This is a genomic window from Xanthomonas fragariae, from assembly GCF_017603965.1.
Classification (GTDB): domain Bacteria; phylum Pseudomonadota; class Gammaproteobacteria; order Xanthomonadales; family Xanthomonadaceae; genus Xanthomonas; species Xanthomonas fragariae_A.
Genome location: NZ_CP071955.1, coordinates 402,468 through 460,138 on the forward strand (window position 1 = coordinate 402,468; position 57,671 = coordinate 460,138).

A 57,671-nucleotide genomic window follows, 5' to 3' on the forward strand; every position below is an offset into this window, starting at 1 on the left:
GGTTGCCGTCGCCGACGATGGCCTCGAAGGTGAACGCCTGCTCGGCCGGTAGCGGCAATGCGTCCACGCCGGCGGCCTGACCGGAGCCGCCGAACAGCCGCTGGCCTGCTGGAGCGCGCGGCACCAATGCCCCCAGGTTTTCGCGCTGTTGACCGAGTTCAGAGGTTGCAGCCGACGCCCTGGTGGCGGCACCGCCGCCTTGCGCATTCGGCAAGCTCACCCGGATCTCGCGCCGCTGCGGCGGGTAGCACACGCCGGCATCGGCGCAGCCTTGGTATTGCACCTGCAAAACAGCGGTCTGCAAGGAAGGCTCGGCCTTGCCCGCCAGCGTGGCCTGCAGCTGCTTGCGGTAGATCTGCACCTGACCGAAGAACTCGTCGTGCTTGCTCTCGCCTTCCGGCAGCGCCAGCTCACCGGCGGTAAAGCCTTGCCCGGATTTGACGCTGATGCGGTGGCGATACAGGTAATAGCCCGGCGCGATTTTCCAGCTCAGCGCGATGCTCTCGCGGCTGTTTGCCGTCGCGCTCGGCGTAAAAGCCTGGTCCACCGGCAGCAGGTCGGCCTCGGTCACCGCGGCCTGTGCTGGGGGTGGCGCCACGAACAACGGGGCGGTCAGTAGAGCGCAGCGAGCAATCCAGTGGGACAGAGACTTCATGTACGTCAGGATTCCTTGCGGGTTTCGGCCCGGACCCAATCGAGATACGCCGACAGCCCGGCGCTGGCTTGGACAGCGACCGCTTCCGGCAGTTCATACGGATGCAATGCCTGTAGCCGCGCAATGGCGTCGGGCAGGCGGTCTTCCCAGGTCTTGATCAGCAACTGCACTTCCTGGCTGCGCTCGATCGCCCCGTTCCAGCGATACAGCGACTGCGCGCCGGGGAGCTGGGTGACGCAAGCGGCCAGCCGCTCGTCCAGCAACGCATGCGCGATGTGATCGGCGCTGTCGGCATCCGGACAGGTGCTGAACAATAAATGGAGGGGGGAGGTGTTCATCGGGCCGAGCAGTGTAATCCCCTGCCTGCTGGGGATCGACCGCCGATTCCGGAACACGCCGTTACCTTATTGTATTGTTGCGCCTAATGTCTGGTAACCGGTGCCATTGGAATTGCCCGGGTACCGCCCGCTGCCGCCGCCACTGCCGTCGTTGACCTCGGTCACCCGCTCGCCGCAACTGCTGGTGCAGGTGGCGTACGGCTTAATGCGGTAGTCGCTCAGCGATTGGCCGGCGGCGGACACTACAGAACCTGTGCATGACAAGTGCTGGAGCCTGGTTCCATTTTTAGGGCGCCAGCAAAACGGCTGCGCTCACCGCCAAGCGGGCACGGCCGGTGCGGTATCCCGCACAAAAACCATTAGTGCCGAGCGCAAGGCGCGCATTCACCCGAGCACCAGGCGGCACGCTTTTGGCAGCCCCCCGGTCTCCGGATGGAACCGTCAAAGCGAAAAAATTTTGCCCTCAGCCCTTGAAAGCCGCCCACACAGCACAATCTTTGGCTCGCACCCGTTCTGTCGGGTTTTTCCGCGCGCTATGCTGGCAGTCGTCACATACGAGTGCTAACATCGCCGATAATTTCCAGACCAATCAATCATTTAAGAGGGTCTTTCTCTATGAGCATCAAGCCGCTTCACGACCGCGTTGTAGTCAAGCCGATCGAAGCCGACGAAGTTTCCGCCGGTGGCATCGTGATTCCGGATTCGGCCAAGGAAAAGTCCACCAAGGGCGAAGTCGTCGCTGTTGGCGCCGGCAAGCCGCTGGACAACGGCAGCCTGCGTGCGCCGGTGGTCAAGGTAGGTGACAAGGTCATCTACGGCCAGTACGCCGGCAGCAGTTACAAGGCCGAGGGCACCGAGTACAAAGTGCTGCGCGAAGACGACATTCTGGCGGTCATCGGCTAATCAGGCGCTACGCGCCGGAATCGGGAGTGGGAATCGGTAGAGCGGCTAACGGCCTCACCATCTGATCCCGTCCCGATATCCGCCCTTGATAGCTCTACCGATTTTCCTTATCCCCCTATCCCCTAATTTCCGGAGTAACAACTAATGGCTGCTAAAGACATTCGTTTCGGTGAAGACGCACGTACCCGTATGGTTCGTGGCGTCAACGTTCTTGCCAACGCCGTGAAGGCCACCCTGGGCCCGAAGGGCCGCAACGTCGTGCTCGAGAAGAGCTTCGGCGCGCCGACCATCACCAAGGACGGCGTCTCCGTCGCCAAGGAAATCGAACTGGCCGACAAGTTCGAGAACATGGGCGCGCAGATGGTCAAGGAAGTCGCTTCCAAGACCAACGACAACGCTGGCGACGGCACCACCACCGCGACCGTGCTGGCCCAGGCCCTGATCCGCGAAGGCGCCAAGGCTGTGGCCGCCGGCATGAACCCGATGGACCTCAAGCGCGGTATCGACCAAGCCGTCAAGGCCGCTGTCATCGAGTTGAAGAACATCTCCAAGCCTACTACCGACGACAAGGCGATCGCTCAGGTAGGCACCATCTCGGCCAACTCGGACGAATCGATCGGCAACATCATTGCCGAAGCGATGCAGAAGGTCGGCAAGGAAGGCGTGATCACCGTTGAAGAAGGTTCGGGCCTGGAAAACGAGCTGGACGTTGTCGAGGGCATGCAGTTCGATCGCGGCTACCTCTCCCCGTACTTCATCAACAACCAGCAGAGCCAGTCGGCCGATCTGGACGATCCGTTTATCCTGCTGCACGACAAGAAGATCTCCAACGTGCGTGACCTGCTGCCCGTGCTGGAGGGCGTCGCCAAGGCCGGCAAGCCGCTGCTGATCGTGGCTGAAGAAGTCGAAGGCGAAGCGCTGGCCACCCTAGTGGTCAACACCATCCGTGGCATCGTCAAGGTCGTGGCCGTCAAGGCGCCTGGCTTCGGCGATCGTCGCAAGGCGATGCTGGAAGACATGGCCGTGCTGACTGGCGGCACCGTGATCTCCGAAGAAGTGGGTCTGGCCCTGGAGAAGGCGACGATCAAGGATCTGGGCCGCGCGAAGAAGGTACAGGTCTCCAAGGAGAACACCACCATCATCGACGGCGCTGGCGATTCGGCCACGATCCAGGCCCGCGTTGGCCAGATCAAGACCCAGATCGAAGACACCTCGTCCGATTACGACCGCGAGAAGCTGCAGGAGCGCGTGGCCAAGCTGGCTGGTGGCGTTGCAGTGATCAAGGTCGGCGCCTCGACCGAAATCGAAATGAAGGAAAAGAAGGCACGCGTCGAAGACGCCCTGCACGCCACCCGCGCAGCCGTCGAAGAAGGCGTGGTCCCGGGCGGCGGTGTGGCCCTGGTGCGTGCGCTGGTGGCCGTCGGTAACCTGACCGGTGCCAACGAAGACCAGACCCACGGCATCCAGATCGCCTTGCGCGCCATGGAAGCCCCGCTGCGCGAAATCGTCGCCAATGCCGGCGAAGAGCCGTCCGTGATCCTGAACAAGGTCAAGGAAGGCACCGGCAACTACGGCTACAACGCGGCCAACGGCGAGTTCGGCGACATGGTCGAGTTCGGCATCCTGGATCCGACCAAGGTCACCCGTTCGGCGCTGCAGAACGCAGCCTCGATCGCCGGCCTGATGATCACCACCGAAGCCATGGTGGCCGATGCACCGAAGAAGGACGAGCCGGCTCTGCCGGGCGGCGGCGGCATGGGTGGCATGGGCGGCATGGATTTCTGATCCAGGCCACTCGGCTGTTGCATCACAAAGGACCCCGCCGAAAGGCGGGGTTTTTTGTCGCAACACGTTTGCGCAGATGTGCGCGCGTGTTGGCGAAGTTTTCTTTCACTCTGCATACTCTGGAGAGAGTTTCGACGTATTTCATAAAGGCATTCTCCATGTCCACCCTGCCAGCGCCATCGACCGGCAGTGTCTATCCCAGTGGTCAGCCGGGGTTGCATTGCTACTCACATCATCAGGGCAAGTTCTTTGCCCACTGGTTGACGTTGCGTAGTCGGGACGAATCGGCAGTTGCACGTGCCTTGTCTGCTGCGCGCGTCGATATGAACCCGCATCAGGTGGATGCCGCTTTATTCGCGCTCAAATCGCCTGTGGAGGCGGGCGTGTTGCTTGCCGATGAGGTTGGACTCGGCAAGACCATCGAGGCCGGCCTGGTGCTGGCCCAGCATTGGGCACAACGCCGCCGCCGTCTGCTGTTGATCGTCCCTGCAACGCTGCGCAAGCAGTGGACACAGGAGCTGGAAGAGAAGTTTCAGCTGCCCTCCCGCATTCTTGAGAGCAAGTCGTTCAATGCCTCTCGTCGACTTGATGTAAGCAATCCATTTCAGATCGATGATGCGATCATCGTGACGTCCTATGAGTTTGCCGCGAGCAAGCAAAAAGAGCTTGCTGGGGTCCGCTGGGATCTGGTCGTGCTGGATGAAGCGCACAAGCTGCGCAACTTGTACAAAGGCAAGAGCGCGTCAAAGCGTGCTGTCGCCTTGAACGAAGCGTTGCGTGGAAGGCGAAAGGTCCTGCTGACCGCCACGCCGTTCCAGAATTCGTTGATGGAGTTGTATGGGCTGGTGTCCTTCATCAGCGACGAGTTCTTTGGTAGTCAGAAGGCGTTTCAGATGCAGTACGCCTCAGGTCGGAGCTCAGAGGCGCGGCTTAATGACTTAAGGCATCGGCTTGAACGGATCTGTCACCGTACCTTGCGTCGTCATGTACAGGCCGAGGGTGGCATCAATTTTACCAAGCGCTTTTCCATCACCCAGGACTTCACGCCCTCCGACGAGGAGCTTGAGCTCTACGACAAGGTTTCGGCTTACCTGCAGGATCCTTCCATCCTTGCCATCAAGCCGACGGCCCGGCATCTGGTGACATTGGTGGTGCGCAAAATTCTGGCCTCCTCGACGTTCGCCATCGCCGATACGCTCGACACGATCATCGGTCGACTCGAGTCCAACCAGGCGCTCACTGCCAAGCAGATCGAAGATTTCGAGACCGTCGACGAACTCAGTGATGAGCTGGATTCCGATGGAATGGAAAGGCAGGGCGATGCGCCGGATAGCGATACCTTGCAGGCAGAGCTGTTTTGCCGCGCGCAGGAAATCGATCGTCTGCGCGGCTACCGTGACCTGGCCAAGCAGATTCAAAGCAATCGGAAGGGCGACGCGCTCTTGCTGGTCCTCGGGCGAGCGCTTGCGATGGCCGAAAAGCTTGGCGGGCAACGCAAGGCAGTGATCTTTACCGAGTCGCGGCGCACACAGGAGTACTTGCGCGTCCTGCTCGAAGAACATGGCTATGCCGGGCGAACCGTTCTGCTTAATGGAAGCAACGACGACGTCGATTCCAGGCAGCTGTATGCCGACTGGCTGGAGCGTCACGCCGGCTCTGCGCTTGTTTCAGGTTCCAGGACGGCAGACATGAAGGCCGCAGTGGTCGAAGCTTTTCGCGATCAACGGGATATTCTCATCACCACCGAAGCAGGCGGCGAGGGCATCAACCTGCAATTTTGCTCGTTGTTGGTGAACTACGATCTGCCCTGGAATCCGCAACGTGTCGAGCAGCGGATCGGGCGAATCCATCGCTATGGTCAGAAGAGCGATGTGGTTGTGGTGAATTTCGTCAACCGCAAGAATCGTGCGGATCAATTGGTGTTTGAGCTCCTGGAAAAGAAGTTCAAACTATTTGACGGGGTATTTGGTGCCAGCGACGAGATATTGGGAGCGATCGAATCCGGTGTGGACATCGAGCAGCGGATCCTGCGCATTTATCAAAACTGTCGCGACGCCGCACAAATCGAGTCTGAGTTCGCTGCCTTGCAGGCTGAACTGGACGAGAGCATCGGCCGGCGCGAGGAAAGTGCGCGGCGCATGCTGCTGGAGCATTTCGACGAGGATGTCGTGCGCAATTTGCGCTCGCGTCGCGCAGGCATGCTACACAAGATCAATCAGTATGAAAGTCAGTTTCTGCACCTGATCGCAGCCGAGCGGCCGAAGGCGCGCATCAGCGACAAACTGGTTCAACTGGAGGAAGGCGATTACGCGGTCAGCTGGCCGCCGGCCGAAGAAGCCAACGCCGGGCTGTTGAGGCCGGACAAGGGGTTGGGGGAAAGGCTCTGCCGCCAGGCCAAAGAACGTCCGACTCCACCTGGCACGCTTCATTTCGATTACGCCGCTGTGGATGCACAGCGTGTCGATGTGCGCCAGTGGTTGGGAAGCAGAGGGCAGCTGCGTGTAGCGTTGGTCACCATCCAGACCGCAGAGGAAGTGCTGGAAGAACTGGTGTGCAGTGCGCTGTGCAGTGATGGTCGCGTCGTGCCTGACCAAACCGCTGCGCGTCTGATGGAAGTTCCTGCCCGTTTTGTACCAAGGCACTGTGTCGCCGAAGATCGTGCGCTTCCTGCTTTCGAAGCGGCAGTGGAGCGCGTGCTGGCTGAGGCAAACAAGCGCAACGAGAATTGGTTCTTGCAGGAATCCGAGCGCCTTGATCGTTGGGGCGAGGATCAAAGGCTATTGCTGCAGCAGAGTATCGACGAATTCGACCTGCAGGTACGCGATGCCAAACGCACCTTGCGTCAACTCGAGACCTTGGAGCAAAAAGCCCAGCTCAAACGCGAGATCAAGCGGATCGAGCAGCAGCGTGACGATGCCATGCTGGATTTTTTTGAAGGTAGAAAGCGCATCGAGCGCAGCCAGGACGAGATGCTGGAGCGGGTCGAAAATGCGCTGCGCACGCAGCACACCGTGCAGGTGCTGTTCGATGTGGAGTGGACACTGGAGCATCCCGCTCAATGAGTAGCTCACGTGAATTGGGCGATCTGCTCGAGCAGATTCGGCTGGGCGAAGACTCGCAGCTGGAATTCAAGCGCATCGTGTTCGAGAACGACAAGATCAAAGGGCCGAACGGGGATAGCCTTTGCCAGGAGATCGCGGCATTCGCCAACGCCATCGGTGGGCGCCTGATCCTGGGAGTGGACGACAAGACCCGCGACGTGGTCGGGATTCCATTGGATCGATTGGATGCAGTCAGCATCTGGGTCGAGAACTGCGTGCGCGACCGCATCACGCCCGAGCCTACCTTTTATCTGCGGCGCAGGCTTGTTCCTGATCGCTCCGGCACCGAGCATGCTGTCTTGGTGATCGACATACCGCGTTCGCTTTATGTCCATCTCGCACCAGGCGGCTATTTCCGCCGTCAGGGCAGTTCCAAGCACGATCTGCCGCCGAACGAATTGTTGCGCCTCATGCAGTCGCGGCAGCGCGCCGGAACCCTGGGTTTCGACGAGATGCCCGTGCTGGGCTGTACGCAGGCGAACTTTGATGCTGCGCTGTACGGCCGCTTTCTCGGGACAACCGATGAACCTGAGGAACTGCGCCTGCGCAAGCTGAAGCTGCTGGTTCCGGGAGAGCCTGGCGAGGAATGGGCCAGCGTCGCTGGCGTCTTGATGGCGACGGCCACGCCAAGCGATTGGTTGCCGCAGGCCTATGTGCAATGCGTGCACTATGCCGGTACCGAGAAGACTGCCCAGGAGCAACTGGATGCGCAGGATATCCAGGGCCCGCTGGATCAGCAGATTCGCCAGGCTGCCGCCTTCGTGCTGCGCGGCATGCGCACCGCGGCACGCAAGCAGTTGGGCCGGATCGACGTGCCCCAGTTCGATCCAGAGGCTGTATTCGAGGCCATCGCCAACGCCGGTGCGCATCGCGACTACTCGATCAGCGGGGCGCCTGTGCAGGTGCATCTGTTCACCGACCGGCTGGAGATCACCTCGCCCGGCGCGTTACCCAACTCCCAATCGGTAGAGTCGATCGCCCTGCGCACCGCCACCCGCAATGAACTGCTGACCAACCTGCTGGCGCGCTGCCCGGTGGATATGGAAGGCGTTGGCCGGAGTCGCGTGATGGAGAAACGTGGCGAGGGCGTGCCGCAGATACTCAATCGCAGCGAGCGGCTGTCCGGGCGCAGGCCAAAGTTCGAGCTGCTGGGTGTAAATGCATTACGTGTGACGTTGTACGCGGCCGATCCTGAAACGAGCCCGCTATTGAACGAAACCGGTAGAGGCAGTGTCGGCCTCACCCATGCGGGCTTTGCCCGCGACGATGACTGAAGAATTGATCTGCCGCTGATAGAAGTAATTGGAGTCGCTAGCTCTCGTACCAAGAACTATACCTGCGGCCGCAGGCAGATATAAGTTGAAATACGAAACAACCGACACATAAGCCAAGGAGAGCCGCTATGACAGACTTCCCAGGAGCGCGCTGGTGGCGTTGCGATTTCCACAATCACATGCCGGCATCCAGCGACTACCGTGGCGACACCGCATACTCGGATCGTGATTGGCTTCTGGACTACATGCGTGCCGGGATCGACTGCGTTACGATAACCGATCACAACTGTGGCGACCGCATTGACGCATTGCGCGGCGCTTTGGCCGTTATTGCTGCCCAACAGCCGGCTGATCCAGCTTATCGCCCACTGGTACTTTTGCCCGGCGTAGAAATTACTACTTCTGAAGGTCTGCATCTGCTGGCGATCTTCGACGAGGCTGAACCCGCGAACACCATCAATCGGGTATTGATCCGCATCGATTGCCCGAAGCTGGGGAAGAATCACGAGAAGCAGTGCGGCAAGAATGCATTAGACGCGATCGAGGCAATTCGGAAGGAAGGGGGGCTTGTCGTTGCCGCCCATGTGGACAGCAACAACGGTCTGTACGAGACACAAGCCACCACGTCCGCCAGTGGTGTGACGAGCTATAAAACACGCTTGAAATCAAGAACACTCTTCCAAATCCTGCGCGGAATAGATGCGGCCCAGGTGGTGAACGAATGCAACCCCGCAATCGCCGGCTATCTGCCGGCGCTACGCGAGCGTGTCGCCATTGTCGCTGGTTCGGATGCGCACACGCCTGCAGAAGCTGGCTCGGCTAGCACCTGGGTCAAGATGACTCGTCCTGGCTTGCGGGCATTGCGTATGGCACTAGTTGACAATAAAGGTAGCGTCCAGCGTTTCGATTCAACACTGCCGAACCCTAACCGCACGCCTTCATTGTGGCTGAGCGGTCTTGGCACTGGCCCGCTGCAGCTGCGCCAGAATCCGCAGCAGGGTCAGCTAAACGTCGAGTTCAACCCATGGTTCAACACCGTCATCGGTGGACGTGGCACTGGTAAGTCGTCGTTGGTGGAGCTGCTAAGAATCGTGCTTCGTCGAGATGGGGATCTGGCAGGCGAGCGTAGTGGTCCATTAGCGCAGATCCATGATGTCTTCAAGAATTTTGCGCTTGCCAATGACAAGGAAGGCCATGGCGCCCTGCGTTCCGATACCAAAATTCGGGTCGAACTGAACAAGGATGGGCAAGCGATGGCTGTGGCATGGGACAAGCGTTCCGGCCTGACAGCGATCGAAGAACATACTGGCAGCGACTGGTCGCCGGTGCCGGAACAAATTGATGACGACTATGTGCGCAATCGCTTCCCGGTGACGGTACTGAGCCAGAAGCAGATCTATGCGCTTGCCGAACAGCGCGGCTACCTACTCGAGCTGCTTGACCGGCAGCCGCAGGTTGACAAAGCACAATGGCAGCGTCGATTCGACGCGATGCGCCAACGCTTCCTTGGCCTTCGTGCACAAGCGCGGCAATTGGCGCCCGATTTGAGCCAGCGGCCTGCGCTTGAAGCCGAACTGCGTGACACCGAGCGCAAGCTCACAGCGCTGGAACTGTCGCACCATGCAAGCAGCCTGCAGGCCTATCAGCGTGCGCGGCACCAACTGAGCGCGCAGCAGAACCTGCTCGCGCAGTGGCAGAGCGACCTCGAAAGCATGCGACCAGCGGTTGAGGATTCCGACCTGTTTCGGCGGATCGAGTTCGAAGGATTCGATCAGGGCGATGACGATGAAGCCGAGTTCATAGGATTGGTCGAGCAGGTTGAGTCGGAGCTACGCGGCCACTACGAGCAGGTTCGGACTGCCGTGTCGCAGATCGAGGCTACCCTGGCGACGACACCAGCCCGTTTCGGCGCCTTACGCTTGCAGGTTGCGATTACGCAGGCGCAGGCCGACTATCAAGCGCTGCTGGAGAGGCTGAAGTCTCAGGGAGTGGAGTCGCCCGATCAATACGCGTCACTGGTCGCCCGGAGGGACGAACTGCAGAAGGAGCTAAAGCGTCTGGATGCAGGTCTTCAGGAACAGGCTGGCTACAAACAGCAAGCAGAGCAGGTACTTGCGGAATTGATGCAGCTGCGCCATGAGATTAGCGAAAGCCGTAAAGATTTCATCACAGAGATCAACCAGCGGGCAGGGAATAGAATTCGTCTGAGTCTGTCGCGTTTCGGTACGCCGGAAATTGCCGAAACTCGCTTCCGTGAGTTGATCAAACAACCCACAGCGTTCGCCGAGGATATCTACGAAGTGCTGGAGGGCGGCGCCGAACGCGGTGTGCTGCACCGGTTGTTCAGCGCATCTGTCGCGGACTTCGAGAAGGAGCTCTCTTCCTTGAAGAAAGAGATCCTACGCATGCGGCAGGAACCTGCAAAGCATGAGGACCTACTGGGCGAGAAAGTTAACAAACGACTACGAACGCACATCGAAACCAGACTTGGTGAGCTGGAGATTGATGAATTGCTGACGTGGTTTCCAGATGATGGTCTCGATCTTATGTTCACGCAGAGCGGAAAATCGCGATCAGTGGACGGAGCTTCCGCAGGCCAGAAAAGCGCTGCTGTGTTGTCTCTACTGCTGGCGTTTGGCGGAGAGCCGTTGATCGTGGATCAGCCTGAAGACGATCTCGACAACGCAATGGTAATGGATCTGGTCGTCAGCCAGATACGTGCCAACAAGACGCATCGGCAGTTGATCGTTGTTACCCATAATCCAAATGTGGTGGTCAACGGGGACGCCGAATGGGTAATACCAATGCATTTCCATGAAGGTCAAATCGATGTGGATGCGACTGGCTTGGGTACAGTATCCGAACCTGGTACCCGCAAGGCGATCTGCACGATCATGGAAGGCGGTGAAAACGCGCTACGCATGCGTTACAAGAAGATCTTGGAAAATATCGCATAAAAATTTCAACCTGCACGTAATTCTAAAGAGAACGCCAATGCGCCATTTAACCGCCCAGGATTTCCACCCCGATCTGCTCGCGCTGTACGACGGCTACGTGCACGGCAAACTCAGCCGGCGCGATTTTCTCGACCGTGCCGCCGCGTTCGCGGTAGCCGGCTTGAGTGCGGCGGCGATTCTTGAATCGCTAAGCCCCAACTACGCGCTGGCCACGCAGGTGGAGTTCACCGACCCGGACATCGTGGCCGAGTACATCACCTATCCCTCGCCCAACGGCCATGGCCAGGTGCGCGGCTATCTGGTGCGTCCGGCCAAGGTCACCGCTGCGGTGCCGGGCGTGGTGGTGGCGCACGAAAACCGCGGCTTGAATCCATATATCGAAGATGTGGCGCGGCGCGTGGCCAAGGCCGGTTTCGTCGCGCTGGCGCCGGATGGCCTGAGTTCGGTCGGCGGTTATCCAGGTAACGACGAGAAGGGCCGCGCGCTGCAGGCGCAGGTCGACCCGACCAAGCTGATGAACGACTTCTTCGCCGCGGTGGAATTTCTGATGAGCCGCGAGCGCACCACCGGCAAGGTCGGCATCACCGGCTTCTGCTATGGCGGCGGTGTGGCCAATGCGGCGGCGGTGGCCTATCCCGAGTTGGCGGCGGCGGTGCCGTTCTATGGCCGTCAGCCCACCGACGCCGACGTCGCGCGCATCCGCGCGCCGCTGTTGCTGCATTACGCGGCGGAAGACGAGCGGGTCAACGCCGGCTGGCCGGCATACGAGGCCGCGCTCAAGGCGCAGCACAAGGTCTATCAGGCCTATTATGTATCCGGGTACCAATCACGGCTTCCATAACGATTCCACGCCGCGTTACGACAAGCCGGCCGCGACGTTGGCCTGGGATCGCACCATCGAGTGGTTCCGGCGGTACCTGGTGTGAGTGGGTCGGTGCGGTAGTTGCTAGTGTCGCCGACGTAAGGTCTGTTGGTAAGCGCAAACGCAAAGTCGCTGGGTCTGCTCGCACACGTAATGCGCCTATCGCGATCGGACGTGCGTTGGCCACGAACCGACAGCCGTTTAGGCAACATCGCTCAGGCATATGACATCAAGCTAAGAGCGGCTCACAAAACGTAGCGAGCAGTCGTAAGGTGGGTGCGGACTGCGCGCAGGAACCGCAGTGTACGCGTGGTACATGCCGATTCCGGGCACTGGCCGCGACCGCCTGACGGTGAGCGCAGTCGTTTTGTTAGCCGTTCTTAGCAGCTGCCTACTGGCAGCCCATTGCCGTTGGTCGCAACGTCAGGGCGCGCGCACTGTGCTGATTGCTGCGTCATCGCTGAATGAGTGCGCTTGCGCAATCGCTTCCGGTTCCGGGGAGGCGGTCTGTATCGCGACCTCGGCGGCATCGTTCATCCCGGCGATGTCGGTGATGTCGGTGATCTTGACACTGCTGCTGGGCTTGGGCTGTGCACCCGCACCCGCGTCCTCGATCACTTGCAGCGCGATATCTCCGACCATCTGCTCATACTGCTGCGCCTGTTCCGACGTCAGACTTTCCAGATATCTCGCCGTGCTTTGTAAGGTCTGGCTTAGATCTTCGGGCGAGGAAGGCATATGGGTTGCGAGCGGTGTGCCATCGGGTCCCTTGAATACCCGCATGACTTGACGCCCACCCCAGTTCATCGCCAGCTCCGCGCCGCGCGCCATCGGGCCAGGCATCGTCATCGACATCAGCGACATGATGACGCCAGCGTAATAAGGTGATGAAGACGATGCTTCGATCAGACTCTTGTCTGCGAACGTCTTGGACAGTTTCTCCGCGCCTAGCGCCAGCCCGACGACCAGGCTGCCGCCGCACATGGCCTTGAAGCGCTCCATCGTGTCCTGGCGGGTCGCGTGCTTGTTAAACGCCGACTGCATCATTACCGCTGTCACGATTGCTGTGTCCGCCACCGTATCCGCCGTGCCGATCTGGTCCGGCTGGACCAGATAGATACCCAGTGCGCTCAACCCTGCGCCCAGCAAGGCCAGCGACATTTTGGAGGAAAAGTCTTGGTTGGGCACTTGCCGTGGAATTGCAGCGGGCCGGTCCTTATCATTATGCAGGGCATCGCTCAAGCGTTTGCTGCATTGATCGAGCGTTTCCAGCAAGTGGGTGCATTGGGCATTGAGCGTGCGGGTGAGTTCGCGCCCTTGGCTCGGGTCGGTGAAGTCGCGGCGTGCCTGTTGAAATGCGTCTCGGCCGGTCAGTAGCGCGGAAACGACCTCGTCGAGTTGATCGCGCAGTGAACTGCTGATCTGGCCGGGCGTCAGGTCAGCGCGCATCTGCTGCGCATGCGCACCGAACCCCACGCGCTGCGCCATGTCTGCCCCCAGATGCGATGCCCAGTGGTGCAGCCGATTGCCGGCTGCGCTGACGCTGTTCCAAACAAAGGGCGTGATTACCAGCGCTGCGCATGCCGTTGAGGCGGCTACAGAAAATCCCAGGTTGTTTTCCACTGCGTCGGCCTGATGCCGTGTGGACGGGCTGCCCAACTTCTTGGCAATCTGAGGGCCCAGATACATTCCATTCAGCACGCTGGCGTACAGATGCAGCTCGTTGGCGTCGCGCCCCAACTGTCCGCCAAACAGCGGTAAAGGAAAGCCGTCGGCGGTTGGACGCAGTGCCGAGGCCGCGAGCACTGCCGCGCCCCTGGATGCAACGCCAAAGGTGTAGGCAAAGGTTTTTGCCTGTTTGGCCAAGAGCGGGCTTGGTACGGCCACTCGCCACAAATTTGCCAGGCTGGCCAGCGCCTTCAACGCGCGCCCGATGGCGGGCGTCCCATGCTCCAGCGGCTGCAGGGCGTCTTCCACCGCTTTGATGTCGCCAAGTATTTGCTGACGGAAGCGTGCTTCCAGACCGCTGTTTAGAGGCTCGATAGCGCGGCGCAGCTCAGTGATCTGTTGGCGGCACGCGGCCAGGCTGTGGGGCGCAACCTGTTCCGGGTCGGTATGGCGCATCATCTGCAGAAATGCGGGGTCGTCTGCATGCATCTGCAGCATGGTGCGCAGGTCCGTCAGCGACCAGAGATTGGACGCGGCCTTGGACACCGCAGCGGATGCGTGCCGGACGCCGGTTGCCAGCGCGGAGTTCGCGCGCGCGGCGAGCGTCGCCGCAGTGGACGGGGCAGTTGTCGGTGCAGAAGGTGGCGCCTGCGGTGTGGGCGATGCTGGTTCGACGGGCGACGCCGACGCGGAGCCTGCAGGCGAGGTGCCTGACCGACTGCGCGCGGCAAGCGGCGCTAGCGCTGGGTTGACCGGGGTTTGCGTCGTTGGCGAAGGCGATTGCACTGCCACAGTCCTTTCATCGTGCTCGCGCGCTTCCTGCAGCGCGCTTGACGAAGATGGACTTTCATTAATCTTCATCGGATGTCTCCGTTCGGTAGGGGGCACCAAATCGCAATGCTTGGTGCTCTTCCATGATCTGCACAAAGGCCCCGGGCCCAAACCGGAGACACGAACTGGTGCGCTGCCATCGGAAGTGGCAATGAGAACGGCGGTTGAGGTCCAGCGAATTGATTCTGGGACGAGAGCTGTGCATGCATAGGCGCGCTGTGACGCGATTAGACGCATGAAATACGGATCTGAATGGATGCATTTGCGGCTGCTATCACTTGCTGCTGGTTGCAACATCAGGACGAATGTGACGTGCGCGTTGCGGCGTCATCGCTGGATGGATGCGATTGCGCAGGCGCTGCCGGTTCGGGGGATGCGGTCTGCATCGCCACCTCGGCGGCGTCGTCCATCTCGGTAATTTCGCTGATCGTGACGCTGCTAGGCCGCGTCTGCGTACCCGCGCCCGCATCATGGATCGCTTGCAGAGTACTTTCTGCAACGATCGTCCTGTAATCATCCAACTGCGCGTCTGTCAGGCTTTGCATATATGTCAATGTGTTTTGCATGGTCTCGCCCAGCTCATCGGGCGAGGAAGGCATGCGGGTTGCGAGCGGTGTGCCATCGGGCCCCTTGAATACCCGCATGACCTGATGCCCGCCCCAGTTCATCGCCAGTTCCGCGCCGCGCGCCATTGGGCCAGGCATCGTCATCGACATCAGCGACATGATGGCGCCAGCGTAGTAGGGCGATGAGGACGAGGATTCGATCAGGCTCTTGTCTGCGAACGTCTTGGACAGTTTCTCCACACCAAGCGCCACCGCCATGACCATGCTGCCGGAGCACATTGACTTGAAGCGTTCCATCGCGTCCTGACGGGTCGCTCGCTTGTTCAACGCCGACTGCATCATCACCGTCGTCAAGATGGCTGAGTCGGCCAGCAGCTCCACTGTTCCGATCCGATCCGGCTGGATCAGGTAGACGGTCAGCCCGGTCACGCCGGCGCCCAATAGCGTCAGTGCCAATTTGGAGGAGAAGTCGTGGTTGTTCACCTGGCGCGGGATGGCTTCGGGCTGGCTCTGATCAAGTTGCAGCGACGCGCTCAGTCGCTTGCTGCACTGATCGAGCGTCTCCAGCAGATGCGTGCATTGGGCATTCAGCGTCCGGGTGAGTTCGTGTCCTGCGCTGGGTCCGGTGAAGTTTCGGCGCGCTTGCTGAAAGGCGTCGTGGCCAGTCTCCAGAGCGGCGCAGATATCGTTGAGTTGCCTACGCAGTTGGTCGCTGATCTGGCCGGGTGTCAGTTGCTTGCGCAACTGCTCCGCCTGCGAGCCGTAGCCCAGCCTTTGCATGGCCTTGGCGCTCATTTTCGAGGCACCGCTATGTAGCCGATTCCCCATTGCATTGAGGCTGTTCCAGAAGAAGGGCGTCAGTATCAACGCCGCGCAGGCGGTCGATGCGGCTGCGGCAAATCCCACATTGCTTTCCGCTGCTTCGGCCTGACGTTGTATGGACGGGTTGCCGAATTTCTTGGGGAGTTCGGTTGCGAGAAACATTCCTTTGAGCATGATGGAGTAGAAGTGCATTTCGTTCGCTTCGCGTCCCAGCTGCCCACCCATCAGCGGGAACGGAAGCCCATCGGCGGTGGGACGTAAAGCCGATGCAGAAATGCTCAGGACGTTTTTGGTGGAAGCAGCGACGGTGTAGGCGAAGGTCTTGGCCTGTTTGCCTAGGAGCGGACTTGGCACGGCTATTGGCCAGAGATTGACCAGATTGACCAGCGACTTTAGCGCCCGCCCGGCCGCGGGTGTCCCGTGCTCCAGCGGCTGCAGCGCGTCTTCCACGGCCTTGATGTCGCCGAGCAATTGCCGACGGAAGCGTGGTTCCAGACCGTTGGCAGCTTCGATAGTGATGCGCAGCTGCGTGATCTGCTGGCGGCACGCGGCCAGGCTGTGGGGCGCGAGCTGTTCCGGGTCGGTGTGGCGCACCATCCGCAAAAACGCGGGATCGTCTGCATGCATCTGCAGCATGGTGCGCAGATCCGCCAACGACCAGAGATTGGACGCGGCCTTGGACACCGCAGCGGACGCGTGCTGGACGCCGGTTGCCAGCGCGGAGTTCGCGCGCGCGGCCAGCGTCGCCGCAATGGATGAGGCAGTTGTCGGAGCCGAGTGTCGCGCATGCGGTGCGGGCGATGCTGGTTCGGCGGGCGACGCCGACCTAGAGGACGCCGACGCTGAGCCGGCAGGCGAGGCGCCTGAGCGATTGAGCGCGGCAAGCGGCGCTAGCGCCGGGTTGAGCGGGGTTTGCGGCGGTGGTGAAGGTGGTTGCAGTGCCACCGTCCTTTCATCGTGCTCGTGCGCTTCTTGCAACGCGCTTGGCGAAGATGGACCGGCCACCTTGGTTTCATTAATATTCATCAGATGTCTCCGTTCGGTGGGGGATACCAAAAATCGCAGTATTTGATGATCTTGACATGATCCGCACAATGGCCCCCGGCCCAAACCGGAGACGACAAAACGAAATCGTGCTTTGCCACCGGAATTGGCGGTGAATCGGTGACTGAGGTCCGGCGAATTGATTCTGGGGCCACAGGCCGTACACGGATGGGGCCGCTGAGACGCATGCAATGCAGTTGAATAGGTTGATTTGCGGCAGATAGCATACATTTATGTTGGGACATTGATACCGATGTCATTGGATGCGTAGCCGGCATGATCAACGTGATCCTCAAGCGCGACTGCCAGAGCGATCGGCTGCGTCTGCGCGGCGGCACCGCGAGCGACAGTTTCGACGTGTCACGGGCGGGCGCACCGGCGAAAACTGGAGCCTGACTTACGTACTGCAGGCCAACCGGCGCGACCCGTTGAGCGGGCGCGATCGTCCGCCGGTGGACGACGCCGATGACATGTCTAAGAGCGGCTAACAAAACGACTGCGCTCACCGCCAGGCGGGCGCGGTCGATGCTCGGAATCGGCATGTACCACGCGTACACTCCGGTTCCTGCGCGCCGTCCGTACCCACCTGACGACTGCTCGCTACGGTTTGTTAGCCGCTCTTATTCCAACTTGACCGCCCAGGCCGGCGATCTATTGGAACTTCAGCATCGACTATAAGATCACCGACCGCGCCAAGGTTAACGTCAATAACGCGTTCAACGAAGTGGGTTACGAAAATAAAGAACGTTTCTACGGATACGGTTTCTACAACACCACATTGTTCAACCCGATCGGCCGCGAAGTGGCGGGGTAATACGTGTTTAAGTTCTGATCGAACGCTGTTGCCGCATCACGCATCACGCGTCATGGCGTCATGGCGTCATGGCGTTATGGCCGTGGCATGTGGTGCGCTCGATCAAGTTGCGCGGGAACGTTAGCGCGGGTTTAACGCAGGCTGGCAGGCATGATCCCCGATCACATGACTGCAACGTTCCGTTGCCGATGAAACAGTGGCAACGCACACATGCGCGTGTTATCAATGCAACCGATGAACGCACCCCGCAGCCAATTCTATTTTTGGTACTACAGTTTTCCGATGCCGCTGGCGGAGGAAGGATTGCGTTCACCCTGAAGGAAACTTCAGCAGCATTCCCGAAAAGCCGCCAGCGCATAACTGGCGGCTTTTTTGTTGCCGCCTCGCCTGGTTCCCCGATGTAACCGCTGACCCGAGACACTCGTTATGCCGCCTGTGACCGATGACCTGCGTATCCGCAAAATCGACGCCCTCGTACCACCTTCGCAGCTGCTCTCGCTGCTGCCCTGCGATGAAGGTGCCTCCGAGACTGTGACCAATTCGCGTGCCGCGCTGCACGCAATCCTGCACGGGCGCCAGGACCGCCTGGCGGTCGTGATCGGACCGTGCTCGATCCACGACCCGGTCGCTGCGATGGACTACGCGCACCGTCTGCGACCTCTGCGCGAGCAGCTCGGCGATGCGCTGGAGATCGTGATGCGGGTGTACTTCGAAAAGCCGCGCACCACCATGGGCTGGAAGGGCCTGATCAACGATCCGGATCTGGATGGCAGCTTCCAGATCAACAAGGGCCTGCGGCTTGCGCGCAGTCTGCTGCGCGACATCAACAACCTCGGCCTGCCGGCGGGCGTGGAATTTCTCGATATCATCTCGCCGCAGTACATCGCCGACCTGGTGGCCTGGGGCGCGATCGGCGCGCGTACTACTGAAAGCCAGGTGCATCGCGAAATGGCGTCAGGGTTGTCGTGCCCGGTGGGCTTCAAGAACGGCACCGACGGCGACGTCAAGATTGCGGTGGATGCGGTAGGCGCGGCCTCGCATCCGCACCATTTCCTGACGGTGACCAAGGACGGCCACACGGCGGTTGCCGCGACTGCGGGCAATCCGGATTGTCACGTGATTCTGCGCGGCGGCAAGCAGCCCAACTTCGATGCGGCCAATGTGGAAGCGGCCAGCCAGTTGCTCAAAAAATCTGGCTTGCCGGTACGCCTGATGATCGACGCCAGCCACGCCAACAGCGGCAAGAATCCCCAGAACCAGCCCAAGGTCATCGACGACATCGCCAGCCAATTGGAAGGCGGTGAAACGCGCATCGTCGGTGTCATGGTGGAGAGCCACCTGGTCGGTGGACGCCAGGAGCTGGTGCCAGGCTGCGAACTGACTTACGGCCAAAGCATCACCGACGGCTGCCTGGATTGGGACGCTTCGGTGCAAGTGCTGGAGCGCTTGGCGACGGCGGTGCGTGCACGCCGTGCAAGGCGGATTGCCGAGGCTGCGTGATTGCCGAGGCAGCCCGGACTTCAGGCCATAAAACCCTCTCCCCTCGGGATCTCGTTCCCCTTCACGGGGGGGAGGGGGGAGAGAGGGGGGGAGGGCGCGGCGGAAGTATAGTTATCCAAAACCGCAGGTTCGCAATGACGCGATGCACTCACAAGAACGTTATCCATCACACGCGTGCCATTGCGATGTCGCAGCATGACCCGATAGCAATGAAGTTCGAGAACCATTAAGAGCGGCTGACAAAACGACTGCGCTCACCGCCACGGTCCAGCCGGGCTGAATCAGCGCGGCAGCTGCCTCGGCAGAAACCAGGCGGTCGCGCAGCGGCGCGTGCAGGATGCGTTGGTTGGGCATGGGCGGCCTAGCGGCAACGGGGGCAACGCAATTATCGCCGCTGCACGCACCGGCCTGGGTGCGACCTTGATTGGCCCTGGCCATGGTGTCGTGCAATGGGCGCGCTGTATGCGGTGTACCCGCTCGCCGGCAACCTGTGAGACCGCTGCGCATCGCACTCACGGCCGGCTTGGCACACTGCGCGGGGCCGCGTACGCGGTCTTCAGGAGCCTGCCGTCATGACGATGCCTGTTCGCGCCCGCTGGGGCGGGTTGCCCCGCGCGGTGCGTTGGCCAGTGCTGGCGCTGATTGCGCTGTACGCGAGCTACTTGCTGCTGGGCAACCTGTTGCTTAACACGCCGCTCGGACCGGCAGCGCTCAATCGCAAGCCGGACACATTCGCAATGCATTGGGGTCCGGGACTGACCTGGTGGCCTGGGCGACTGGTGCTATGGGACGTCGATCTGCAGGGCCATTCGACGCGCAATAGCTGGAATGTCAGTGCGCAGCGCATGAGCGGGCAGATTCGGTTATTGCCATTGCTGCATCGGCAGTTGCTGGTGCCGCAGCTGCATGCGCGCGGTGTGCGTGGTGGCATGCAGGCGGCTGTCGCGATGCCGAATGCCCTCGCGCGACAAGCGCCCAGCACAGGGTCCAACGCGCAGGCATCCGCTGCTTCAGTGAATGGCGCACCTGGCACCACTGCGGGCGCGGTGGCGCAAGACAAAGCACCCACACCCACACCCACACCCACACCCACACCCACACCCAAGATTGGAGTGCCAGCCAGCACGCAGCAACCCACCCAGGCCGCCGACTCACCTGCCCGCCCTCCGTCGACCGCTCCCGCCTGGACCCTGCAATTGGACCGCATCATCGCCGAGCAAGTGCAGGCATTATCGCTAAGTCAGTTGCACATCGAAGGCGACGGCCAATTGCAGCTAGGCTTTTTCAAACAGCTGCGCGGCGGGCCGATGGAACTGTTCCCCTCGCGTGCGGTGTTCGAAAAAGCACGCGTGCGTTGGGGCAAGGACGAGGTGATGCGCAATGGTCATTTGCGCATCGAAGCCAGCATTGCGCGACATGCACCGGATCAGGCGCGCGGGCTTGCGTTGCTGCAGATCACCGACGCGTTGGTGGCCGTGCATGGCGATACGGCGGCGCTGGATGTCGCACGCAACGCGCAAGGCCGGCATACGGTGGCAACGCGCGCCGGCAAGGGCCGCGCCGATGGCGAGCTACGTTGGACACGCGGTACGTTGCAACCCGGCAGCCAACTGCAATGGCGTGCGCCGTTGCACGACAGCACACGAACGCCCGCTGCATTACTGGGCAAGCTTGCAGCGCAGCTGCAGGTCGATGAGAACCTGCGTTTGCAGGTGAGCATGCCGGAGCCGGCCGATGCCGGGTTGACGCTGGATGCCGACTTGCGTGTGCGAGGCCGGCAGCTGCCGCTGCAGTCCATGCGCAGCCTGTTGCCGCGCACCTCCGGGCATGCGCGGCTGCATTGGCAACTCTCCTCGCTCAGCTGGATTCCAGCGCTGTTTCCGGATGTGGACTGGCTGACGCTGGAAGGCGATGGCTTGGTCGATGCCGATCTGCGCATCGATCGCGGCCAGCTCGGTGCCGGCAGCCGTCTACAGGTGCCGCATGTGCGTGCGCAGGTCGGCGTGATGGGGCATACGATCGACGGGCAAGCCACTGCCGATCTGCGCGTGGATGCCGATGCAAACGGCCAGTTGCTGCCTGCACTCGCATTGCAGATGCAGCAGTTCTCGATTGCGCATCGGGATGCGCCGCAGCGCCCGTTCGTGCAAGGCCGCGATCTGCGCCTGGATTTGCAGACGCGCGCCGATACACACACTCTGACAACGTTGCGCGATGCCACGCGTGCGCATCTGGTATTCGACAACGCACGCGTGCCGGATCTTCGCGCATATAACCGTTATCTGCCGCAACAGCAGCTGCGTTTCGATGGCGGCAATGGTGTGCTTAGCGGTGATCTGCAGATCGAACCCGGCGGTCGCATCGGCAAGGGCGGTCTACGCATTGGTGCGCGTGCGGCGCGGCTGCAATTTGCCGGTCTTGCATTGCGTGGCGATGTGGATGCCGATCTGCGTCTGCAGCGCGGTGATCTGCGCGCAGAAACTTTCAGCCTCGATGCCAGCAGGATCCAGCTAAGCCATGTTGGATTCACCGGTCCGAATGGACAGCGGCGCGATGGCTGGTGGGCGCGTGTCGTGCTGGAGAACACACGTATGCAATGGCGTCAGCCGATGGCTGTGGATGGACGCGTGCGCATCCAGGTGCGCGACCTGGCATTTTTGATGTCGTTGTATGCGCGCGACCGTTGGATTCCGAATTGGATGCTGCAACCGATGGACGCAGGCCAGGCGCAACTGACCGCGCGCGTGCAGTGGCAGGGTGAAACGGTCATCGTCGACCGATTGCAGGCGCGCAATGAACGCTTCCAGGTCGATGCGCGCCTACGTTTGCAGGGCACTCAACGTAGCGGAAGCCTGCTTGCGCGCTGGGGGGTATTGAGTGCGGCGGTGGGCTTGCGTAACGACACTCCGCAATGGCATCTGCTGCGCGCGCCGGAGTGGTATCAGGCGCAGCCGGATCTGCTGCGGTGACGGCCGGATGCGGCGCCTTGGCGTGAAGGAAAAAGCTCCAGTTCTGTACTGCCTGGTGTTGTTTTGCAGTGCAGCGTGCAAGTCGTGTTGGGGGCGCGCACTATGATTGTGCATCCCGACGTGGGGGAGGGAGCAAAGCCCGCTGGCAGTTCGCTGCAAGCGGGCTTTTTATTGCCTGTGGTCTGGCAAGTCAAGCCCAGGAGCCGCTCTAAGACGCGGTTTTTAACTCAGTTCAAGCAGCCACAACCAATTGCCGCCGGTAATGAATAACCGCCGCTGCTGGGTATCGACCGCGTTGCCGTTGGTGAAGGCGGTGGCGTTCAGCAGCACGTCCACCGCGCCGTCCTGGCGCCAGCCAAGCACGCGGCGGCCGACCACATCGCTTCACACCATGGTGCGTTGGGCCTCCCACCAGGCCGGGCCTTCGCTCCAGGTGGCTTGATCGTAAAGCGTGTGCAGCCGCGCGTGGCCAAAGCGCGCGGCCAGCGCGGCGTGCTGCGTGCTCGGTGGCGCGCAGTCGGTTGGTTGCGCCGGGCCGGGCGGGCGCACGCGGCAGTGGCTGTCCATCATTGCGGCGCCGCACCGCCGCCTATGCTCTTGCTGCCCAAGCCTGGCAATTGCGAGGCATTGAGGCGACTCTTGCCATCCGGCCAGGTCCACAGATGCAGAAACGGCAGGCTGGGTGGCAACTCTGGATTTGTGCCGTCGTTGTCGAGCGGGATCTGGGACGGCAGCAACTGCGCGGGCAGGATGATGGGCGACATGGCCGAGCCTCGTGGGAAAGCCGCAGTGCAGCACGGCTATCGTCAGGGTTGCATAAGCGATGCGTTCAACGCATCGAAGCTCTCACAACGGCAGCGCGATGCGATGATCGGCCACGGCCACGGCCACGGCCACGGCCACGTGCTGCGTCCGCGCAGTGATGCAAGAATCCAGGCATGTCGCTGCCCAGCCCATCCGTGTCTCCTGCGTTGGCCGCTCTGATCGAGCGTGCCGTGGCGCGTGTCCGTCATGCCCTACCGGCCGAGCAGCGCTGGCCAGGCGGCGATTTTGATCGGCAGCTCGAACAGGTCGGGCTCGTCAGCGAATTCGCCCTCGATACCTTGGCGCGTCAGCCCGCATTGGTGCATCACTTGGCGCAGGCCGATCCGCCGCCGCTGCCATTGCCAGTGCTCGATCCTGCGCAACCGCAGCTGTGGCCCGCGCAATTGCGGCGTTATCGCAGTGCTGAATCCGCCCGCCTGGTGTGGCGCGATGTGCTCGATCTGGACAGCGTGGACGCCACGTTGGCCGGTGCAACCCGGCTGGCCGATAATTGCCTGCAATGCGGCTTGCAGGCGCTTGAGCAGCAATTCCATACCCGCCACGGCCATGTCATTGCCGAAGACGGCAGCGTGCAGCAGCTGGTGGTCTTCGGGCTGGGCAAGTTGGGCGGCGGCGAACTGAATTTTTCCTCGGACGTGGACGTGGTCTATGCCTATCCGCAGGGCGGGCAATCCGATGGCGCCCGTCCGCTTGCGGCCGAAGAATACTTCGCGCGGCTGGGCCAGCAGCTGGCGAAACTGCTCGACGAAACCACCGCCGATGGCTTCAGTCATCGCGTGGATCTGCGCTTGCGTCCGTTCGGCACCGCCGGGCGGGTGGCGTTGTCGTTCGCCGGCATGGACCAGTATTTCCAGCGCGAAGGGCGCGATTGGGAACGTTACGTCTGGCTCAAGGCGCGCGCAGTGGCCGGCGACATCGACGCTGGCCAAGCCTGGCTGGAAACGCTGCGGCCATTCGTCTACCGGCGCTATCTGGATTTCACCGCACTGGATGGCTTACGCCAGATGAAGGCGGCGATCACTGCCGAAGTCGCGCGGCACGATCGTATTGATGATATCAAGCGCGGGCCGGGTGGCATTCGCGAGATCGAGTTTCTGGCGCAATCGCTGCAGGTGATTCGCGGCGGACGCGAACCGACATTGCGCGAGCGCCGCTTGCTGCCTGCCTTGCGGGCGCTGGTGGCTGCAGGCCAGATTGATCCCGATAATGGCCAGGCATTGACCGAGGCGTATCGCTTTTTGCGTCGGCTCGAAAATCGCCTGCAGATGCTGCGCGATGCGCAGACCCATGCCTTGCCGCAGGCACCGCTGGATCGCGAACGCATTGCGCTAGGCCTGGGCTATGCGGATTGGTCGGCATTGCTGCAGGCACTTACCTCGCAACGTACGCGCGTGGCGGCCGAATTTGCCGAACTGTTGGCACCACGCGTGCGCGCCACCGCACCGGACGCGCTAGCCGACTATTGGCGCGCGCTGCCGGAAGGCGATGCCACGCCATTGGCGGGGATTGGATTGCACGATCCCGGCGGCGCGCATCAGGCGCTGGCCGATTTTGCCAAGGCCTCCGGCGTGCGAGCGCTTTCCGACAATGCACGCGCACGGCTCGATCGGGTGATGCCGGCGTTGCTGCATGCGGCCACCCGCGCCAGCCAACCCGATGCCGCAGTACGCCGCATGCTCGGCCTGTTGCAGGCCACCTTGCGCCGCACCAGCTATCTGGCGTTGCTGGACGAACAGCCCAGCGCGCTTGCGCGCCTGGTCGAGGTGCTCTCGCGCAGCGCTTTGTTGGCCGAGCACCTGGCTGCGCATCCGTTGTTGTTGGACGAATTGCTCGACACCCGCATCAGCGGCCCATTGCCCGATCGTGCGGCCTTGCATGCAGCCTGTGCGCAGATGCTGCACATCGACGATACCGAAGCAGCGCTGCGCGAGCTCAACGAACGCCGGCTCGCGCTGAGCTTTCGGATTGCATTGGCCACGCTCGATGGCCGTCAGCAGGCTGTGCAAAGCACGCAGCAACTCGCCTGGCTTGCCGAAGCCGTGGTGCAAACCGTGTTGCAGCTGGCGCGCAGTGAACTGGTCGCATCGCATGGGCAAGTGCCCGGAGGCAGCTTCGCCATCATCGGCTATGGCAGTTTGGGCGGCTTTGAACTGGGCTTCGGTTCAGATCTGGATCTGGTGTTTCTCTACGATCACCCGCGCGCGGTAGAAGCCTCCGATGGCAAGCGGCCGCTGGAAGCCGGGCGCTGGTTTGCGCGGCTTGCGCAAAAAGTGATGGCACTGCTCGCTGCCGAGACAGGCGCCGGCAGCTTGTACGACATCGATGTGCGGCTGCGCCCGGATGGCGGCAAGGGCGCGTTGGTGTCGTCGTTGGCCAGCTATCGCCAGTACCAGCGCGCGCGCGCCTGGACCTGGGAGCATCAAGCGTTGGTGCGCGCACGGGCAGTCGCCGGCGATGCTGCGCTATGCGATGCTTTTGCGCATGTGCGCAGCGACACGCTGACGCGCGTGCGCGACCCCGTGCAGTTGCACGAGGACGTGCGCAAGATGCGCGCACGCATGCGCACCGAACTGGATCGCAGCGATGCCGGTCGGCTGGATCTCAAACAAGGTGCCGGTGGCTTGGTCGATCTGGAATTCGTGCTGCAGGCCGGCGTGCTTGGCCAGGCGGCGCAGCACCGGCAACTGCTGCTGGCCTGCGATACGCCCGCGCTGATCGATGCGCTTGTTCACGCGCACTGGCTACCGAGCGACAGCGCAGCACCGCTGCATCAGGCACACGCCGCGCTGGTGGAGGCCGGCCTGAGTTGTACGTTGGACCGCCGGCCGCGCTTGATCGCACCCACGCCGGTGGTTCGGGATGCATGCCTTATCGTTGCAGCGATTGCAGATGCGCAGCAGTTACGATTTCCGCCAGGAAAAGGCCTCTGAGATTGTCCGTAGTACCAGCTGTTTTTTTGCGGCCCAGTCGTTTTGTTAGCCGCTCTTAAGTCAAGCAGTGCTGCCTGCGGCACACATTATCGCTTGCATTGGTCTCGTCGCTGCTGGCCACGCTTAGCGGCTCGGGCGTGGCGCATTCCTCCACAGCAACGCACGAAACGGGCCCAACAGAAACACGCCCATGCCCAGTTTCACCGCCAGATCGCCGGCAGCCCAGCTGATCCATGGCAGGCCCACGCCGGCAAAGGCAATGCTCCAGAAGATCGCCGTATCCAGCATGGCACTGCAGGTGGTGGCCACGATCGGCGCGCGCCACCAGCTGCCATTGCGCAGGCGGTCGAACACGCTGATATCCAGCAGCTGTGCAGCAATGAAGGCGCTGCACGAGGCCACTGCAATTCGCGGCGTTGCCAGCCAGATCGACAGCAGTACCGCCAATGCAAACCCGCACCAGGCGACCTTGCGCGCCGCACGTGGCCCGAAGCGACGATTGATCAGGTTGCTCACCAGAAATGCCACCGGATACGAGAACGCGCCCCACGTCAGCCAGTCGTTGATCGGGTACTGCACCAGGATGTTGGACAACAGCACCACCGCACCCATGGACAGCACCGCCCACATCAATGCGCGTGCGGTGAGCGGGGCAAACAAACTGGGAGGTGTGGCAGGGATGGCGGTGCGTCAGTGGCAGGGTTGCGCGATTATCCGCGTCTGGACGCGTGCGGGCCAGTGCGGCTGGCGCGACAAGGATAACGCGCTCCGATGGTGGTCCGGATCGTGTACATGATCGTGTACATGGCCGCAGGCCTAAAGACCCAATCGGCAAGAAGCAACAGCAAGCACACTCGCATCCAGCAGCGCACTCAAGCGAACCGGTTGCATCGATCATGCATGTGGCACAGCAGGCGCTGCGCTCGATGCGTGCCCACGGGCCACCAGCAGCACCAATATCGTAGGGACACACAACCTACCCAACACATTGCCTCGGCCAGGTGCGCGTTCGGTGTTCGATCCGCATCGGCTGACAGCGTGCTTGTGCCTGCCCCGTGTCATTCACTGCAACACCATCATATGTGCAGGCGCTCACGCACCAGTGCGGCAACGCGTTGGGTTTCGCGTAGTGGAGTGGGTTCTGACTGTGCTGCGAAAATGTCGGCGGTGTCGCATAAACGTCGATGCGCCTGCAGTGCTCGAACATACTGCCGAACGCGTCCTCGCGCGCAATCGCAAAACGCCGCCGCCACCGGCACGCGCGTGGCGCACGCCTCGGACAGCAGGTTGACCGAGTCGGCAGTGGCCACGATCGCATCGGCCCAGCCCAGCAGGCCGGCATACGGGTTCGGGCCATCGCGCTCATCGCACCACACCAGGCCGGGCAAGTCTGCGCGCAACGTGCGCAGCGTTGTGATTGTCTCGGGCGGGGTACGTCGCGACGTAGTGACCAGCAGGCTGCCGCAGACCGCGTGCAGTTGCTCGCGCAGGTGCGCGCACAGCGTTGCCAGCGCCTGGCTGGTCCAGGGCACCTGTGCGGTCGGGCCGCCGATCAGCAGGGCCAGACGCGGACCGGGCAGGGTGCCGAGCATGGCAAAGGCGGTGCGCCCGGCCGACAGCCAGGCATCGTTCACCTGATGCAGGCTGCCGAGCAGGGTGATGACGTTGGCGCCACGCAATGCGTCGTGCTCGGGCACGATCAGCAGATCCCAGTGACGTGCATCCAGGCGCGGGTCCAGGATCTGCACCGTCCGGCTACCGTGCGCGCGCAGCAGCCGGGTTGCCAGCGCAGCTTGGCGTCCGCAGCCGATAGCCAACGCCGGCGGCCGCTCCAGTTGCCTGGCGAACTCCGCGCCAAAGGAGACGTGTGCGCCGGGCAGCAGGTGCGGCGCTGCCCAGCGCCATGGCGCGCGGGCCCGCAGATGCTGTGCAGTGATCGGTGCTGGCCGCAGCGCACGTGCCAGTGCCTCGGCCTGGCGGGCATTGCCGGCCAGGCCATCGCTGACCGCCCAGGTCAGCGCCATCGTTTCAGATCCGACATAGGATTTGTTTCAGATTGAGCGTGTGTTGCAGCAATGGCGTCACTCTACACTGCGGGTCTTCACACCAGCGCCCGTGCTGCATCCTACTGTCGTCCATTCCTCAGCCTCCCGGAGTCGCCATGTCCGACCTGCTCAACGCTGCCGCACTGGATCAGCTGTTTCGCACTGCCCGCACGCAAAACACCTTTCTCGACAAGCCGGTCAGCGAAGATCAGCTGCGCCAGCTTTACGACCTGGTCAAGTGGGGCCCGACCGCGGCCAACGGTTCGCCGGCGCGTTTCGTGTTCGTGACCAGCCCGGAGGCCAAGCAGAAGCTCACGCCGGCGCTGTCCGAAGGCAATGCTGCCAAGACGCTGGCTGCGCCGGTCACAGTAATCATCGGGTCGGATGAGGATTTCCACGAGAAGCTGCCGTACCTGTTTCCGCACGCCGATGCCAAGAGCTGGTTCGACGGCCCGCGCGAGGCGCGCGCACCTTCTGCGTTCCGTAACAGTTCGTTGCAGGGCGCCTATCTGATCCTGGCCGCGCGTGCGCTGGGTCTGGATGCCGGCCCGATGTCCGGCTTCGACAATGCCAAGGTGGATGCGGCGTTTTTTGCCGGCACCCCGATCACGTCCAATTTCCTGGTCAATCTCGGCTACGGTGACCCGGCCGGGTTGTTCCCGCGCTTGCCGCGCCTGAGTTTCGACGAAGCCGCACGCATTGAATAAGATCGATAACGGCTGCGCTCACCATCAGGCGGGCGCAACCGGTGCTCGGGGCGATTTGCAGCCACGCACACGCCGGTTCCGACGCGCGGTCCTTGGTTGTGTACAGACCGCTCGCTACGTGCATTAGCCGCTTTGGGCGTGCGGTTTCACATTCCTGCAGTCTTCGTCCGTCTGCATTTCGTCCCATCTGCGTTGATCCAACGCGTCTGTCATCACGAGGAATTTCAATGAAGACCACCCATAAACTGCTGCTGCCGCTTGCCCTGACCCTGGCCATCGCCGCCTGCTCCAAGCCGGCCGACAATGCCGCCGCCCCGGCGGCCGCTCCTGCCGCCGAAACCCCGGCTGCCACCGCACCGGCTGCCACCGCTGCTGCTCCGGCACCGGCTGCTGCCGAGTCCACCGTTTCGGCCGCGCCTGCCGTACCTGCCGTGCAAGTGCAGTCCGGCACCTACACGCTGGATCCGGGCCACACCGACGTGCTGGCGCAGTGGAGCCACTTCGGCTTCTCCAACCCGACCGCGCACTTCGGCAATGTCGACGGCACCCTGGTGTACGACGCGACCGACGTGACCAAGTCCACCGTGCAGGTCACCCTGCCGCTGTCCGGCTTGACCAGCTTCACGGCCAAGTTGGACGAACACCTGAAGAGCGGTGATTTCTTCAATGCGGCCAAGTTCCCGACCGCCACCTTCAAGAGCACCAAAGTCGAAGCCGCCGGCACCAACAAGCTGACCGTCACCGGCGATCTGACCATCAAGGATCAGACCAAGCCGGTCGTGCTGGACGTCACCCTCAACGGTGCCGGCGAGCACCCGATGAAGAAGGTGCCGGCGGCCGGCTTCGACGCCACCACCACGATCAAGCGCAGCGACTTCGGCGTGGACCAGTACGCCCCGAACGTCAGCGACGAAGTCAAGATCCGCATCACCACCGAAGCCCTGCAGGCCAAGGCCGGTGACGCTGCTGCTTCGAAGTAATTGGCCGCGCGGTTGATGCATCGGTGCGTGTAATCGCACCGATGTGTGGAATGCAAAAGCCCGCCGATTGGCGGGCTTTTGTTTAGGCGACTTATCAGGTGCATGCGCTGCTGTCGCCGCTGCGTTGAGTAAGAGCGGCTAACAAAACGACTGCGCTCACCGGCAGGCGGGCGCGGCCGGTGCTCGGAATCGGCATGTACCACGCGTACACTCCGGTTCCTGCGCGCCGTCCGCATCCACCTGACGACTGCTCGCTACGTTTTGTTAGCCGCTCTAAGTGTTCTTGCCCTTCCAGCGGCAGACCCACAGCCGGCCTGCGCGCCTAGCAGTGTCGCCCTTCTCGCAGTCGCAGGAACAGGTGTCCTTGTCCCGGTTGCGGAAAACGCTGTCGCGCAGCCGCTGGTGTGTGCAGGCACATTGGCGCAATGGCAGGTAGTGCGCGAGCAACTCCCCACGCCGCTCCTGGTACTCGGCTACAGCGTCGGCAAGCTTGCCGCGCACGCAGTGGCTGGCAGCATGGACATCGACAGCTGCCTGCAATTGTCCGCCACGCGCGCACGCTCGATGGATGGATGCGGCCAGTCCAGACTAATGCCGGATTGATGGCCGTCGTCGGCCTGCCGCGACGTGTGCTTGAAACGCTATGCCGAACGCGTGGTGCAGCGCTTGCCATCATCAACGGCGACGACCATGCCGTGCTCGGTGGCCCGCGCGATGCACTGCAAATCCTTGGCGATGCTGCACAGTGGCAAGGCCCACGCATCACACTGTTACCAGTGAGCGTGCCCGCGCATACGCCGTGGTTACGCGCGGCCGCCGACTCCTTCGCCACAGAACTGAAGACAGCAAACATCACTGCGCCCACGTTGCGCGTGCTTGCCGGCGTCGATGCACGTGCGGTCACCACGCAGGCATTGGTGATCGACACGTTGTCTGCGCAGATCGCACAGACCGCTAGTGGGCGCGCTGCTGCTGTGCTGTGTCGGTGGCATTGTCTCTGCATTCGCCTCATCGGCGGCGGTGCTCGGTGCCACCATTCCGCTGGCGATGCCGTTCCTGATGCAGGGCCAGCTCGGCGCGGCCGGGGTAATCTGCGCGCTGTGCGTGTCGTCCACCATCGTCGATGTCAGCCCGTTCTCGACCAATGGCGCGCTGGTGCTGGCCTTGGCTGCGAAAGAGGAGCGCGACGCGCTGTTCCGCTGCTTCCTGGTCTACAGCGGGCTGGTGGTGCTCTGTTTGGGCTGCTGTTGGCCTGGTTGCTGTTGGTTGTGCCGGGCTGGCTGTGATCCGGCCGGCGTGCGGCAGGGCCAGGGGGCCTGCGTAGAATGAGCGCTTCCGATCCGATACCGACGACCCGCCTGCCATGACCTTCGCTGCTGATTGGCGCACTGCCAAAAAGCGCGTACCGCTTTACGAGGAAGTGGCCGAGCGCCTGCGCTAGAAGATCTACGACTACGCGCTGCCACCGGGCGAATGGATCGACGAACCGGCCCTGGCCGAAGAACTCGGCATCAGCCTTACTCCTTATACGCGAGAGCCTCAAGCTGCTCGCCGCCGAGGGCCTGCAACTGAACGAATCGGCCACCAGGAATCGGATAGGGTGCCGTCGAAATCCAAGATGAGCAGTGCAGCCATCGCGACGCAACATGTCAGCGCGTCATAGCCTGGCCAAGGCCGCTCGCGCGCCGCACCCACACACATCCCCACATGTGCGCGCAGACGATGCGATTTACGCTTCGGCAAAGTGCGGCACGATCGGCGTGTCGCCGTGCGCGTGCTCTTCGATCACCTTGCGCTGCATCGCGGCCAGATACGCATCCAGCTCTTCGGTGGAGGTGAACACATCGCTCAGCGGCACGGCCTTGACCATTTCGAAGACCTTGCGGATCTGCGGTTGCGGGTTGGCCACCAGCACCTTGCCCTGGCGTGTCGTTAAGGCTTTGCGCGCCTTGAAGATGCAGCGGATGCCGGCGCTGGAGATATATTCCAATGCGCTCAGATCCAGCACCAACGTGGTGATGCGGGTGCCCAGCAGCGGCGACAGCGCCGCGTCCAGTTCCTGATAGGTGTGGGTGTCCAGGCGCCCGGTCAGGATGACGCGTTGGCTGGTGTCTTGTGGCGGGTCGATCTGAATGGCAAGCGTGGTCATGACAAGGCCTCGGGGACAGGGGCGTACGGGTGGAGCAGGGTGACGCGCACGATGTTGTATGCACCATTGCGGCTGTAGCCGATGTGATCGGCAAACTGATGTACCAAAAACAGCCCTAAACCGCCGGTCGCGCGCTCGTCGAGCTCGGCATTCAGATCGGGCATGGGCGCCGCACACGGGTCGAATGCGCTGCCGGGGTCGTGCATTTCCAGCACTAGCGCCTGTGGGTCTAGTTGCAGTTGCAGGCGCAGCGGCTGGGCGGCGCACTGGCCGTGGGTGAGCGCATTGCAGCCGAGCTCTTCCACGATCAGCCGCACCTGGTTGATGCGCTCGGCATGCAGGCCTTCGTGCGCCAGCGATTCTTCGAGTGCGTCGTTGGCGCCGGCCAGCTGGGCCAGCGACGGCACGATGGCCAGATCGAACTTCATGGGGCCGTTGCATTTCCGGGCGTGTCCCGGCCAGTCTCTGCGACCGGTCCAGCATGCTCCTGGCGCAGCCGGATCGCCAGCAACGTGATGTCGTCGTACGGATCGGCCTTGCCGGTGAAGCGGGCGATGTCGGCAATCACTGCCTTGCACTGCGCCGCAGCACTGCGGCGCGGGTGCAGCGCGGCCAGCAGCCGGTCCAACCCGTAGCCGGCACCGTGTTCGTTGATCGCCTCGGTCACGCCATCGGTATAGCCCAGCAATGTCTGCCCGGCCGTCATGCGGCCCTGCAGCACCGGGTAGGATACCTGCGGCTCGATGCCTAACGGCGCACCGGTTTCCAGCGGCAACGGACGTGCCTTGCCGTCGATGTCGATCAACAGGGGCGGCTCGTGGCCGGCGCTGGCCAGGCAGTACTCGCCGCTCATCACATCGATCAACCCGCACAGCACCGTGGCGAACATGCAGGTGTCGTTGTTCTCGGCCAGGCGTGTGGAGGCGGCGATCAAGATGCTGTCCGGGTGCGTGTGCCGGCGTGCGGCAATTTCCAGCATGCTCACCGCCCGCACCATGAACAAGGCTGCCGGCACGCCCTTGTCGGACACATCGCCTATCACGAACCACAACAATCCGGGTTCGGTTTCGACGAAGTGGTAAAAATCCCCGCCCACCGCCTTGGCCGGTTCCAGCCACGCGCAGGTTTCCAGATGCGAACTGGCGCGATCGAAGGTGCGCCCAGATGGCAACATCGCTTGCTGGATTTCGCGCGCAATCTGCAATTCGCTGTGCATGCGTTCGCGTGCGGCGGTCATCTCGCCGATCTCGGCGATGTGGTGAGCGATCGCATCGCGCGCGCTATCGAACGCACGTGCCATCACGCCCACCTCGTCATTGCGTTCGATGTGTTGCAGCGGATACTCGAATTGGCCGCGTCGAAAATGCTCGGCGGTATCGGTCAATTCTTCGATCGGCCGGGTCAACTTGCGCGTGATCCGCCCCATCAACCACCACCACACCGCCGCTCCCAGTAGCGCCGCCAATGACACCCATGCAGCCAGCCAGTTCAGGCCGGCCAACACATAGCCTTCCGATGCGGATAAGACGAAGGTCCAACCGCTGCGCCCCACCGCCGCGCTATGGGTGAGAAAGCGCTCGCCATCGGGGGCCGTGTGCGAGAACGAGATCGGCTGGCCTGCAGCGACCGCGCGCTGCAACGGCAGCAGGTCCGGTCGCGAACGCGCCACGTAGGCATCGAGCGTGCGATGCAGATTGAGTGCCGGATCTGGGCTGAACACCAACATGCCTTCCGGCGATACCAGCATCGGCTCGATGCTGCTATTGCGCGGCAACTGGTCGATGATGTTACGCAGATGGTGCAGCGGCAGTTCCACGCTGACCATCCCCACCGGCACCGCGTCCGGCGCATCCCCTGGCCGCCGCAGCGGCAGGTTGTAGCTGGTGTACAAGCCACTGCCATTCGCATCGATATAGGGCTCGGACCACCACGCGCGGCCCTCGCGCCGGGTGCGTAGATACCACGGCATCGCGCGGTAGTGGTAGCCCAATTCCGATGCCGACGTCTCGACGGTACGCGTGCCATCGCGATGCACGTACCAGACAAACCCGGTGTCGCCGGCTTTTTGCGTACGCGGCTCGATGATCAGGCGCGCCGCGCCGATATGCGGGTCGCCGGTGAGCGTCGCCAGCAGCAACGCACGCAGATTGAACGGCTGCAGGCCAACGCCACCACTGCTGGCCGCCAATGTGCGGCCACTTACCTGCACCGAGTCCAGCATCGCCGCCAAGCTGCGCGCGGTCTGCTTGGTCAAGCTATTGACCTCGGTGCGCGCGGCCTCCACCAACTCGGCCCGCGCACCCAAGTAGAACACCGTCCCCAACACCGCCAGCAACACCACCAACACGGCGGTGGTCGCCAGCAGCACGCGCATGCGCAAGCTGTTGCGCCAGTGCACGCGTGGGGCGACCGGTGTTGGTTGTGACAGCGATCGAGGAAGGGTGGCGATGGCACGCTTTCTCTGGCGGCGGATGCGCTCGATCATGGCAGCTTTGCTGTCGTGCATAACAGGTTGCAGTGGTCGCATCCCCAGGCGCGGTACCTTGACCTGCCGAGCGCGAGCGGACTAGATTGACTTTTCCTATTGCCATGGAGGCCGGCCTTGCGCCAGATTCTCACACCGAGCCTGCTGGCCCTTTTGCTGACGGCCTGTAACGCTCCGGAGACCAGCATGACCCAGACTCCATCCCCCGCCACCGAGGCTGCCGCAGAAGCCGACGTGGAGGCTGGTGGCCGCGGCCTTGCCAAGTTGAATCCCAACCCGCGCAAGGCTTTCGAGGTCACGCTCACCTTGAAGGACGCGCCTGGCGCATTCGCGCTTGTGCAAGGCGCGGCGCAATACGACGTCGCCAACGAGCAGGAATGCGGCAAGATCCAGCCCGACACCGGCACCGCCGGGCGCATCACCAGCCAGGAAGACTTCGCGCTCAAGAAGATCTCCGACACCCAATACCGCGGCACCGTCTATCTGGACCTGATGCAGGACGAAGACTATTACGGCCGCGGCGTCTGCCATTGGGAATTCAGTGGTGCCAGCGTGCTGCTCAAGGCCACGGGTGCGGAAGAAGAGACGCGCTTTTTGTCGTTTATCGACGGCAAGACGGTGACTGCGCAGCAGTCGCAGACAAAGTATTACTGGAGAGAGGGTTATCCGCGCTCAGGAATGGATGACTTCCCCGATGTCGGTGAATTGACTCCTGAGAAGTTCAAGCCGGAGATTCGCGACAAGCTCTTCACCATCACGTTGGCCGCCAAGGAAGCGACGCCATGACCATCCCTTCTCACTCAGCAATACGCTGGCTTGTCGGACGATGTTTATAAGGACCGCGCCGTAGGCAGACGCGTACCGGGCCAGGAAGAGATTGTCACGATCGAGGGGCAGCGTTACGCCGTTCTCGAACACGTCAACAACAAGTTCAACGGCTATCAAGGCACGATCTACCGCCGCGAAGGCAGTGGCGAGATCGTGGTTGCGCATCGAGGCACCGAGGGCGCTGCCAAGGACATTCTTACCGACGCGACCATGGTCACCTCGCGGACCAATCCGCAGGCAGCCGATGCATTGGCGTTGACCAAACATGCGCTCGATTATTCGGAGATTGCTGGCAAGCGTACTGGTCACGCACCCGAAGTCACCGTCACCGGCCATTCCCTCGGCGGCGCGCTTGCCCAGGTCTCCGCGCACCATTACCACCTCAAGGGCGAAACCTTCAATTCGTATGGCGCCGCCAGCCTGAGCTATCGGATTCCGGAAGGCGGCGGCAATAGCGTGGTCAACCACGTCATGGCGTCCGATCCGGTGAGCGCCGCCTCGCCGCATTTCGGGCAGGTGCGCATTTACGCCAAGCCAGATGAAATTGCCACGTTGAGTGATGCCGGCTATAGCAACAGCAAGGCCAACTTTCTGCTCCCGGACTACCCGCTGGTGGCTGCCGGCGCCTCGCTGGGCGCGCATGAGCTGGGCAACTTCCTGGACAAGCGCTCGGTGCTCACCGATCCCAACGCCCGCCCGCTTGCCGAGCAAAACAAGCGCATGATCGACGAATACCGGAGCGATGTGGACGGGCTTCGCACCGGCACGACCATCCTGACGCGCAGCGCGCGAGGCCTCTGCCAGGACGCCATCGACGCCGTCCGCGGCCCGCTCGCACCGGGCCAACCCGCCAAGCGCGACGCGCGCGAGCACGGTACCGATCACACCTCCCTGCGCATCGATCAGCCAGGGCATGTGGGCAATGCGTTGTTTCAAGATGCGCAGCGTGGCGTGCATGCGCAGGACGCACGTGTAGGACGCACTCCCGACCAGCACAGTGCCCAGTTGTCCGGCGCGCTGGCATCGGAAATGCACTCGGTGGGCGGCACGCGCATCGACGAGGTGGTGATGAGCCCCGATGCATCGCGCACCTTCGCCGTGCAGGGCCGCGTGGATGATCCGGCCCAGTTGCGTGTTAGCGTGGAGACGATAATCGCCATCAACACCTCGCTAGAGCAGAGCAGTCAGCGCGTCGCTGAAAATGTAGCGTGTCAGTCGGCGGCGTTGGAACCGCAGCAATCACAGCCCCAGCAGCAACAGCAGGGTGCACGCGTGATGTGCTGAGCGCGTTCACCCGTTAGCGGCGTAAGGGTGTTGCTTTACCCGGCCAGCATCCGGCACGCGGCCTTGCTTCAATCCTCACAACTGTCTCCATCGAAGGTTGCAAAAAAAACGCCGGCCAGCCCGGTGTTTTTCCTTCCATCGCGCAATGATGCGTTGATTTCCTGCTGCAATCGCACAACAACGCGCTGACGAAAATATCGCGCACTCGCTATGTCGGCATTTTTTCGCTTTGAGAATCGCCAAGGGCGCCGACGTCAGCCAGCTCAATCAACCTGAGCCGGTCACTCGGTCGCCCAGCTCAACCCGGCCCGCCGCAGCACGCCATCCCACGCACAACACCGCCCAATTCCATACGCATCCGTAGCGAGGTGTGCCAACAGGCGCGTGCGGTACACTTGGGGGTTCACGAATTCACGATGTCGACACACCCGCGGGGTGTGTCCCCCGGGAGCGCTAATGAACTGGTTGAACGAAGTGCTGCACAACGATCCGAACCCGCTTGAGACGCAGGAGTGGCTCGAATCGATCAAGGCCGTCATCGACGTCGAAGGCCCGGAGCGCGCCCATCAGCTGCTGGAAGGCATGGTCGAACAGACCCGCCGCGCCGGCGCTTACCTGCCGTTCTCGCCCACCACCGAGTACGTCAACACCATCGCACCGGTCAACGAGGCCAAGCACCCCGGCGACTCGGCGCTGGAGTGGAAGATCCGCTCGATCATCCGCTGGAACGCCATGGCCACGGTCGTGCGCGCAAACCGCAAGCCGGGCGACCTGGGTGGCCACATCGCCTCGTTCGCTTCCAGCGCAACGCTCTACGATGTGGGCTTCAACCACTTCTGGCGTGCGCCCTCGGACACGCATCCGGGCGACCTGCTGTTCATCCAGGGTCACAGCGCCCCGGGCATCTACGCACGCGCCTTTCTCGAAGGCCGCATCACCCAGGCCCAGCTGGACAACTTCCGAATGGAAGTGGACGGCCAGGGCATCTCGTCCTACCCGCACCCGTGGCTGATGCCCGAGTTCTGGCAAACCCCCACCGTGTCGATGGGCCTGGGCCCGCTGGCCGCCATCTACCAGGCGCAGTTCATGCGTTACCTGGAAAACCGCGGCCTGATCGAGAAGTCCGACCGTAAGGTCTGGTGCTTCATCGGCGACGGTGAGAGCGACGAACCGGAAACTCTCGGCGCCATCGCACTGGCCGGCCGCGAAGGCCTCGATAACTTGATCTTCGTGGTCAACTGCAACCTGCAGCGCCTGGACGGCCCGGTGCGCGGCAACGGCAAGATCATCCAGGAACTCGAAGGCGTGTTCCGTGGCGGCGGCTGGAACGTCATCAAGCTGCTCTGGGGCGGTTACTGGGACGCCCTGCTGGCCAAGGACAGCGACGGCGTGCTGCGCAAGCTGATGATGGAAACGGTCGACGGCGAATACCAGAACTGCAAGGCCTTCGGCGGCGCCTACACGCGCGCCAACTTCTTCGGCAAGTACCCGGAGACCGCGGCCATGGTCGCTGGCTTGTCCGACGAAGACATCTGGCGCCTGAACCGTGGCGGCCACGACCCGCACAAAGTGTATGCCGCCTACCACCAGGCCGTGCACACCACCGGCATGCCCACCGTGATCCTGGCCAAGACCGTCAAGGGCTACGGCATGGGTTCGGCCGGTGAGGCGCTCAACCCCACCCACCAGACCAAAAAGCTTGACGACGCGGCGGTCAAGCACTTCCGCGACCGCTTCAACATCCCGGTCACCGACGCCCAGCTGGAAGACGGCCAGGTGCCGTTCTACCACCCCGGCGAAGATTCCCCGGAAGTGCAGTACCTGAAAGAGCGCCGCAACGTGCTGGGCGGCTTCCTGCCTTCGCGCCGTCCCAAGGCCAGCAAGTCGTTTGTGGCGCCCACGCTCGACAAGTTCGAGCGCCTGCTCAAAGACAGCGGCGAGCGCAGCTATTCCACCACCATGTCGTTCGTGCAGAGCCTCAACATCGCCCTGCGCGACAAGGAACTTGGCCCGCGCATCGTGCCGATCGTGGCCGATGAAGCGCGCACCTTCGGCATGGAAGGGATGTTCCGCCAGATCGGCATCTACGCCCCGTTCGGCCAGAAGTACAAGCCGGTCGATGCCGACCAGCTGATGTACTACCGCGAAGACCAGACCGGCCAGGTGCTGCAGCAGGGCATCAGCGAGCCGGGCGCCATCGCCTCCTGGATGGCCGCCGGCACCAGCTACTCGGTGTCCGATGTACCGATGCTGCCGTTCTACATCTACTACTCCATGTTCGGCTTCCAGCGCGTGGGCGATATCGCCTGGCAGGCAGCGGACATGCGCACGCGCGGCTTCCTGCTCGGCGGCACCGCCGGTCGCACCACGCTCAATGGCGAAGGCCTGCAGCACGAAGACGGCTTCAGCCAGGTCATCGCCGGCTCCATCCCGAATGTGCGTAGCTTTGATCCGACCTTCGGCTTCGAAGTCACTGTCATCATGCAGCACGGCATGAAGGCGATGATGGAAGACCAGATCGACGAGTACTACTACCTCACCTTGATGAACGAGAACTACGCCCACCCCGGCATGCCGGACGGCGCAGCCGAGGGAATCATCAAGGGCATGTACCTGCTCAAGGACGCCGGCAAGCCCAAGAAGGGCGAGCTGCGCGTGCAGCTGCTGGGCAGCGGCACCATCCTGCGCGAGGCCATTGCCGCCGCCGAGCTGCTGGACAAGGACTTCGGCGTCACCGCCGACATCTGGTCCTGCCCCAGCCTCAACGAAGTGCGCCGCGACGGCTACGCCGTGGAACGCTGGAACCGCCTGCACCCGGAAGCCGAACAGCGCAAGCCCTACGTCACCCAGCTGCTGGAAGGCCGCCAGGGCCCGGCGATTGCCGCAACCGACTACGTACGCGCCTTCGCCGATCAGATCCGCGCCTTCGTCCCGATGACCTACACCGTCCTCGGCACGGATGGCTTCGGTCGCTCGGACACGCGTGCGAACCTGCGCCGGTTCTTTGAAGTCGATCGCTACTACATCGCGCATGCGGCGATTGCCGCGCTGGCTAAGGATGGAAAGATGACGGGGAAGGATGTGGCGAGAGCGATTGAGCAGTACGGGATCGATCCTGAAAAGGCTAATCCTGTTGGGGTTTGATTGATGATAAAGGGCAGCGTTAGCTGCCCTTTTTTTGGAACGAACTTGCTGATTGGTGGGGTGTGAAATGGGGGCGAAGCCTAACGCATTTGGGGATGTGCGCGGAGAAAATGACCATAAAGCACTCGATGAATCTTTCTATGAGTGGCAAGACTATCGGACACTCTTCGAGAGCGTCGATCGCTTTATCGTGGTGGGACGGCGCGGTACTGGGAAAAGCGCTATAACTTATCGCCTCAGTAAAGTTTGGTCCGATCGAAAGACTCCGGTAATTAAGATCGCTCCTGCTGAGGAGCAGATGATCGGCCTTCGGCCATTGGCAAAAATTTTTGGCGAAACTCTGTCCAAGATGCGGGCAGGAATCAAGATTGCTTGGAAGTACACGATTTTAATGGAGATTGGATCTGAGCTCCTTCTTGATTACAAGCTCAAACGCCACATTGAAGCAAATAAGGATCTTGCAGAGAAAATCGCAATCTGGCGCAAGCGCGGGACATCTCCTGTCGAACGAGTCCGATCTGTGCTGAAAGACTTTAAATCTAAAGTCGAGGGAGAGGATGAGCGGATCGCGGAACTTCCTGCGTTTCTTGCCGTGGAACGATTGACGAATGAAATATGTGAAATAGTTTCTCAGTCGGGCCAAGAGTATGTGCTGCTGGTAGATCGACTGGACGAAGGCTATGAACCAGATACTGTTGGCACAAGCATAATTGACGGCATTCTATACGGGACCGACGAAATTAGGTCATCTCTTGTGGGCCATTTCAGGGCGATCGTTTTTATACGCGATAATATGCTCCGAGCAATTGAGGTTGAGGATAAGGATTTTACGAGGAATCTTGAATCTCAAGTTCTTCGCCTTCACTGGGATCCTCAAGAGCTTTTCTACATGGTAGCAATGAGGATTAGATATGCATTTGGAATTGCTAAAGAAAGTGACGTAAAAGTTTGGAATGCTATTACTGCGAACGAACTTCACGGGCGTGAAGGTTTTAGGAGATGCCTCAGACTCACCCTGTATAGGCCTCGAGATGTTATTGCGCTCCTTAACACTGCATTTTATCAAGCGCAGCGCCAAGGGCGGGAGACGCTTATCGAAGCCGACTTTGATGAGTCGGCCAAGAGCATATCGTTGACGCGATTTAATGACCTTGGGAAAGAGTACGAGGCTGTTTTTCCAGGGTTGCGCGCCTTGGTTTCTTCGTTCTCTAGTGGGGATGCCAAGCTAAGATTGGTTGAGGTTCAGGAGAGAATTTCAAAAGTTATGGAGAGTCCAGCTCTCACATTAGCTGAGTCTCAGCACTTCCAGATATTGGGCAGTCCTCAAGAAGTGCTTAAGGGATTGCATGGTATTGGCTTTATCGGGATATTTGACAGGCAGATCGCGAGTTTTGTCTACTCCCATGATGGCAAGAGATTCGAGAAGTCTCTTACGTCTGATGATATTTTGATGATACATCCATGCTATTGGCCTGCGCTGAACATTAGCGGTTTCGAGTTGACTCAAGGCGAAGCCGAGGAAATATACGATGAATACGAGATTGCAATTGAGTCGCAAAGTGGCGAGCAGCGGAAGCGGATCCTTGGCCAGCTAATGTCGGAATTAAACAGTATTTCGGAGGGTGTGGCCGGTGCTGTTCAGTTTGAGGTGTGGTGTAAAAAGGCTGTTGAAATAGCGTTCTCAAAGCGATTGTCAAATATAGAGCTAAGACCTAATGCAAGCGCTACCCAACGGCGCGATATCGTGGCTACTAACCAGGGAGGCGGCGTATGGCAGCGGATATTGAATGACTACAAGACACGGCAAGTGATTTTTGAGGTCAAGAACTACGCAAAGATTGGCGTTGATGAATTTAGACAGGTGTTCGGCTACCTTGGAAGAGAGTACGGCGAGCTCGCGTTTATAATCTGTCGAGATGTCGAGTTAGGTCTCCGCAAAGGTGCCGAATTAGACGCTTTCAGGGAATTTTACAGCAAAGGAAAATTAATAATAAAATTTCCAGCGCAACAGCTGGTTACCATCCTTTCAAAACTAAGGAGTCCTGAAAAAGTAGATGCGGGCGACTTGGCTGTTGAGCGCCTGCTAGACAACTATGTTCGAATGTATGCTTCTGGACAGACTGATGTTTCAAATTCTAAAGGGACAAGAAAAAGGGGAAGGAAGAATCCGTTGGATTAACGGAAATAACGAAAGTAAAGGGGGCGGAGGTAATTAAGCGAACCGGTCGTACAGGCCTGCGCGGCGATGTCTGATAGCGGGCCTGTATCGCTCCGGTCAGGCTGAGGTCTTCTTCTTGTGAGTAACGGTGTCAGGATCTAAGGTATCCCCACGTTTTACACCGTAAGCATCATCTGCTCGCGCACTGCCGCAGGCAGTGCGCGCAAGCGCTCTATCCACCGTGAGACGGGCTCCATCGGCCAGTGCCTGATTAAGAGCGGCTAACAAAACTACTGCGCAGCCGTCAGGCGGACGCGGCCGGTGCTCGGAATCCTCATGTACCACTCGTACACTCCGGTTCCTGCGCGCCGTCCACGCCCACCTGACGCTACTTGCTACGTTTTGTTAGCCACTCTAAGGCTTCTCGGCCGATGCGTCGCGTGGAGTAAAGCTTGCGTGTGCTGTTGCGTGGAGACAGCCACTGGGCGATACCGGTAGCTTCGCATCCCAGCCCTGCCAACCAGCTGGCGAATGCAGCCAACGTATTGATCAACAGCAGGATCTGTAGTCGCTCGCCGCGTCGGGTCAAACTGTCTTCCAGCGCCTGGCCGTAGCGATGTGATTTCAGATCGCGAAATGCCAGTTCGATCTGCATCCGTCGTGCGTACACATTCACCAACCGCTTAGCGCTGGGTGCCTGCAGCTGCGGGGATGCAACGATCAACCAGGGCTCGCGCTCACGCGCTGCGGCCTTCAGACTCGATGACGCACGCGAGGCTTTGGCGGGTGAGCGGCGATTGCACTGTTTGCGCCCTTGCCGTGTCTTGGCGTAGACCACTAACTGGCAATCGAGTGGATCACTGCGATTGGCCTGCATCGGCGGTAACTCGCAGGCACGATTGGACGCCAAAACGTGCAGTTTCCGGCTGTCGCTCCATACGCCACTGGGTCGTCGGTCAGGCGAGCACGCACCGGGTTAAATTCAATGTAGCGATGGCAGCGAAGGACGTAGTCGGCACTATCGACAAGACAGGCTTTGTAGCGCCCTTCCCATGTAATTGCGCCCAAGCCGCTGCATCAGCTGCCTGATCCCTCCTGTTGCAGGTGGCGTGGCAAGCAAGTGCACATGGTTGTCCATTAATACATAGGCATGCAACTGGCAGCCTGTGGCGTGTAGTGCCTCATGCAGCAGATGCAGGTACCGCAATCGGTCGCCATCATCCAGAACGCACGGCAAGCGGTTGTTCCCGCGCTGCACGATGTGCTGCGGGATTCCCGGAAGGTCGATGCGCGCGATCTGGCCATATCGCAAGACTCGCAGCGAGGCATTGGTGCTGATATCGAGGAGACCTCCCGAAAGTCGAAGCCGTAGCCTGAAATTAGCCGGCATCTACGGCATTGCGCACCGGCCGGATGCAGATCGATGCAATGCGGGTTATCGGTCTCATGCGGCCGCGTTTTTTAAGTGGACGCGACGAACGTTTAAACGTAGGCGCAGGACACACGTGTGCATCACATGGCCGGGAGGAGGGTGACCATGCGGTCTTCTGCCGCTGGAGCTGACCATGAGTAACGACAAGAACGGCAATCAAGGCATCGACGATCTGCGTCCGCCGAATGGTGTCAAGGCACCCGGCAAGAATGAGGACCTGCTTCAGGATGGGCCTGCTCAGATCAGCCAGATCGATGACGACGACGGCATCGAAGACGACGTGGATGAGGAGGACGACGAAGAGGACGAAGAGGACGAAGAGGATGACCAGGAGTCGCTCCAAGAGCGCCTAATCCTACTGTGTCATTAAATCCGCAGATGCGGAGGCATCCCGTCAAGTAGTGCCGCTGCGATGTCCATGGCGATTGTCCAGCGCAGCGTCGCGATCGAGTCGCTCGCGTGGCGCTGGGCGCGCGATTGCCTTGCCGCGCGGTCGGTAATTCTCGGGTAAGGGAGATTCCGCGCATTCCGAGGGTTTTTTTTGATGCGCCCCGCGCAAGCGTTCAGCAACCAGGTACCCATAGGCAGCGATGCATAACCTCGCGTGATGATGGAAGCCCCGCCAGCCACGGCCTTCGTAGTGATCCAGGCCAAATTCCTGTTTCAGATCCTGATAATCGCGTTCAATCCACCAGCGCGCCTTGACCGTCCTTACCAGATCCTTGCGCGGCGTGTTTACCGGCAGGTTGGACAGAAAGTATCGGGTCGGCCTGTCTTGGCCTTTGGGCCATTCGATCAACAGCCATTCCTCCTGACGCAAGCGATCACCTTGTGCTGCACGTACGCGTACGGCGGCGAAACGTCCCGACAACGGTGCGTTGCTGCCTTCCCGCCACGCGACTGTCCTGAAGGCGCGGGAGGGTAACGACAGCGCCAGCGCTTGCACCGACTGTGGCTGATGGTCGGCTGTACGACGATGGCGAACCGGAGGTCGGCCTTGGCCTTTCCACGCCGCCGGCGATTCGGGCCTTTGTCCGGGCGGCCAGACTTTCACGCTCGACACGATTCCCACCGCATAGTTCAGTTCCAGGCAAGCCAGCGCGTCACGCCAGGCCGTATTGCTGCCATAGGCTGCATCGGCCAACACCGTGCCGCGCGCCACTCCCGTGGCATGGGCCGCTTTCATCTGCGCCAGTGCGATCTGCGGTTTGGTCGCGAACTCAATCTCGTGGGGAATTCCCGCTTTTCCCCGGCGTGCTGCATCGCTGGCACAGTCTTCAGGCAGATACAGGGTGGTCTCAAGATTCAAGTGCAACACGTGATTTGAAAGTTGCCAGTTCATGCTCCATCGCCTCGCTCGGCGTTTTCCATCCCAACGTCTCGCGTGGACGGGTGTTCATCAGTAATGCGATGTGATTGAGGTACTCCTGACTGACGGTGGACAGATCCGCACCCTTGGGCAAGAACTGGCGAAGTAGGCCATTGGTGTTTTCGTTGCTTCCGCGCTGCCAAGGCGCGTGTGGATCGGCAAACCACACATTGATGTTCAGTCCCTGCATCAGCTCGGCATAACACGTCAGTTCGGTCCCGCGATCATAGGTCAAGCTCGTTCGCATCGAAGCGGGAAGCCTTTTCATCTGGCGGGTAAACCCTTCCAGCGCATCGGCAGCCGTGCAGCCGTCCATTCGGCACAGCACCACAAAGCGCGTCTTGCGCTCCACCAACGTGCCAACGCAGGAACGATTGAACGCGCCCTTGATCAGATCGCCTTCCCAATGACCTGGAATCAGGCGCTGTCGCACGTCTTCGGGCCGGTGCACGATGCGTAGTTCCTCCGGCACCCAGGTGCGTTTGGCAGCGGTCGTACGCCGCAATCCCCGAGTAGGCTTGCCCTGGCGTAAAGCCTCCACCAGCTCCTTTTTCAGGCCACCGCGCGGGTGCGCATAGATCGTTGCGTAGATGGTTTCGTGGCTGACGCGCTGGGCAGAATCATCCGGATGCATGATCAAGAGCTTGGCAGCAATCTGCTGGGGCGACCAGCGCCACAGCACAAGATGATCACGCACCAGCTGGAACAAATCCGTCCCCGGGGTCAGCCTACGCCGCCGAACACTGCGCTGACGCCGCGCTTTGTAACGCCTGGCCGCATCTGCCGCACAGTAGCTCGTGGCGCCCTGCCTGACCAGCTCCCTGCTCAATGTCGATGGGCTTCTGCACAGAAGTCTGGAGATCGAGCGCAAGCTTTGACCACGCCGTGTTTCGATTTGCAGCACCGCGCGCTCTTCTGCACTCAGATGGAGATAGCTTTTTGACATGTGAACACCTTACTTGCTATGAGGGTGTTGCACTTGGAAGTTGAGTCTAAGCAGCCTGAAAGCGATCGGAATGCTCGCTGCCGGCGTCGCCAACGATACGCTCACGGCCACTTGGCAATTGTCCTGCTTGCCGATCTCGCCGCAGTACTATCAGGCCACACCGACCGAATGCCTGCCCTTTTTGCGAAAACCCGTGTCGTCCACGATCCAGTACACCTCGTCTTTCAAATCCAGCAGCGGCGAAACGTACTGACGAACCCGCTCCAACATGGCCGCATCGGACCACTCTGATTTGGCCACGAAGTGGTGCAAGGCTTGATGGCGAGCCCTGGTTCGAAGCGGATCCAGATGAGCAGCCAGGGGCTCAACACTCTTGCGCTCCAAAGGCAGCATCAACGCACTGCAATAGCCTCGCAGGCCCGCAGTGCGGTCAGCATGACCGAGCGCAGCGGAGAGTTCATCGAGATAAGCGGAGAAACGCGCTTTGTTGCTGACTGCGGCCATCACGATCCCGCCGTGGGAGAGACTGCTTGCAGGATAACCTATTTATGACACAGTAGGATTAGGGGGGCATATCGGAAGTCATGTGGGGCGCGAGGGATCTCGATGGGGGCAGCAGCAGCGGTTGCAAATGCCGGATGGCATTGTCTGCACCGTGAAGCCGGTGATGACAAAGCGCAGGTCCTGATCAGAGACGTGGCAGGAACCGCGGTTTTTCGAGCGATCATTTCGATGCGGGTGTCGCCGAAGAAGGCCTGGGGGAGTACGCGTGCCGCTCCCGCCGGCTTGCCGCAGTGCCAATTGCATCGGCCCACCCGAATCGAATCTCGTAAGAAATGTGATAACGTATCATTTTGTCATGCGTTACCCAGCCATGCTTGTCAGCTCCCCAGTGCCCCCTGCAATTTCAATCTCCGGCCTGCACGTGGCCTATCGTGGTCGCGCCGTGCTGCAGGGCCTGGATATGCAAGTCGCGCCAGGTACCGTTTACGCATTGCTGGGCGGCAATGGCGCTGGCAAATCATCCACGCTTTCCACGCTGTTGGGTTTCGTCAAACCCACCTCCGGCAGCTTGCTGGTGGACGGCATCGACCCGGTCGCCCATCCGGGCAAGGCGCGTGCGCGCCTGGCGTATTTGCCGGAAAACGTCGCGCTCTACGAACACCTGAGTGCGCTGGAAAATGCCGACTATCTGCTCTCACTTGCCGGCCAGCGCCGCAGCCAGGCAGAGATTGGCCAGGTGTTTGCAGCCGCAGGCTTGCAGCGCGAGGCTTGGAACCAGCGGTTGGCGGGGTTCTCCAAAGGCATGCGGCAGAAAGTGGCCATCGCGGTCGCCACGCTGCGCCAGGTGCCGGTGCTGTTGTTGGACGAGCCCACCTCCGGCCTGGACCCCCGCGCCATCGCCGATTTCAATCGATTGGTCAGCAGCGTGCGTGAGCGCGGCGGTGCGGTGCTGATGGTGACGCATGATCTGCTTGGCGCGGTGGATGTGGCCGACCGTATCGGCTTTCTCGAAAACGGCCGCATTGCCGATGACATCGGCGCTGGCGACAGCGGTTTCGACGTGCGCACCTTGCATGCACGCTTCGCACATCCGCAGAACCGGGCCGCATGAGTCCTGTGCTGTTGGTCGCGCGCGAAGAATTACGCTTTCTGGCGCGCAATCGTTCCGCTGCCATCGGTGTGGTTCTGTTGATGTCGATCACGCTGGTGGCGACGTTGACAGCGGCGCATCATCAGCGTGAGGTCGCCGAGTTCCGCGCGCGTCAGCAACAGGCCGCACAGCAGGCATTCCAAGCGCAACCGGATCGCCATCCGCATCGGGTGGTGCATTACGGCCATTTCATCTATCGCCCGTTACCGGCGCTTGCCGCGTTCGATTCCGGCGTGGATGCGTTCACCGGCAACAGCATGTTTTTGGAAGGGCATCGCCAGAACACCGCCAACTTCGGCGACGTGCGTCAGAGCTCGTTGCTGGTGCGCTTCGGCCAACTGACGCCTGCATTCGTGCTGCAGGTGCTGGCACCGCTGATGCTGGTGTTTTTGGGCTACGGCGTGGTGGCGCGCGAGCAGGAGACCGGCACGCTGCGCGCACTGTTGCTGCAGGGTGCGACACGTTGGCAATTGCTTGGCGGCAAATATCTCGCACTCGCTGTAGTGGCCGGCGCCTGTCTGTTGCCGGCACTGGTGGGCCTGGCGCCTATCGCAGTGTTGCCGGGCCAGACGTTGCCGGTTGCGCTGCTGGTGCTGGCCTACAGCGCTTATCTGTTGGTGTGGTGCGCGCTGGTGCTGGCGGTGTCCATGCTGTGCCGTCGCGGCCGCGATGCGCTGCTGGTGTCGCTGGCCCTTTGGGTATGGCTGGCATTGCTGGTGCCGCGCATGGCACCGGATGCGGCCAGTGCCGCCTATCGTTTGCCGACGCGGTTGGAAACCGATGTGGCGATCCAGCGCGATCTGCGCACGCTCGGCGACAGCCACACTCCGGACGACCCGCACTTTTCGCAGTTCAAGCAGCAGACGCTCGATCGTTACGGCGTGCAGCGCGTGGAAGACCTGCCGGTGAACTACAAAGGCCTGCTTGCGCTGGAAGGCGAGCGGCTCACCTCAAGCTTGTTCGAACGCTACGCGGCGCGCGATTCGCGCATTCAGAAGGAACAGAATCTGCTAGTACGCACTTTCGCTTTGCTGAGCCCGACAGTCGCATTACGCGAACTGTCGATGACGCTGGCAGAAACCGATCTGCATGCGCACGCGCGTTTTCTCGCCCAGGCTGAGCGCTATCGCTACACGCTGGTGCAGCAGCTCAACCAACTGCAAGCCGATGCAGTGAGCATGGCCGACGACACCGCGCAGGATGCCGGCGCCGACCAGCGCAAGCGCATTTCGTCCGAGCATTGGCACAAGATTCCGGTGTTCGCGTTCCAGCCGGCGTTCGCCGCTGAGGTGGTACATGCGGCAAGTGCTGCGCTTGGCCTGGTCGGAGCATGGTTGCTCGCTGCGCTGTGCATGGTGGTGGTGGCCGGGCGAGGTGTGGGAGTGGCGCGCTGATGGTGCTGTGGAAGTACGAACTGCTGTTGTTGCTGCGCGCACGCGCGGCGCTTGCCGGATTGCTGCTGCTTACCTTGTTGACGGTCTGCAGCCTGGTCTCCGGGCAGCATACGATCGATGCGCAACGCGACAACATCGCACGTATTGCAGCGCTGCAGCAGGAAGACGATGCTGCGGTGGCGGATTATGTGGCGCGCTCCAACGATGCCGGCAGCGCGGCTTACTACAGCTTCCACCCCACGTGGGACATGCCATCGCCGCTGGCGTTTGCAGTGGTGGGAATGCGCGATGTATCGCCGTACATCCTGCGTGTGCGGGCACTGGGCCTGGAAGCACAGATCTTTGATGGCGATAGCTACAACCCCGAGCTCGCCTTGGCCGGACGCTTCGATTATGCCTTCGTGCTGGTGTTCTTGTTGCCGCTGTTCGCGATCGCGTTGCTGTTCGATCTGCGCTCCGGCGAACGCGAAGCCGGGCGTGCACGCATGCTGGCTGCGTTGCCGGGTGCCGGCACCGCTTTATTGGTGCGGCGCGTGGCGGTGCGTGCGGCGGCGGTGCTGGTGTGCCTGAGTGTGCCGTTTGCGGTGGCTGCAACCCTCAACGCGGTGCCGCTGCTGCAGCAACTGGCCGTATTGGCATTGAGCTGCGTCCATCTGCTGTTCTGGGTGTTGCTGGCGGTGCTGGTCGGGCGCAGTCGCTGGCGGCCGGCCGCGCATGCCACTGCATTGGCGACCTGCTGGGTGGTGCTGGCCTTGGTGGCACCGGCGTTTGCACATGTAGTCATCAATCAGGCGGTGCCGGTCAATCAAGGCACCGAGATCGCGCGGCTGCAGCGCGAGGCGGTCAACCATGCCTGGGATATCCCGCGTGCGGAAACCATGCAGGCGTTCTATACGAAGAATCCGCAATGGGCCGATTCGGCGCCACTGACCAGCGCGTTCCATTACAAGTGGTATTTCGCTTTCCACGAAAACGGCGATCAACAGGTGGCGCCGCAGGTCGCAGCGTATCGCCAAGGATTGCAGCGACGCGAAGCGCTGGCGCAACGCGTCGCCAGCGTATTGCCGCCGGTTGCGTTGCAGGCAGCGTTGACGCGCCTGGCGGACACCGATCTGCAAGCGCAGTTGGCCTATCAAGATCGCATCCGCGTCTATCACCAGGCGTTGCGGGCGTTCTATTACGGCTATCTATTCCGCGACCTGCCATTTACGCGCGACGACTTCGGGCGCGCGCCACGATTCGATGCGACGGCTGATCCCGCGCCATAGCGGCAGCTGTGTTTTACTGATTGCCTCAGTCTTTTTTTATCCGCGACACGGCCACCGCGTCGTGCCCTTCAGGAGTTCTGCCCGATGTCCGTGTTAACGCCACGCCGCCGTATGGCGCGCACGCTGCCCTTGCTCAGTGTGCTGACCTGCGCCGGCATCGGTCCATTTGCCGACGCCGCCGAGCCGCAGGCGCGCGATCTGGATGCGGTGCAGGTGCGCAGCCAGTACACGCCGTATCGCGCATTGAGCGTCACCGGCGCCACCAAGACCGATGCACCGTTGCGCGATCTGCCGATCAGTGCGCGTGTGCTCGATCAGACCTTGCTGGAGGATGCAGGTGTCACCGATCTGGCCGGCGCGCTGGAGATGGCCAGCGGCATCACCAAGGCCAATAACCTGGGCGGCTTGTGGGACAGTTACTCGATACGCGGCTTCACCGGCGACCCGAATTTCAGTTCGGATTACATGGTCAACGGCTTCAACGCCAGCCGCGGGTACAACGGCTTGCGCGATGCGGCCAACACGCAGAGCATCGAGGTGATCAAAGGCCCGGCATCGGCGTTGTACGGGCGCGGCGAACCGGGCGGGGCGGTCAATATCGTGACCAAGAAGCCGTTGTTCCAGCCTCAGCACAGCGTGGATCTGTCGGCTGGTCGCTTCGACAGTTATCGCGCGGCGGTGGACAGCACCGGCCCGCTGGGCGAGAACGTGGCCTATCGCTTGAACGTGATGCACAAGGATCAGCACAGCTTCCGTGACACCGTAGACAGCGACAACACACTGTTGGCGCCGTCATTGCTATGGATGCCGACGCCCGATACCACGGTGTCGTATGAGCTGGAATTGGTGCGCATCCACGCGCCGTTCGATCGTGGCGTGACTGCCATCGATGGCGATGCCAATCGTCTGCCGGCATCGCGTTTTCTGGGCGAACCGCGCGATGGCGATATCGATCTGCATTCCACCGGCCACCAGGTATTTGTGGTGCATGGTTTGAATCAGACCTGGTCGCTGCAGGGTGGGGCAACCTATCGCGACAGCGGCATGCGGGGATTTTCGACCGAACCGTGGACGCTGCAGGCCGACGACCGCACGCTGCGACGCGAGCACCGCTACCGCAATTACCAGGGCCGCGATATCGCTGCGCGTGCCGAATTGCTTGGCACCTTGCAGGCGGGCAGCGTCACCCACAACGTGTTGTTCGGCATCGACGGCAATCGCTTCGACGACAGCCGTTTTCAGCAGCGCGCCCGCTCGGCGGCCGCGCCGTACAGCATCGATGTGCTCGCACCGCAGTACGGCATTGCCCAGCCCGGGCGGCTGGCGACGATCACCGATACCGATGAGCGCCAGCAGGCGTGGGGCGTGTATGCGCAGGATCAGATCGGTCTGGGGACGCGCTGGAAAGCCTTGCTCGGTCTGCGCTACGACCATTACCAGCAGGATCTGAACGACCAATTGCGCGGCACCACGCAGCGCGCTTGCGATGGCGTGGTCAGCCCACGTGCGGGGCTGGTCTTTCATGTCGACGATGCGTTGTCGGTGTATGCGAGCGCGGCGGCGGGTTTTCGTCCCAACAGCGGTGTGGGCGCGGATGGGCAGAGCTTCGCACCCGAGAAAAGCCGCTCGCTGGAGACCGGGTTGAAATACGTACGACCCGGCGATGGTCTGGAAGCGACCTTGGCCGCGTTCCGTATCGATAAGAAGAATGTGCTGAGCCTGGATCCGGCCGACACCAGTTTCTCGTTGCCGGTGGGCGAAATGCGCAGTCAGGGCATGGAGCTGGATCTGCTCGGTCGCTTGACCCCGCGCTTGGCCGCATCGGTGGGCCTGGCCTTTACCGATTCGCAAGTGATAAGCAGCAACGCCGCTGCCGCCAGCACCGGTTTGGCCGAGGGCAGACGTTTTCCGAATGTGCCGCGCTTCAGCGGCAACGCCTTTGTCAACTACGAGCAGCCGCTGATCGGCAAGCGCAGTGCCGCTGTCGGTGTGGGTGTGTCGCATGCTGGCGAACGGCTGGGGTCGGTGGATAGCAATACCGATTTCGTGCTGCCGGCCTATACCGTCTGGCGGCTGGCTGGCCATTACGATCTGAGCGAGCGCCTGCGCCTGTATGCCAGGGTCGAGAACCTTACCGACCGCCGCTACGCCGCGTTCTCTTACAGCGAGCAATGGGTGTATCCCGGCGCGCCGCTCAGTTGGACGGTGGGTGTGCGGTTGCGGTTTTGATCGGCGATTGCATGTCATCGAGACCGACCCTCCACAGCTGAGTAAGTGGCGTGATGGATGTGGCGAACGCTGATCTGAGAGTGCGAACCAGGCCCGGCAATCGCCGTGGGCGCGTGTCGCTACAGGCAGGGGCCGCATCCGTGCAGACGCAGCATGGTTCGATTGGTCGATCTAGCCGCGACGCGTGGACGAACGCTTGCTGCGCTTTTTGCCGGGCGCGACCGGTACGAGGTCATCGTTTGCCAAAGCGCGAGCGGTGTGCATCTGTTCCAGCCACGACAGCGCATCGACATAGCCGAGAAAGTGCTGCAGATAACCGGGCGAGCGCTCGCGCATCAGGCTGATGCAGCGGTGCACCAGCACGCTGGAATTGAGCGGGCCGGCATCCTTGGGGGCATCCTGCAGCGATTGGCGCACCTGGCTTGCGGTACGCACGGTGGTCCAGATGCGGCGGAAATCGTCCAGTGCCGGCAACTCGGGGAACAGCGTTGCATCGGATCGGGAGGTTTTTCTGCTGTCCACTTCCATCCGTGCCGCATGGCCTGCCATCTGGTCGGTCAGTGCGCCGAGTGCGCTGCGTTGACCGCCCGCGCCAGGTTGGAATGGACTCGGCGCATCTGCACCGGTCAAGTAACGGGGTGGCGTTTTCTTGAGCGTCGCCGCATACGCATCGATCAAACGCGCCAGTTTTTCTTCCAGCACCGCGCGTACCGCATCGGCCTGCGTCTGCGCACGCGTCGCCAACGTCTGCATCAAATGGAAACGCACCGGGTCGAGCTGGTCGGCACCCTGGCTGCGCCAGCGTTCCAGCCGCGCGCGTGCGGATGTGGCTTGCGTGCTCATCGCGTCGTTGCGGCCGGGTCTGGTTGTGCGGGAGAGGACGCGCGCGAGGAGGACAAACGCGCGATCGGCGCGATCTCCACGCGCCGGTTTCTTGCGCGACTGGTTTGGTCGGCATTGGAATCCACCGGCTGTTGCGAGCCGAAGGCCGCAGCGAACACCGACGCTGCCGGCACGCCTTCGGCAATCAAGGCACGCGTCACGGTGAGCGCGCGCTGCGCGGAGAGTTCCCAGTTGTCGGTGTAGCGCCGGTTGCCGCCCAGCACCGGGCGGTCGTCGGTGAAGCCGCTGACCATCAGGATCTCTTCGCGCGAGCGCAGGTACTGCGCTAACGGAGCAGCGAGCGTCTTCAATACCTCACGGCCTTCCGGTTGCAATTGATCGGAATTGAAGGCGAACAGCACATTGCCGCGAATGCCGATGCGGCCATCGACCAGCGTCACGCGGCCGGTGGCCAATGGTGCGGCCAGCGCTTGCTCCAGCGTCTTGCGGCGCTGCGTTTCGGCCTGACGTTGCTTGACCTCTTGGTTCAGGCGGCTGGAAAGTTGCAGTTGCACGTCGATCATGCCGACCAGGATCAGCACGAACGCGCCTAGCAGCACCGACATCAGGTCGCCGAAGGCAGCCCAGATCGGTGCGCCCGATTCGCCGTCGATATCGATCTCGTCGTTCATGCCGTCTGTCCTTGGCCGGTATCGCTGCGGCCACGATCGAGCTGGCGCAGTTCTTCGATGATCTGCTTTTGCGAGAGCATGCTGAGGTCGACCACTTCGCGCGCCTGCGCGACGTAGTAGGCCAGCTGGTCGTCGCTGCGGGCGAGCGAGGCATCCAATGCAGCGGCCACGTGCTGCAGGCGCTCGTTGAGCTCACCGGTGGCGCCGCTGAACACCTGCACCGCCATGCCGAAGGCGTCGCCCAGGCTGGCCACTTCCACTGCGCTGCCGCTGACATGCGCGGCGACTGCGCCAAGCTTGCCGGTCTCGTTGCCGATCTGTTCGGTGAGCTGGCTGCCCACGCGTTGCAGCAGATCCGCCAACGTGGTGACCAGCGCATCCACCGCTTCGCGTTGTTCGGTGGAGGCGTGATTGACCGCGTTGAGCAAGGTATCCAGCGTGGCCAGCAAGCGGCTGCGTTCTTCCAGCATGGCGGTGTCGCGCACCATGCTTTCGGACAGGTTCTGGCGCAGCTCGGCGACCACATCGGCGGCGGCCTTGGGCGCTTCGGAGGCGATCTGCATCAGGCGCGCCACTTCGGTAATGGCGGCGCTGGCCTGTGCGTGCGCTTGCGTGGACAGCTCGCTGGCAGTGATGGCCAGGGTGTTGCAGATCGCCTGCTGTTGCTGGGTGACGCGTTCGCCGGTCTGCTCCCACTGCGCGGTCAAGGCAGCGCTCATCGCAGTGAAGCGCTCGCTCCACAATGTCAGGCGCTGGGTGTCGCGCGCTTCCAATGCAGCCTGCAAGTCGGCGTGCGATTGCTGCAAGGTGCCTACCAAGGCTGCGGCGTGCGTATCGAAGCTGGCGGTTGCCGCAGCGAGCGCGCTGTGGTGCTGGCTCGCCAATGCGGCGCTGGCCTGTTGCTGCTGCGCCAGCGCCTCACTCCATGCGCTGGCGGTGTCGTTGCCGGACCGATCCATGCGCTTGGACACCGCATCGACCAACGCGGCCGAACGTGCGTCGAAGGTGCTGGCGAACTGGGTGAGCGTGCTCTGCAACTCCTGCGTGAGTGCGTGATTGGCGCGTTGTTGCTCGGCCACGGCCCCAGCCCAGGCGGCTGCCGCAGCAGCCGTGCTGGCTTGGAAACCGGTGCTCAGGCCATCGAGCTGTTGCTGCACGGCCTGGTGCAGACCATCCTGCACTGCGGTGGTCTGCTGGGCCAGTTGCTCCAGCGTTGCATGCAACTGCGTGCTGAGCGATTGGGTTGTGCGTTGCTGCTCGGCAAGCACCGCTGCCCAGTTGTCGGCGGTGGCGGCATTGCTGCGTGCAAAGCCATCACTGAGCGCGTTCAACTGCTGCTGCACGGCCGTGCTCACGCCATCCTGCAATGCAGTGGTTTGCTGGGCGATCTGTTCCAGTGTGGTCTGTAGCTGCGCATTGTGCGTTTGCTGCGCGCGTTCCTGTGCGGCAAGCGCGGTGCTCCAGTGCTCGGCTGCGTTGCCGGCGCTGTGTCGAAAGCCGCTGGTAATGCCATCGAGCTGTTGCTGCACGGCTTGGGTCACACGCTCATGCAAGGCCGCTGTGTCGCGCGCGATGCTGGCCATTGTGGCCTCCATCGCTGGCTGCAATGCCGCACCTACGGCGCGTGCGCTTTCTGCAACGCCGGTCTGCAGCGATTGCTCCATCGAGGTGGCAAGGCGTGCATACGCCGCCTCGCTGTTGGCGTAAAACTCGGCTTGCTGTGCGGCAAGGCGTGCGTCGGCCGCAATGCTCTGCTGCTCGATGTTGCTCATCAGCGCTTGCAGACGATCGATCAACGCCGGCATCAGCGCGCTCTGCTGCTGTTGCAGCTTGAAGGCCTCGCTACGCTGGTGCGCATCCGAATGCGGATGCAGTTCGGACGCGATCTTCAGATCCAGCCGTTGCATCGTATGCAGGCGCTCGCGCCGGCACAGTGCCGATAACAGCCCCAGCATGGCCGATGTCGCAACACCGGCGATCGAGGTGCCAAACGCGAAGGCCAGGCCTTCCACTGGCGCCGCCAGCGAGCCACGAATGGCCTGCAGGTCGGTGGCGCTTTGCAGCGCAACGCCGGTGCCCTTGAGCGTGGCCATCATGCCGAGCAAGGTGCCGAGCATGCCGAGCAATACCAGCAACCCGACCAGATATGGCGTCAGCACCGGTGCCGGCAACGCGACGCGCTCGCCCTTGATGCGCAGGCGCACCGCATTGCGCAAGCTCGGATGCAGGCGTTCCAGCCATTGGCTCAACGCCGATGGCGCGGTGGTCAGCGCAGTGACCGCATCTTCCAACGTCGCACTGGCCTGGCGATAGCGGTGCAGCTCCAATGCACCGGCCACATAACAGGCGCCAATCACCGCTGCGACGCAGGCGCCCAGCGGATTGGAGCCGAGATAACCCATGCCGACCCAGCAAACCGCCAACAGGCCGACGAGAAACACGCACGCGTGTACAAGAGTTCTGAACATGACGTCCCAGTTAGCGGGTACGAAGCGCTGCAAGCAGGCCTTCGATCGGGTGAAAACGAACATCCAGTTCGGCGAGCAACACGCTCTGCACGTCTTTGCGAAAGACATCCAGCCAGCCATCGGACACCACGCGCGGTGCGGCATCGTGGTCGGTTGACGGGTTGGACGCGTACGCGGCATCGCGCAGGCGCTCGAAGCGCGCGCCGAGCAGGTTCGGCACGGTGTTCAAGAGGGTCTGCTCGCGTGGGCTCAAGGTCAGCTCCATCGCCGCATCCACTTCGGCCAGCCGCGCCATCTCGCTGGACACCAGCGCCAGCAGGTTGCGCAGACGACTACGCAGATCGCCGGTAGCGGTGCGCATGCTGCGTTGCATGGTCAGGTAGTGCTGCCGGAATGGCGCGTAGTCGAGCACGGGTGTGGGCGCATCGGCCTGGGCTGCGGTGCGTGTATCGGCACGGATGCGCGCGACCACGGCGTCCAGATCGGCCACGCTGCTGGTCGCCAGGGCAGTGCGTACGCGCGTGCAGGCTTCGACATCGAGCGGCCGCGGCTCGGGCAGGTCATCGGTATCGGGCAGCTTGTCATCCAGTGCCTTGGACACCGCGACCGCGCGCGTCCAGTCGATCCACTGGCTCAGCCGATCGGCCAGCGCACGATTGGACTGTGCGAGGTGGGCATCGCTGAGGCGAGCAAGCAGGCGAATGAACGCCGGGCCCGACAGGGGCGCCCGTGGAGAAACTTTCGCCATTCTTCCGGTCAAAGACCACGCATTTTACACGGGAATGTATGCGCTTCGGCGCTTTGCACGGCACTTGCGGGCCTTTCGGGCAGGCCGGACCTGGCGGCATTCAGCCTGCCTGATGTGGTGTGTTGCGGGAGATTTCGGTCTCTGGCGGCGTGATGTCGGGTGTGAGTAACGCCGGGGTAGACCTCCATCCGCAGTCTGCATCCGACCCTGCACGACCGCCAACCTCACAGGGCGTCTGGCTTGGCCACGGGCACGCACAGCGGCGAGCGATCCACCACCCGGCCACCCGGCCACCCGGCCAATTGCCCAGCAATTGGGTTGCACCCAAGCCCATCAGCCCTCAGCCCACGTCCGCCGCCAATCACGACGCGGCTTTGCATATCACGCATCATGGGCATCGCGGCGCAAGCCGGCGGTGACATGATCCACTTGGCCAACGAAATGGCCTTACTGGCACAAGGGCTTGGCGCAATCGCTCGCGCGCAGCTGCCGTAACCACCGATTGCACTGCGTGCCGGCAACGCCAGCGTGCATGCCAAACACGGCCGATTGCCGTACGTGACGATGGCAGTGGCTGAGTTCACTCGATCTTGCCGCAGAATTCACGCACATCTGCCGTACCTGTTTTTATCGTCGATGCGTCGATGGCAGCGCATGGTTGCGGTGATCGCGCACTGCCCGTCGGGGCGCCGTCGGCGATGCGCCGGGCAAGCTGGATCGGTCTTGCCTGACGCGCCTCGCTCGACATTGCACAGGCGCGCCAACAACCGTGCAGGATGCCGTGCAGGATGCAAGTGATCCGGCACCACGTCGAGGAGCTTGGTCGTGAACGAACAAACAGCTTGCGTGCGTCTGCATGTCGTCGGTGGTCCGCAGGACGGGCAGATGCTGTGTGCATCGTCGCCGCCACAGTTGGCGATTCCCGAGGGCTACCAAATCGCGCCCTGGCCGGGCGAACAAGCCGGCATCCACTGGCATCACGAACTCAATCTGGCCTGTGCGCATGAATCTTTGTCGACATGCGC

General features: G+C 61.9%; 40 protein-coding genes, 4 other RNA genes and 6 pseudogenes (1 of these 50 only partly in view). 28 read left to right on the forward strand and 22 right to left on the reverse strand.

Annotated features, from left to right (window positions below; genetic code table 11):
- From J5I97_RS01785 to J5I97_RS01795, 3 genes are all read right to left on the reverse strand, one after another.
- Nucleotides 1-655, reverse strand: the start of a protein-coding gene (locus tag J5I97_RS01785; protein ID WP_208588646.1) for a protein-disulfide reductase DsbD family protein. 1,679 nt of this gene lie to the left of the window's left edge; 655 of the gene's 2,334 nt are visible here — the first part of the coding sequence; the start codon lies at nt 653-655; its stop codon lies beyond the left edge, outside the window.
- Nucleotides 656-660: 5 nt separating this feature from the next.
- On the reverse strand, nt 661-993 hold the full coding sequence (gene cutA / locus J5I97_RS01790; protein WP_208588647.1) for a divalent-cation tolerance protein CutA: 333 nt from the start codon (nt 991-993) through the stop codon (nt 661-663).
- A gap of 66 nt (nt 994-1,059) precedes the next feature.
- Nucleotides 1,060-1,236 carry a hypothetical protein gene (locus tag J5I97_RS01795; RefSeq protein WP_208591855.1) on the reverse strand — a complete coding sequence of 59 codons (177 nt, stop codon included), beginning with the start codon at nt 1,234-1,236 and terminating at the stop codon, nt 1,060-1,062.
- Between the two features lie 372 nt (nt 1,237-1,608).
- On the opposite strand from J5I97_RS01795, the gene J5I97_RS01800 reads away from it, so the two are divergent.
- The 7 genes from J5I97_RS01800 (at nt 1,609) to J5I97_RS20270 (ending at nt 11,939) form a co-directional block, all read left to right on the forward strand.
- Complete coding sequence (locus tag J5I97_RS01800; RefSeq protein ID WP_002804275.1) at nt 1,609-1,896, forward strand: co-chaperone GroES; 288 nt, start codon at nt 1,609-1,611, stop codon at nt 1,894-1,896.
- Between the two features lie 144 nt (nt 1,897-2,040).
- Nucleotides 2,041-3,681, forward strand: coding sequence for a chaperonin GroEL (gene groL / locus J5I97_RS01805; protein ID WP_208588648.1), 1,641 nt, complete (start codon nt 2,041-2,043; stop codon nt 3,679-3,681).
- A gap of 86 nt (nt 3,682-3,767) precedes the next feature.
- Entirely contained in the window at nt 3,768-6,743 is a 2,976-nt protein-coding gene (locus J5I97_RS01810; protein WP_238135616.1) for an SNF2-related protein, read from the forward strand.
- Nucleotides 6,740-8,056, forward strand: a complete 1,317-nt coding sequence (locus J5I97_RS01815) for an ATP-binding protein (protein WP_208588649.1) — start codon at nt 6,740-6,742, stop codon at nt 8,054-8,056. Before J5I97_RS01810 ends, J5I97_RS01815 begins: the two co-directional genes overlap by 4 nt.
- A gap of 128 nt (nt 8,057-8,184) precedes the next feature.
- Nucleotides 8,185-11,013 carry a TrlF family AAA-like ATPase gene (locus tag J5I97_RS01820; RefSeq protein WP_238135617.1) on the forward strand — a complete coding sequence of 943 codons (2,829 nt, stop codon included), beginning with the start codon at nt 8,185-8,187 and terminating at the stop codon, nt 11,011-11,013.
- A gap of 37 nt (nt 11,014-11,050) precedes the next feature.
- A complete protein-coding gene (gene yghX / locus J5I97_RS19695) occupies nt 11,051-11,854 on the forward strand; it encodes a YghX family hydrolase (RefSeq protein WP_254216284.1) in 804 nt (267 codons plus the stop codon).
- Nucleotides 11,823-11,939: a dienelactone hydrolase family protein gene (locus tag J5I97_RS20270; protein WP_254216285.1), complete on the forward strand. Its 117-nt coding sequence runs from the start codon at nt 11,823-11,825 to the stop codon at nt 11,937-11,939. The genes yghX and J5I97_RS20270 overlap by 32 nt, the downstream gene beginning before the upstream one ends.
- Nucleotides 11,940-12,117: 178 nt before the next feature.
- Here the strand turns inward: J5I97_RS20270 and J5I97_RS01835 are convergent.
- From J5I97_RS01835 to xopX (J5I97_RS01845), 3 genes are all read right to left on the reverse strand, one after another.
- Nucleotides 12,118-12,193, reverse strand: a non-coding RNA gene (locus tag J5I97_RS01835) — sX9 sRNA.
- 105 nt (nt 12,194-12,298) lie between these two features.
- Nucleotides 12,299-14,404 carry a XopX family type III secretion system effector gene (xopX, locus tag J5I97_RS01840; RefSeq protein WP_208588650.1) on the reverse strand — a complete coding sequence of 702 codons (2,106 nt, stop codon included), beginning with the start codon at nt 14,402-14,404 and terminating at the stop codon, nt 12,299-12,301.
- Nucleotides 14,405-14,670: 266 nt separating this feature from the next.
- Entirely contained in the window at nt 14,671-16,788 is a 2,118-nt protein-coding gene (gene xopX / locus J5I97_RS01845; protein ID WP_208588651.1) for a XopX family type III secretion system effector, read from the reverse strand.
- Nucleotides 16,789-17,346: 558 nt separating this feature from the next.
- Between xopX (J5I97_RS01845) and J5I97_RS01855 the strand changes: the two genes are divergently transcribed.
- The 4 genes from J5I97_RS01855 (at nt 17,347) to J5I97_RS01870 (ending at nt 22,089) form a co-directional block, all read left to right on the forward strand.
- A non-coding RNA gene (locus J5I97_RS01855) (sX9 sRNA) lies at nt 17,347-17,422 on the forward strand.
- Nucleotides 17,423-17,808: 386 nt separating this feature from the next.
- Nucleotides 17,809-18,024, forward strand: a complete 216-nt coding sequence (locus J5I97_RS01860) for a hypothetical protein (protein WP_208588652.1) — start codon at nt 17,809-17,811, stop codon at nt 18,022-18,024.
- Nucleotides 18,025-18,046: 22 nt separating this feature from the next.
- Nucleotides 18,047-19,120 (forward strand): 3-deoxy-7-phosphoheptulonate synthase, encoded by a 1,074-nt coding sequence (locus J5I97_RS01865; protein WP_208588654.1) that lies wholly within the window; start codon nt 18,047-18,049, stop codon nt 19,118-19,120.
- A 572-nt stretch (nt 19,121-19,692) separates the two neighbouring features.
- Entirely contained in the window at nt 19,693-22,089 is a 2,397-nt protein-coding gene (locus tag J5I97_RS01870) for a hypothetical protein (protein ID WP_208588655.1), read from the forward strand.
- A 273-nt stretch (nt 22,090-22,362) separates the two neighbouring features.
- Here J5I97_RS01870 and J5I97_RS01875 read toward each other — a convergent pair.
- Nucleotides 22,363-22,656, reverse strand: a pseudogene (locus tag J5I97_RS01875) (SMP-30/gluconolactonase/LRE family protein); the annotation flags it as partial.
- Nucleotides 22,657-22,658: 2 nt separating this feature from the next.
- Nucleotides 22,659-22,853, reverse strand: a pseudogene (locus J5I97_RS01880) (hypothetical protein); the annotation flags it as partial.
- 174 nt (nt 22,854-23,027) lie between these two features.
- Between J5I97_RS01880 and glnE the strand changes: the two are divergent.
- Entirely contained in the window at nt 23,028-25,844 is a 2,817-nt protein-coding gene (gene glnE / locus J5I97_RS01885) for a bifunctional [glutamate--ammonia ligase]-adenylyl-L-tyrosine phosphorylase/[glutamate--ammonia-ligase] adenylyltransferase (RefSeq protein ID WP_208588660.1), read from the forward strand.
- Nucleotides 25,845-25,967: 123 nt separating this feature from the next.
- On the opposite strand, the gene J5I97_RS01890 is transcribed toward glnE, so the two are convergent.
- Complete coding sequence (locus J5I97_RS01890; RefSeq protein ID WP_208591513.1) at nt 25,968-26,474, reverse strand: queuosine precursor transporter; 507 nt, start codon at nt 26,472-26,474, stop codon at nt 25,968-25,970.
- A 446-nt stretch (nt 26,475-26,920) separates the two neighbouring features.
- Nucleotides 26,921-27,868 (reverse strand): mitochondrial fission ELM1 family protein, encoded by a 948-nt coding sequence (locus J5I97_RS01895; RefSeq protein WP_208588661.1) that lies wholly within the window; start codon nt 27,866-27,868, stop codon nt 26,921-26,923.
- Between the two features lie 137 nt (nt 27,869-28,005).
- On the opposite strand from J5I97_RS01895, the gene J5I97_RS01900 reads away from it, so the two are divergent.
- From J5I97_RS01900 to J5I97_RS01925, 5 genes and pseudogenes are all read left to right on the forward strand, one after another.
- Entirely contained in the window at nt 28,006-28,596 is a 591-nt protein-coding gene (locus J5I97_RS01900) for a malonic semialdehyde reductase (protein WP_208588664.1), read from the forward strand.
- 227 nt (nt 28,597-28,823) lie between these two features.
- Nucleotides 28,824-29,576 carry a YceI family protein gene (locus J5I97_RS01905; protein ID WP_208588666.1) on the forward strand — a complete coding sequence of 251 codons (753 nt, stop codon included), beginning with the start codon at nt 28,824-28,826 and terminating at the stop codon, nt 29,574-29,576.
- A gap of 194 nt (nt 29,577-29,770) precedes the next feature.
- Nucleotides 29,771-29,846, forward strand: a non-coding RNA gene (locus tag J5I97_RS01910) — sX9 sRNA.
- 111 nt (nt 29,847-29,957) lie between these two features.
- Nucleotides 29,958-30,676 (forward strand): annotated as a pseudogene (locus J5I97_RS20325) (acyltransferase domain-containing protein); the annotation flags it as partial.
- A gap of 263 nt (nt 30,677-30,939) precedes the next feature.
- Nucleotides 30,940-31,174: pseudogene (locus J5I97_RS01925) on the forward strand (GntR family transcriptional regulator); the annotation flags it as partial.
- 131 nt (nt 31,175-31,305) lie between these two features.
- Here J5I97_RS01925 and J5I97_RS01930 read toward each other — a convergent pair.
- Genes J5I97_RS01930 through J5I97_RS01940 form a run of 3 tightly spaced genes read right to left on the reverse strand, consistent with a single transcriptional unit; the run spans nt 31,306 to nt 34,231 of the window.
- Complete coding sequence (locus J5I97_RS01930) at nt 31,306-31,725, reverse strand: STAS domain-containing protein (protein WP_208588668.1); 420 nt, start codon at nt 31,723-31,725, stop codon at nt 31,306-31,308.
- Nucleotides 31,722-32,153 (reverse strand): ATP-binding protein, encoded by a 432-nt coding sequence (locus J5I97_RS01935; RefSeq protein ID WP_208588670.1) that lies wholly within the window; start codon nt 32,151-32,153, stop codon nt 31,722-31,724. Before J5I97_RS01935 ends, J5I97_RS01930 begins: the two co-directional genes overlap by 4 nt.
- Nucleotides 32,150-34,231, reverse strand: a complete 2,082-nt coding sequence (locus J5I97_RS01940) for a SpoIIE family protein phosphatase (protein ID WP_208588673.1) — start codon at nt 34,229-34,231, stop codon at nt 32,150-32,152. The genes J5I97_RS01935 and J5I97_RS01940 overlap by 4 nt, the downstream gene beginning before the upstream one ends.
- Nucleotides 34,232-34,396: 165 nt before the next feature.
- Here J5I97_RS01940 and J5I97_RS01945 point away from each other — a divergent pair, with 165 nt between their 5' ends.
- The 5 genes from J5I97_RS01945 (at nt 34,397) to J5I97_RS01965 (ending at nt 42,035) form a co-directional block, all read left to right on the forward strand.
- Entirely contained in the window at nt 34,397-34,996 is a 600-nt protein-coding gene (locus tag J5I97_RS01945; protein ID WP_208588674.1) for a hypothetical protein, read from the forward strand.
- 30 nt (nt 34,997-35,026) lie between these two features.
- The gene (locus J5I97_RS01950; RefSeq protein WP_208588676.1) at nt 35,027-36,322 is read left to right on the forward strand and encodes an XVIPCD domain-containing protein; all 1,296 of its coding nucleotides are present in this window, start codon (nt 35,027-35,029) and stop codon (nt 36,320-36,322) included.
- A gap of 456 nt (nt 36,323-36,778) precedes the next feature.
- On the forward strand, nt 36,779-39,466 hold the full coding sequence (aceE, locus tag J5I97_RS01955; RefSeq protein WP_208588677.1) for a pyruvate dehydrogenase (acetyl-transferring), homodimeric type: 2,688 nt from the start codon (nt 36,779-36,781) through the stop codon (nt 39,464-39,466).
- 67 nt (nt 39,467-39,533) lie between these two features.
- Nucleotides 39,534-41,645, forward strand: coding sequence for a P-loop ATPase, Sll1717 family (locus tag J5I97_RS01960; RefSeq protein WP_208588679.1), 2,112 nt, complete (start codon nt 39,534-39,536; stop codon nt 41,643-41,645).
- Between the two features lie 315 nt (nt 41,646-41,960).
- A non-coding RNA gene (locus J5I97_RS01965) (sX9 sRNA) lies at nt 41,961-42,035 on the forward strand.
- Between the two features lie 4 nt (nt 42,036-42,039).
- On the opposite strand, the pseudogene J5I97_RS01970 reads toward J5I97_RS01965, so the two are convergent.
- Nucleotides 42,040-42,561 (reverse strand): annotated as a pseudogene (locus tag J5I97_RS01970) (IS4 family transposase); the annotation flags it as partial.
- An 81-nt stretch (nt 42,562-42,642) separates the two neighbouring features.
- Nucleotides 42,643-42,882, reverse strand: a complete 240-nt coding sequence (locus J5I97_RS01975) for a transposase (RefSeq protein ID WP_345776695.1) — start codon at nt 42,880-42,882, stop codon at nt 42,643-42,645.
- On the opposite strand from J5I97_RS01975, the gene J5I97_RS19705 reads away from it, so the two are divergent.
- Nucleotides 42,808-42,996, forward strand: coding sequence for a hypothetical protein (locus J5I97_RS19705; protein WP_238135749.1), 189 nt, complete (start codon nt 42,808-42,810; stop codon nt 42,994-42,996). The genes J5I97_RS01975 and J5I97_RS19705 overlap by 75 nt on opposite strands.
- A 193-nt stretch (nt 42,997-43,189) precedes the next feature.
- Complete coding sequence (locus J5I97_RS01980) at nt 43,190-43,426, forward strand: hypothetical protein (RefSeq protein WP_208588680.1); 237 nt, start codon at nt 43,190-43,192, stop codon at nt 43,424-43,426.
- 24 nt (nt 43,427-43,450) lie between these two features.
- Here the strand turns inward: J5I97_RS01980 and J5I97_RS01985 are convergent, their stop codons facing one another.
- From J5I97_RS01985 to J5I97_RS02000, 3 genes and pseudogenes are all read right to left on the reverse strand, one after another.
- The gene (locus J5I97_RS01985; RefSeq protein ID WP_430542134.1) at nt 43,451-44,398 is read right to left on the reverse strand and encodes an IS701 family transposase; all 948 of its coding nucleotides are present in this window, start codon (nt 44,396-44,398) and stop codon (nt 43,451-43,453) included.
- Complete coding sequence (locus J5I97_RS01990) at nt 44,355-45,371, reverse strand: IS30 family transposase (protein WP_208586408.1); 1,017 nt, start codon at nt 45,369-45,371, stop codon at nt 44,355-44,357. Before J5I97_RS01990 ends, J5I97_RS01985 begins: the two co-directional genes overlap by 44 nt.
- 51 nt (nt 45,372-45,422) lie before the next feature.
- Nucleotides 45,423-45,875: pseudogene (locus J5I97_RS02000) on the reverse strand (IS701 family transposase); the annotation flags it as partial.
- A 388-nt stretch (nt 45,876-46,263) separates the two neighbouring features.
- Here J5I97_RS02000 and J5I97_RS02005 point away from each other — a divergent pair.
- From J5I97_RS02005 to J5I97_RS02020, 4 genes are all read left to right on the forward strand, one after another.
- Entirely contained in the window at nt 46,264-46,986 is a 723-nt protein-coding gene (locus J5I97_RS02005) for an ABC transporter ATP-binding protein (protein ID WP_208591515.1), read from the forward strand.
- The gene (locus J5I97_RS02010) at nt 46,983-48,419 is read left to right on the forward strand and encodes an ABC transporter permease (RefSeq protein ID WP_208588688.1); all 1,437 of its coding nucleotides are present in this window, start codon (nt 46,983-46,985) and stop codon (nt 48,417-48,419) included. The genes J5I97_RS02005 and J5I97_RS02010 overlap by 4 nt, the downstream gene beginning before the upstream one ends.
- Complete coding sequence (locus tag J5I97_RS02015; protein ID WP_208588691.1) at nt 48,419-49,687, forward strand: DUF3526 domain-containing protein; 1,269 nt, start codon at nt 48,419-48,421, stop codon at nt 49,685-49,687. Before J5I97_RS02010 ends, J5I97_RS02015 begins: the two co-directional genes overlap by 1 nt.
- Before the next feature lie 84 nt (nt 49,688-49,771).
- Nucleotides 49,772-51,916 carry a TonB-dependent siderophore receptor gene (locus tag J5I97_RS02020; protein ID WP_208588692.1) on the forward strand — a complete coding sequence of 715 codons (2,145 nt, stop codon included), beginning with the start codon at nt 49,772-49,774 and terminating at the stop codon, nt 51,914-51,916.
- 171 nt (nt 51,917-52,087) lie between these two features.
- On the opposite strand, the gene J5I97_RS02025 is transcribed toward J5I97_RS02020, so the two are convergent.
- Genes J5I97_RS02025 through J5I97_RS02040 form a run of 4 tightly spaced genes read right to left on the reverse strand, consistent with a single transcriptional unit; the run spans nt 52,088 to nt 56,646 of the window.
- Nucleotides 52,088-52,759 (reverse strand): DUF2894 domain-containing protein, encoded by a 672-nt coding sequence (locus J5I97_RS02025; protein WP_208588693.1) that lies wholly within the window; start codon nt 52,757-52,759, stop codon nt 52,088-52,090.
- Nucleotides 52,756-53,430 (reverse strand): OmpA family protein, encoded by a 675-nt coding sequence (locus J5I97_RS02030; RefSeq protein WP_208588694.1) that lies wholly within the window; start codon nt 53,428-53,430, stop codon nt 52,756-52,758. The genes J5I97_RS02025 and J5I97_RS02030 overlap by 4 nt, the downstream gene beginning before the upstream one ends.
- Nucleotides 53,427-55,898, reverse strand: coding sequence for a DUF802 domain-containing protein (locus tag J5I97_RS02035; RefSeq protein WP_208588695.1), 2,472 nt, complete (start codon nt 55,896-55,898; stop codon nt 53,427-53,429). The genes J5I97_RS02030 and J5I97_RS02035 overlap by 4 nt, the downstream gene beginning before the upstream one ends.
- A 10-nt stretch (nt 55,899-55,908) precedes the next feature.
- Nucleotides 55,909-56,646, reverse strand: coding sequence for a DUF3348 domain-containing protein (locus J5I97_RS02040; RefSeq protein WP_208588696.1), 738 nt, complete (start codon nt 56,644-56,646; stop codon nt 55,909-55,911).
- Nucleotides 56,647-57,671: the final 1,025 nt, after the last annotated feature.

Bases quoted from the DNA above. Each gene is read 5' to 3' on its own strand.
- cutA (WP_208588647.1), bottom strand. From the start codon at position 993: ATGAACACCTCCCCCCTCCATTTATTGTTCAGCACCTGTCCGGATGCC.
- J5I97_RS01800 (WP_002804275.1), top strand. From the start codon at position 1,609: ATGAGCATCAAGCCGCTTCACGACCGCGTTGTAGTCAAGCCGATCGAA.
- groL (WP_208588648.1), top strand. From the start codon at position 2,041: ATGGCTGCTAAAGACATTCGTTTCGGTGAAGACGCACGTACCCGTATG.
- J5I97_RS01815 (WP_208588649.1), top strand. From the start codon at position 6,740: ATGAGTAGCTCACGTGAATTGGGCGATCTGCTCGAGCAGATTCGGCTG.
- J5I97_RS01820 (WP_238135617.1), top strand. From the start codon at position 8,185: ATGACAGACTTCCCAGGAGCGCGCTGGTGGCGTTGCGATTTCCACAAT.
- yghX (WP_254216284.1), top strand. From the start codon at position 11,051: ATGCGCCATTTAACCGCCCAGGATTTCCACCCCGATCTGCTCGCGCTG.
- J5I97_RS20270 (WP_254216285.1), top strand. From the start codon at position 11,823: ATGTATCCGGGTACCAATCACGGCTTCCATAACGATTCCACGCCGCGT.
- xopX (WP_208588650.1), bottom strand. From the start codon at position 14,404: ATGAAGATTAATGAAAGTCCATCTTCGTCAAGCGCGCTGCAGGAAGCG.
- xopX (WP_208588651.1), bottom strand. From the start codon at position 16,788: ATGAATATTAATGAAACCAAGGTGGCCGGTCCATCTTCGCCAAGCGCG.
- J5I97_RS01860 (WP_208588652.1), top strand. From the start codon at position 17,809: ATGAAACAGTGGCAACGCACACATGCGCGTGTTATCAATGCAACCGAT.
- J5I97_RS01865 (WP_208588654.1), top strand. From the start codon at position 18,047: ATGCCGCCTGTGACCGATGACCTGCGTATCCGCAAAATCGACGCCCTC.
- J5I97_RS01870 (WP_208588655.1), top strand. From the start codon at position 19,693: ATGACGATGCCTGTTCGCGCCCGCTGGGGCGGGTTGCCCCGCGCGGTG.
- glnE (WP_208588660.1), top strand. From the start codon at position 23,028: ATGTCGCTGCCCAGCCCATCCGTGTCTCCTGCGTTGGCCGCTCTGATC.
- J5I97_RS01890 (WP_208591513.1), bottom strand. From the start codon at position 26,474: ATGTGGGCGGTGCTGTCCATGGGTGCGGTGGTGCTGTTGTCCAACATC.
- J5I97_RS01895 (WP_208588661.1), bottom strand. From the start codon at position 27,868: ATGGCGCTGACCTGGGCGGTCAGCGATGGCCTGGCCGGCAATGCCCGC.
- J5I97_RS01900 (WP_208588664.1), top strand. From the start codon at position 28,006: ATGTCCGACCTGCTCAACGCTGCCGCACTGGATCAGCTGTTTCGCACT.
- J5I97_RS01905 (WP_208588666.1), top strand. From the start codon at position 28,824: ATGAAGACCACCCATAAACTGCTGCTGCCGCTTGCCCTGACCCTGGCC.
- J5I97_RS01930 (WP_208588668.1), bottom strand. From the start codon at position 31,725: ATGACCACGCTTGCCATTCAGATCGACCCGCCACAAGACACCAGCCAA.
- J5I97_RS01935 (WP_208588670.1), bottom strand. From the start codon at position 32,153: ATGAAGTTCGATCTGGCCATCGTGCCGTCGCTGGCCCAGCTGGCCGGC.
- J5I97_RS01940 (WP_208588673.1), bottom strand. From the start codon at position 34,231: ATGCACGACAGCAAAGCTGCCATGATCGAGCGCATCCGCCGCCAGAGA.
- J5I97_RS01945 (WP_208588674.1), top strand. From the start codon at position 34,397: ATGACCCAGACTCCATCCCCCGCCACCGAGGCTGCCGCAGAAGCCGAC.
- aceE (WP_208588677.1), top strand. From the start codon at position 36,779: ATGAACTGGTTGAACGAAGTGCTGCACAACGATCCGAACCCGCTTGAG.
- J5I97_RS01960 (WP_208588679.1), top strand. From the start codon at position 39,534: ATGGGGGCGAAGCCTAACGCATTTGGGGATGTGCGCGGAGAAAATGAC.
- J5I97_RS19705 (WP_238135749.1), top strand. From the start codon at position 42,808: ATGCAGCAGATGCAGGTACCGCAATCGGTCGCCATCATCCAGAACGCA.
- J5I97_RS01980 (WP_208588680.1), top strand. From the start codon at position 43,190: ATGAGTAACGACAAGAACGGCAATCAAGGCATCGACGATCTGCGTCCG.
- J5I97_RS01985 (WP_430542134.1), bottom strand. From the start codon at position 44,398: ATGAACTGGCAACTTTCAAATCACGTGTTGCACTTGAATCTTGAGACC.
- J5I97_RS01990 (WP_208586408.1), bottom strand. From the start codon at position 45,371: ATGTCAAAAAGCTATCTCCATCTGAGTGCAGAAGAGCGCGCGGTGCTG.
- J5I97_RS02010 (WP_208588688.1), top strand. From the start codon at position 46,983: ATGAGTCCTGTGCTGTTGGTCGCGCGCGAAGAATTACGCTTTCTGGCG.
- J5I97_RS02015 (WP_208588691.1), top strand. From the start codon at position 48,419: ATGGTGCTGTGGAAGTACGAACTGCTGTTGTTGCTGCGCGCACGCGCG.
- J5I97_RS02020 (WP_208588692.1), top strand. From the start codon at position 49,772: ATGTCCGTGTTAACGCCACGCCGCCGTATGGCGCGCACGCTGCCCTTG.
- J5I97_RS02025 (WP_208588693.1), bottom strand. From the start codon at position 52,759: ATGAGCACGCAAGCCACATCCGCACGCGCGCGGCTGGAACGCTGGCGC.
- J5I97_RS02030 (WP_208588694.1), bottom strand. From the start codon at position 53,430: ATGAACGACGAGATCGATATCGACGGCGAATCGGGCGCACCGATCTGG.
- J5I97_RS02035 (WP_208588695.1), bottom strand. From the start codon at position 55,898: ATGTTCAGAACTCTTGTACACGCGTGCGTGTTTCTCGTCGGCCTGTTG.
- J5I97_RS02040 (WP_208588696.1), bottom strand. From the start codon at position 56,646: ATGGCGAAAGTTTCTCCACGGGCGCCCCTGTCGGGCCCGGCGTTCATT.